Source organism: Mycobacterium sp. GA-1199, from assembly GCF_001500045.1.
GTDB lineage: Bacteria > Actinomycetota > Actinomycetes > Mycobacteriales > Mycobacteriaceae > Mycobacterium.
The window spans coordinates 230,687-288,357 of sequence record NZ_LQIX01000034.1 but is presented as its reverse complement, the minus strand read 5'-3'; the positions used below and the strand labels follow the sequence as shown (position 1 = coordinate 288,357).

The window sequence follows — 57,671 nt, the reverse complement described above, 5'->3', positions numbered from 1 at the left end:
TGAACCAGCAACTCGCACCGACTTCACGCAACTGGCGCGGGCCCATCACGTCGTCTGCATGGATGGTTGTTAGCGGGTGGGTCCGTTCAAATATGCCGGTTCCGGCGCACACCGCCTGTTGGTCCTGTGCATCCGGCGCACCCGGAGAGATGCCAATTGCGTGCAGATCCGGATTCGTAATCATTGCGGCTAATGGCTGCCCAGAACGTGTCGTTAGCATTCCTGCCGGAGCAACGTTCGCGTGAGCAGGAATGGGGAGAGCGCCGTCGGCAGTCATTCGTTCCATGATGTCTGAGTACGAATCGCCGACTGTGCCGTTGTCGCACCCGGGAGAGCCTCCGCATCGGCCGATGGACGCATTGACCGTTGAGAAGTCTGTGCCTGCCTCGAAGATCACGAGAATATGTATGCCTTCGGACGAGTTCGCCTCAAAACCCGGTAGCGCGACAATCCCGCGCGCCGTGGCGGCTTCTATCAAACTCCGCGCCGAATCGACGCACCAGTGATCGGTGACGGCAATGATGGTGATGCCCTGCGCCTCGCACTCGTCTAGGAGGGCAGTGTTGTACGCTTCGTCACTGCTGAAGTTGTTCTTCGGTGCGTTGCGCCCCTGATACTCATAGGGATTCACTTGCAAGGCGGCACGAATCCATCGCGCTCCGTTGGTAGTCACTTGGATTCCCTATCGTTAGCGCCGCACAAAGCGTTCACCCAGACCGTTGAGCCAGGTAAGCGGCGACATCATCTTCAGGCCAGACACGAGTCGAATTGTTCACGCGAACGAAGAAGGTCCTTTCGTCCTTGCTCGTCGTCGCCCACGCTCCAGCACGGTAGCGTCCAACATCCACACGGCAGATCTCTTTCCCTTCGTGCACAACAATTCTGGCCCGCACAAGAGTCGTGGGATTATGACCGAGTGCGTTGATCAAGTGCGTGGTTAGCCAGTTCACGAAACCGTCTCCGTTGGGAGGTTTCACGCAGCCATAGTCGACATCGAGCCCGAGGACCGCACCCTGGTTGTCGACACCGATCAGGAGAGTTCCGCCGTCTGTGTTGAGGAACGCAGCCACCGTCTTGACCACTGCGTCTTCCATCGCCTTGTTTTTTCGGCTTTCCCGAAGATCCCATCTGGCCGTGGACTTGAACTCGACCGAGAAATCCTCATCATTCTCGATCAGTTGCTCGACCGTACGTAACTGCGCTTCCCTCCGACGGAGCTCGTCCGCAACGCGTGCTGCGACCTCTTCATTGGTGCGGATCAGCTCGATCACTTCATCGCTCATACTCGCCAAGTCCGGCAGCTCAAGGGTGACTGCCGGCGCACCAGAGGGCACGGGCTGCACACGTTCTCCGCGGTACACCGTTGATCCGTCGTCGCCGTACGCACTCAAGAGGTGGTCAAACACTGCCTGCACTTTGGAGTTGAACAGATCGAACGGGTATGGGTCCGCCGGTAGAGTTTCGTCTAGTACTTGCCGGATAGTCGATTTCACATCAGCGGCTGTCGCAGCTTTCCGACGCCAGTCCAGCACGACCTTGTCATGGACGTGCGAGAGCAGTCGCTTGGCGCTGGACTTCACGACGGCGCGCTCATCATCTGTGAGCACTGGGTCGGGCTTGGTAAGTAGATCGAAAATAGCCAACTCTTCTTCGCTCAAGTCCTCACGTGCGGCTCGTTGCTCCTCGTTAGTGAGAGTGCGAGACAGCTCGATCAATCGCCGCAGGTACTCATCGATGTTGACGCTGTCGGCGTTGTACTGATCGATTAGATCCTCGATCCGCTGAACGAGGTCGTATCGAGTCGGGTTGCGTGTCGCTGCAGATGCTGCCCGCTGTTTCAATAACTCGGCAAGCCGGTCAGTCTCGGCGCGTTTACGTCCAGCGAATTGGGCTGCCAGAGCATTGAAGTCGATCTGCGATAGGTCGATGAGAGGATCCGGCTCGCTGCCTTCTGCGGCAGCTCGGATGACGTACTCCTCAGCACCGACAGACCGGTCAAGCAGTGCGTCCACAGCATCCGACACGGCGGATATATCGGCTTGCGCCGGCCGGGTTACATCGGCGATCCGCTCGGCGACAACCCGGATTGCAGCCACAGTCTGTTGCAGGGAGGCAGCTTCGGGATCGGGGAGTAGTCCCTTAAAGAGCTTGCGTACTTGCCGTGCGCCAGCCATGAACGTTGTGCGCACATCCTCATCGACCAGTAGCGCTTCGACCGCGGCATCACGTAACGCAATGTGTTCGAATCCCGAGGCATCACGAAGTGCCGGAAGATCCACGCCCTGGGTGGCGCAGAAGGCTACGAGATTGTCAATCGCCGAGGTTAGCTCCCCAACGAGCGCATCAAGATCCTGGATCGGCGACCCAATGTCGCTCTCTGCGTGCGCGGCACCGTAGATCGCCAACGCCTTCTCAAGGTTCCGGAACACGCCGACGTAGTCGACGATCAGGCCGTTGTCTTTATCCGGGAAGACCCGGTTGGCACGTGCGATTGTCTGCATCAAGGTGTGGTTGCGCATTGGCCGGTCGAGATAGATCGTCGACACGCTCGGAGCGTCGAACCCGGTGATCCACATCGCGCAGACGAAGACCAACCGCAGTGGATCGTCGGCATCCTTGAACTTCTCGGCCAGGTTCTCGCGGTTCATCCGCTCGCGGTGCCGACGGATGTCCAAGCCGACGCTGTCGAGTGCTGCTATCTCGTTCTGACTCTGGGAGACGACAACTGCCATATCCGTCGTCTCCATTAGTTTGATTCGGCTTGCTAGCCAGGGCCTTTCGAGCTGAGGGAGGGCGTCGTGCTGCGTCCGCAATTCTGCAAGGTGCTCATCCCATGCGGCACGTACGTAGTCGTACATGCGAACTGCGGCGGCTTTATCCAGTCCGACGTACATCGCCTTGCCGGTGAAACCACGTCCTACAAAATGTTTGACGAGATCTTGCGCGATCTTGCGCAGGCGCTCTGGCCGGGTCAGCAGTGTGTACTGCTTGCCAAATCGCCGAGCGAGCTGACCCTCTGCCGCCTCATCGAGTTCTGCTGCTTCCAAGAGACTCTCGAGTTCTTGCTCGAAATCGTCGTTGACAAGCTGCAGCTCCGGGATCCGGTTCTCGTAGTAGAGCGGAACTGTTGCTCCGTCTTCGATGGCGGCGCGGAAGTTGTATGTACTGACGTAATCGCCGAACTGCTGCTTGGTGAGCTCCTCGCCGACGATTAGCGGGGTTCCGGTGAAGCCCATGAAGGACGCATTCGGCAACGCGTGTCGCATGTTCAGTGCGAGAGTGTCGTATTGGCTTCGGTGTGCTTCGTCGGTGATGACTACGACGTCAGATCGGTCCGACAGCACCGGCATCGACGTCTCGCCCTTGCCCGGTTGGAACTTGTGGATCAGCGTGAAGACGTAACGGTGGTCGGCGGAGAGCAACTCGCGCAGGTGAGCGATTGACGAGGCGTGAACCTTGGCCTCCGCAGGTATCACGCCAGCGTCGGCGAACTCGCCGTGTAACTGAAGGTCGAGTTCTGTGCGGTCTGTAACCATCACAAAGGTCCATGCCCCCGGAATCTGCCGCAGCACCTTTTGCGTGAACCACAACATCGACAGTGACTTGCCTGAACCCTGCGTGTGCCAGAAGACGCCGAGCCGCTTATCGCCTGTCGCGCGCACCTGATAAAGGTTGTCGATCGCGGCATTGACGCCGTGGTACTGATGGCTGCGAGCGACCGTCTTGATCAGGCCGCCGGGCCTTTCGATGTAGGTGACGAAGTTCTCGATTAGGTCGAGCAGGATGTGCGGAGTGCAGGTGCCTCGGATCGCAGTCTCCAAGGCGATAACGCCGCGGTTGCCCTGGGCGTCGATAACCGTCCAGTCACTAAAGAAATCCCAAGATGCGTAGGTAGCCCCCACCTTCGCGTCTCGTCCATTGGAGAGAACGATAAATCCGTTCGGCACGAACAGCTGTGGGATCGTGTCGCGGTAGTCGGTGAGGTTCTCGTCGTACGCCGCCTTCACGGGGCGATTGGGTTCTTTGAACTCGAACAGCACTAATGGGATGCCATTTACGAACAGCACCGTATCGGTCCGTCGACGATACAGGTCACCGGCGAACCACATTTGCGGGACAGCTACCCACTCATTCTTCGTGGAATCACGAAAGTCGATGTACTGCACGGTCGTGTATTGACGCTCGCCATGGTCGTCCGTCCACTCGGCGCGGTAGCCGTCGCGGATCAGCTTGTAGATTTCGCGATTCGCGCGCACCCGGTCCATCAGTGACCTGTCCCGGACGAGGGCAGTTAGGGCTTCCTCGCGGATCGTGTCGGGGATGCGCAGATTCAGATCTCGGAGGGCATCGCGGACCCGGTGAATGAGCACGACATCGTGCATCGAGTCACGGCCCAAAGTTCCTGCAGGACCGAACGTTTCCTGAAACCCGTGGACGACGGTCCAGCCGAGCTGCTCAAGCAAGCCCAGGCTAGGTTGCTCCACCAGACCGCCTTCGGTGTACCGTCCTGCCACTACGCCACCGCCCCCTCCGTGATGGCGTCTAGATGCATTCGCGAGATGTCGATTTGCCCGGTGACCAACTTTGGCAAGAGCAAGTCCCGCATGCGTACAAGGCACTGGTTCTGTCGTTGCAGCGCTGAACTTTCCGATGCCAATGCCTCGGACACCTCCGCGAATTCGACCATCAGTCGATCAGGAGGTCTGAGGAACGGCTTGCTGTATGCAACGTCACGACTAAGGCCCGGTACAGCAGCATGAGTGTTCAGGAACTCAGTTCGGTGCAGTTGTTCGACAACGAATCTGAGCGGCAGAGCTGACTCGACAAAGTAGGTCGTATCAATTGGCCAACATGGACCGTCGATCCATGTCACGCTGCCAACATTGCCCTTTCTTCCGAGGACAATCGCGGGACCAGCGACGAGCTCTTGGTCGTGCCATCCAACAATGCCAGACGAACCCACGACCGCAACTTCACCGCCATTGCGGGCATCGGCTTTGAGGGCCTTTCCGTACTTCAGTTCGATGACCTCGCCCAACGTAACCTCACGCCATTCCTTAGGAATGGGACCGACAGACGATTCAACAAGGGGCACGTCCTCGTGGCCCGGGAAACGGAAGCGTACGAACCACTCTCGGTAGATCTCCCTCGCCATCTCCTCCAACACCGCAATACGCTGATGGCCGTTCTCGATGAGAGAATCTATTGCACCAAGAAATGCGCCGATACGGCGCTGTATCGGTAACGGAGCAAGTTTGACGGTGACACTGTAGATTCGCTCCGGTGCCGTGTGTCTTACTGTCGTACCTGTAGCAGTTGCTCGAAGCTGACTGCGCGAAGTGTCCGACAGTAGAACGTAATACAGGTAACGACGATCGAGCTCGACTCCGGGTTTCACCGTCACAAGACCAAGCCGTTGATTATGCAGCATCTTTGGTTGCGGTGGCACAAAGGCTGGAGAACCCAAGATCGGAGCATTCTGTGTGAGGTCGGTCATTACGACAAGCAAGTCGCCGGCGACCAGGTCAAACTCAGCTGGGTAAGGACCTGTGTAATACCGATCCTTCCCTGGACGCAGCTTTAGGCCGCCGCCGATCGGAAAGTTCCCTGGCGTTAGGACGATGTGATCCCCTCCTGCAGCAAAGAACTCGCCCTTGAAGGCGTAGCCGTGTTTAACGTTGATCAGCTCGCCAAGGGGCTTCGTGCACCATCCGGACGTCATGCGTTGAGGACTTCCTGAATGGCAGTGTCAACTTTGGCGCGCAAGACCCCGGCTTCGTCGCTCAGGCGTGAGAACTCCTCATATAGGCCGGCGAGCTTCTCAGTGAAATCTTCACCATCGTCTTCGACTGCTGCGGTTCCGGTGTAGCGCCCAGGGTTGAGGCTCCAGCCCTGCGCTTTGATCTCAGCGCGCGTTACGACCTTGCACAGTCCGGCGACGTCGAGGTACTTCCCTTCTGAGAAGTGCTCGTTCATCAACGCGCTGCTACCGTCGACGGTCTCGAGTTCCTCGCCACGGTATAGCCGTGCAATGTTGGCGAGGAACTCGATCTGCTCCGGCAGAAAGTCCCGGTGTGCACGGTCTAACTGTCGGAATAGGTGTCGCGCATCGATGAATAGGACCGTGTCTTCGCGAGCTGTTCCAACCTTCCCTCGGTCTAGGAACCACAGTGTCACCGGCAAAGTGACCGTGTAGAAGAAGTTCGTACCGACCGCGACCATCACGTCGACCGCGCCCGTTTCGACAAGATTCTGCCTAATATTTCGCTCCGAGTGGCCCGCGTCGCCCGCGGAGTTCGCCATGACGAACCCAGCGCGTCCATTGGCGCTCAACGCCGAATAGAACTGCTGAATCCACAAGTAGTTTGCGTTGTCAGGCTTGGGAATACCGAACGGGAAGCGCTTGTCGCCGGACAACTTGTCTTTGTCGACCTTGTCCACGTTGAACGGCGGATTGGCCATAACGAAGTCAAATGCTTCTACTGAATCGTGGGGATCTTCGTAGTAGCTGTTGCCGATGCGGATATCGCCGGATAACCCGTGGAGGGCGAGGTTCATCTTCGCCAGCGGAACCGTTCCCTCCTTCTGCTCGACCCCGAACACTGAGAGCTCGCGGGTAGCTGACTTATGATGCCGCTCAACGAACTTTGCGGACTGCACGAACATGCCGCCAGATCCGCACGCCGGATCGAGCACTCGGCCGTGGAACGGCTCGATGATCTCCACGATCAGCCGGACGATCGAGTAGGGCGTGAAGAACTCGCCACCGAGGCGGCCCTCACTGGCGGCGAAGTTCGACAGGAAGTCCTCATAGATCAAGCCGAACGCATCGCCGGACAGCTGGCGCGGCAGCGGAGCGAACAGCCGTAAAAGCTCGGTGAGTGTGGACTTCTCCAAACGCTGGTACCCCCGCGGCAGCACGTCGCGGAGCTCCGGGTTCGCCTCCTCGATGGTCTTCATCGCTTCGTCGATCGCCTTGCCGAGGTTCTGGCTCTCGGGAAGCTCGACGAGGTGCGAGAGACGGGCCGCATCCGGCACGTACAGCACCGACTTGGCGCGGTAGTCGTCCGGTGTAACCGGCCGGCGCGCCGTGGCTTTGGCTTCCAAATCGGGCCGGGCCTGCTCGAACCGAAATTCCGCATAGGCGAGGAAGATCAGCCCGAGCACTGGGCCTCGATACTCGGCAGGGGATAGCGTCGAGTTCGCACGCAACTCGTCGGCCGCAGCCCAGAGCGTGCGGCGGACCTGCGCAAGATCATCGGTTTTCAAGTTGTCTCGCCTTTCTTGCCCTGCAGAGGGCTCTCATTTCGAGGTGCATCAATAAACCGCAGGATGTTGTAGTACGTGTCGCGCATCGGTATTCCGTAGATGCGGGCATCTCGCCGGCGTGCGGTCAGATGCGTGATCACCGTCCACACCCGGTTGGTCGCTCGCCACGGGTCCGCATCGCCGCACGCGGGGAGGATCGCCTCCACTTCCCGCGCGACTAGCGAATTGCGCTGAGCGGAGCCAGCGTCGGGATCGGTTGCCGCGAGTAGGAAACCAGGGCGAGACAGGAGCCGAGCGATCTTGACTTGCTCTGGATACGTCAGCGCGTTGACGTCGTCGATGCCGAATTGGTTCCTACGACGGTCGATCTCGCTGGCTCCGATGATCCCTGGGCTGGCACACTCTCGGCCGATCAGCATCGGCAGGGAATCGTGCAGGACATCGCGGGGGCCCAGGTGGCGCCGGAAGTGTCGCTCTGCGGCGAGTGCAGGGTAGTAGCCGTGCAGGTCGATCTGTGGAGAGCCGAGCCACTGCCGGTGCCGTACACAGACGAGCCCGACGCCCACGAGCCTTCCGCGAGCGGGCTCACCCTTGGTGCAGCGGAGGCACAGATTTCGCTCGGTCACCTCTTGGTCGAGCACGCGCTCGGGCGCGGTGAACGCATCTGATCGAAGCCCACCGAGGTCTCGCCATGCCTGCAGACGATCAGGATTGCGTCGCTGGCTAGTACGGACGACCCCACGTTCCCGCAAGGCATGTTCGATATCGGACGGCATGCAGAAGTTGCGGGCGGCGTGGCGCCGAACGTAGGAGTCCAGGTTTTCGCCGTGGTATAGGCGGGTGCGCACGGGGAGAGGTGTCATGCTCATTCCGCTCGCCCCAGTGGCATTGGGGTAGCCCTGTCCTCGGCCACCGTCCGTGCCGCAGCCTCCTCAGCCGCGAAGTCGGTAAACGTCACGTCGAGCAGTTTCCTATTGACGAGCTCCTCGCCGCTGATAATCGCCGCGATCGCTGCGTCATTCAGCAACGCGCGAAGTGATCCGATGGAACCTCCGGTGCGGTCGTAGAGGTAGGTCGCCTCGGTTTCGAGTGATCCGGCAGCGTGGCGTCCGAGGGGGAGTAGGGCTTCAATACCCAGGACGAGTTCGGCCCACTTGCCTCGTTGGGCCTTCGTGCCGTACTCATACTTCCGCATCTGGTGGACCGTCATTCGGCCCTTGAGCTGGCGTCCCATATGTCCGGCGAACAAATCGGCCTGCAACAGGTCGATGCCGGCGTAGATGAACGTCGCATCAAGTCGTTCCGAGAACACCTTCAGTGCTGAAGCGGCTTCGCTGCCCGCCTGGTGATTGGTCTTGAGGTTGTGTACCTCGTCGACGAGGACAAGCGAAACAGACAGGCTCCGCATAACACCGACGATCTGCTCGGTGAGGTCTTGCGCTGTGGACCTGTTAGGTACGAGCAGGCCGAGGAAGTTGGCGAACGCCAGCATCATCATCTTGGGCGTCGTGCCCGGCGGGACAACCGTATAGACCACCGGAGCGAAGCCGTCGTCGTAACGGTTGAACTTGGCGCGCATCATCCGCTCATGCCGACGACCGATGAGCAGGGCAGCGGTGGACTTGCCGCGGCCCGCAGATCCGGAGATCGCAAGCCCACGTCGCGCGGTGGCGGACTGCGCAGAGTTCCTCGCCATCAGGACACGCGTCTGACGTGTCAAAGCCTCGGTGTCGGGCGTCTCCAACACGACATCCGCCCCAAGCCACGCGAACCGCTCCTGGTCGTACTCCTCTTTCCGGGCAGGGGAGAGGGCATTGATTTGCTTCATAGTGAGATGCACGGGCTCGACGTTGCGTCGGTTGACAAATTCCCGCCACGCCGCCAGCGAATCGGGTACGGCCACGGCTACTCCTCGCCCTCGTCATCGATGCGTGGTGCTGGCCGGCGCCGTGGGGATGCAGCGGTCTCGCTGACCGCAGGAACGCTCGCCAAGTGGTTCGACTCCGCCTCTGAACGAGATCTGTCGATGACGGGGGAGAGCGGTGGCACCACGGGCTTGTTCGCGCTGTCGCGTTTCGCTGCTCGCTGTTCCTTGACCGTGCGCGCGCCACCGGTCTGGATGCGGTTGATCTCCGCGAGGACATCAACCCCGCTGGGGGTGTCGCTGCGGCGCTCTACTGCCCTGCGGGCGGCGCGCAGAACATCAAGGGAGAACGGCGCCAGCGCCTGTTTGGCGAGGCTCCACTCGGCCTCGATCCATTCGCCCCGAAAATGGTCACGGACGAAAATCGACTGCAACCGGTAGGGGTCGTATCGGACTTCCCATCTGTCGTTCGCTGGGAGCGGCAAGCCGCTCTTGACGCCACGGTAGGGGTGCAGTGCTGGGCTATCGTAGTGCAAGCTTTCGAAGTTGATGCCGTAGCCCTGAATTGTTCTGTACGTCACCGGAAGTAAGCCGATGTAGTCGTCACGATCCAGCGTCATATTGATCGTTGGTGCGACCGAGGCCAGCGCCGCGTAGGCCTCGTTTGGCGTGAGATCCTTCTTCGGCATCGCGGGGTGGCGGAGCCCTGGGTGGGGCTTGTTCTGCCATACCGCGACGATCCAGAGATCCAGCAAGTTCTGTACCTCGGCCAGCGTCCAGATAGCCTCCGCGTGAGGCGATGCGCCGCGGTTCACGACGTTGCGTCCGACGTACCCGGCGAGGTATTGGGTGAATCCGCTGTTGATCGACGCAAAGACTCTTTCAACGTGGGGTTTATCGGTAGGCGTGCGGGGCGCGGCTTTGGTCACGCTGATCTGCAATCGCTCGCATGCATTGAGAAAAGTGGAGCCGACATAGACCTTGCCGCGGTCTACGGTGATCGACTCGGGCACGATCACGGGTTTGGCGGCAACGCTGGTCCGTATTTCTTCGTCGCCCTGGATCATGCCGGCGGGAAGAATTGAACGTGAAAACGCCACGGACGGTTGCCATCCGGGCTGCATTGGTAGGGGCGTGAGAGCCCGGGCGAGAAGAACTGCGGCGTCGACGCTCTTTGTAGCGACAGGCCGCAGAATCGCTGCGCACAAGGTTCGCGTGGCGATGTCGAGCATCACCGTCAGGTCCACACGTCCTGTGGACCCGTCGGGGTAGATGACCAACAGATCCAGTGGCGTGCTGTCGACTTCGGTAAGTTCACCAGGACGCGATGGCACCTGGCGCCCCCATGTTCGGTTCGGCCGGTTGGCTTGTGTTCGCCGAGTTGTCGCATTTCCGAAGGGATGCCGAGATTTCTCGAGATTATCCAGCGCGCGATACATGGTCGAACGCGAGGGGATCGGCAAGCCCAGTTGGCTAGCTTCTATGCTGACCTGCTTGATTACGCGAGAGCGAGTTCCGGTTGAGAGGTTCGTTTGCGCCCTTACGGCGTTTTCGAGCAGAGATGCGACTGCTGGCTCGATCCGCCCCGTGGGAGAGGCCTGCCTCTGTGTGCGTCCGTCGATTAGGCCGGCAACCCCATCGTCGCGATACGCCTTGATGTGGCGTTCCAGAGTTCTGAAGCCAATCGGAGTGCTGGCCGCTGCGAGCTCGGCGACTTTCGCGGCAATTCGGCCCTTGAGTGGCAGTTTGGGGTCGTACTCCCGACGAGGTTGCGGTGGATCTTCTTCGTTAAGGCCGTCGAGACCCGCTGGCGTTGTGCCGGTGAGCACTTCTACGACATGGCGACGAAGGAACAGTACGCGTTCGCGGGCATCGGTATCGAGCGTCTCCAAGATCGCTGCCGAGTCAAGGCGGGGAAGCCGGTCTGGGGCGTCCGGAAGAAAGGTGTCGTCGCCGAGGAGTTCGGCAACTCCAATCCGGCGAATTCGGCCTGACATAAGCTCTTTCAGAGCTAGTTCCGGTCCATCCTGGGCTACGACCTGCCACGTCTGGCCGTCGTACTGCAGGCAGTCGAATAGGCGAACGGACTTCATGCCCAGACCTCGCTGGTCATCGACAATGCGCGACTCAGATCCGTGGACAGAATCTGACGCCATATCAGGTGCAGCACGTTGGCCGTTAGGACGTCGGCGCTCAGACACGTCGCCGCGCCGAGGCGTTGGAGACCGTCTTGCAGCGGGAGTGGCCTTTCGAAGCAGTCCCGGATCAATTCTGCAGTGTTTTCGGAGGGAGCATTGCGGTCATGCCGGTATCCGGCGAGCCAGCGCAGGTTGTGCGCATGCTCTGACGCAAGTCCGGTAAAGACCTCGTATTGCCAACCGATTTCGTCGCACGCCTTGCGTGTCAGGGCGAACTGTTCGCCGTTCTTCTGGACTCGTTCCGGCGACCTTACGTCAACAATCCGTCCGTCGCCGTTGGAGAATCGGACGAAGAAGTCAGGTACGTGGTCGTGTTGACCTCTAGTGCCTCGCGCCCACAGCAGTGCCAACGGTTGGGCCGCGATGGCGACGATGTCGGCCTCCGAATCTGCCGACAGTAGGTACTCACGCTCGAGGAGAGACTCGAAGTCCACATGTCCACGATTTGTGCTTGACCAGTACAGGCCCTCGTAGTTCCGTTTGCCCGGCCAGGCGAAGAACTCACGGATGGGGGTAGCACGCTCGACCCGCACCGACCCGACGTCGGCCGACAGCGGCAGGTTATGAATCGTCCCGTCAAGGCACGCTAGGACCCGCGCAACGTCCGTGGCGTTCCGCGGCAGCGAACGCAGACGTGGAGCTGCCATCTGGCCCCCTTTAAACCACCTGCCGGGAGATTACAGGCGCGGTCTGACAGTACCGCCAGCTTTACTGAGAAAATGGCAACACACCGAAATTCGCCAGATATTTTGCGAAATCCGCCATCTATATTGAGACAGGACAACTGCCTGCCTCGATAGGGAGAGTCTGGCACTATGGTCTGACATCCAACTTGACATAGTGTGGCTTATCGGCGTTTGAATAACCAGGCTGGATATTCGATGCCGCTCGGGGTTGCCGACACGAAATGGGTCCTGGCCGGTAGAGGTCGAAACCAACCCGGGTCGATCAAGCCGCTTCGGGACTTCGACAGCCGGTCCGGCTGGCATCGACGGCCCCCGGCTTCCCCGCTCTAGCACCGCTGCATTTCGTCACTGTGACGAATTGATGCGGTATCGCCGCGTACCGAAAGACACTCGCTACGAGGTTTCAAACGCTGACCGCTCAGGCTGGCGCCCAATAGGACCGGCTCAGACACATCGACCACCTGCACGCGTCATCGGCGAGATGCCTACGCCGCCGGCGCCGCCAGCGAAACCTTGTCCCCGCAGGCCCTGCGCCTCTCCCCGGGCCCGGACGACCATTATTACGTCACGTGATGATTTGCTGCCGCCCAACCGGGGGCTTGTCCCCCCTGCGAATCGCCCGGCAAATACCGGACAACCCGGTCGCCGTGGGGGTCGTATCAGATGAGCCCCGAGGTTCCTGCCCCTTCAGAGGCTCCGACCGGCGAACCGATCACCGGTTGCGATAAGTCGCAGCTCAGCCTCTACGTGCAAATAGGATCAACAGTCGGAGTCGTGTGTGGGCAAACGGGACTGGAGGGGGCAACGTGGTTCATAAGCAAGCGGTGGCAGCCATATCGGTTGTTGTTGCGCTATTGGGTTCATCGTGCAGTTCCTCGGATAGGTCGCAATCGACGGAATCGACTGCTGCAACCTCGTCGAGCACGTCGTCTGACCAATTGGGTACGCATGTCAGCACGATCGTCGACGGTGTCCGAGTGCAGGCCATCGCAGCACCCCCCGACAGTGACCGCGATCTGACGATCAACGTTGGCAATGCCACCACTTCTCAGGCCGAAGCGCTAGTAGTCGCCACCAAGCCGGTCAGCGTGAAACTGGACGGTGGGAAGGCACAGCCCACCGCCCCCGTGCAATTGCAGTTCGATCTGTCGGACCGCCCTGACATCGTCACCGAAATCATGGACAGCACTGTGGTGCTCGTCGTCGAATCGGCGTCGGAGACGAATCCCAGTGAGCGAGATATGTTCCCCGGCACGTGGAGTGCGGCCACCAAGACATTGACGGCGGAAGTTACGCATCTCACCGATTTCTGGGTGAGCGCCTTCAATGTGTTCAAGGCGATTGAGAACGGCATCGGGCGGACCTTTGAGTTCCTGCGCGGCGATTCGACGTCGCCGTGCCGCGAGCAGAGCGTACTTACGATCGACGACACCGAGTACGTACTGACCGCTGTTAGCCCCGGCGCGATCGCGGGATGTCTTGTCGACAACAACGGCTCGGTGGCCATCGAATTCGAGAACGCCACCGGAGGGTTCTATGCCATTTTGGTGACACCGGAGGACATCGGCGGCAATTGGGTTGTCACACGGCCCTTGGACTTCTCCGATTCCGCGGGATCCTTGGTCGTGGGGCTGATGCCGAACAACAAAGGGGTACTGGCTGGTCGTTCCAGCGGGCGCCTCACGCTCAACCCGGGGATAGCCAAGGGCGACGTTCGGATGATGCCGCAACCGCACGGCATTCTCGTCAAGAGCCTCCTGTCGGGGGTCAGCATGTTCGGAATCGATCTGAAGGGCTTCGATGACATCCCGGAAGTGTGGGACTGCTTCGTTACCGGCGTCAACGTGGCGAACATCGACGGCAGTGTCACTGCCCCAGAATTGACCGGCATGGTCGGTGGGATCGCGCAGTGCCTGATCACCGCCGAGGCCGGCAACAGCACTGACAAGCTGAAACTGGCGGCGCTTCATCGGCTGAGCACCGCAACCGCCCTCCTGACTGAACTGCCGCAACAACTCTGGGACTTCACCGCCAGCGGACTACAGGACGCGGCACAGAACTCGGTGAAGGACTTCCGGTTGCGTAGCTTGATAGAGTCGCGCGAGAACTCCGGGCCGGAACCGTCGCCCGCCAACACGGCGATCGACCGGGTCGATGTGACGACGTGGGCCTACGACCGTGTCGAGGGCGACACCTACGTGGCTGACAACACCGGCGCCAAGCAGATTGAAGTGTTCTGGAAGTCCTTCGCCGGAGTAAACCAGGTCAGATCCGGCTGCACATCGACGATTCGCATCGAAGGCCCTGGAACCTCCGAGACTAAGGACAGCTCCGGATGCGACTCCTATAACCCAGGCACTTACGTCAAGGCGCGAAGCCCAGGGGTCCACACGGTGACGGTGACGGTTCGCCAAGAAGGCCAACCCGACTTTACTGCGCAACGCACCGTCACTGTTCTTCCCCACAATTAATCAACGGTGCTCAAGAACGGATAGGTCGGTGCGTCCCTTCACGTCATGTACGCAGTTACCGAAGATGCGGGCAGAGCACTGCACTAGTTTCTTCCATAATTCGTTTTCCGACCTCATCGTACGGCTGAGCGTCACCTGTTGCGTACAGGCGGCAGATCGGAAGGCCCTGCTGGAATAGAGCCCAGTAGGGATACTTTCTCGTGTACTCAAGCTGCGTTTCAATGTCAGGGTCACCCGGTTGCGCTGGTCGGCTGCGAAGTGTTGCCGCCGCCTCCTTGAGTGATCGGCAGTGAATCCCTCGCTGCTTCATGACTCCTCCGGGAGGGATTGCTTCCACAATCGAAGCTAGATTCTCCTCCTCGAAGTCGTCCGCGGTGCCGCTGAACACTGCATCTATACCGTCTGGGGGCGCCCCGGCCTCTAGAGCCGCCTTACGCAGCAGACCGAGGTATTCGGTGTAAGCCGCCCTGGCCTCAGCGATGCTTGGATTAGGTGGAGCTAAGAACATGCAGTCACCCACCCCTTGCGGGATGCGGTCTTCGGAGCCGCCACCGATCGTCCGAATTATCGCGATTGCGGCTAGAAAAATCACGACGATGGCCGCGGTCCCAAGGATGGCGCGTCGCGGGTTGCTAACCGAGTCAGTGATCCGCTGGCGAACGGTTCTCCGTGGCGGCTGATGGGCGGCACTCCCGAGACTGTTTAGCACATCACGCCGGTGATCAGACAGCCATAAAGGCCAGCCTGGTGGGGGCGGCGGCCAAGAAGGGTCTGGCTGCCACCCAGGCGACGGTTGCCATCCTGCCGGTGGTTGCGGCCATCCCGGGGGAGGGTTGAATTGTGCCCTCTCCCCCGACGGACTGCCGTTCGGACGTTTCGAATCTGTCATTGATCTCTCTTTGCGGCTGCGGATGTCTCATGAGGAATGCAGTTTCCGGCGCGGCTCCCTTGCGACCACTCCCGCGTACGAGTCGGAAACACTTTACGAATCAAGTAGCTGCCAACACTCGCCCCAAGTCGACGAACGACGGGCTATATCCCGCCATCTTTCATTTCGTCGCCCTGCCAACACGTCACTGTGACGAATCGTTTTGTGGCGCACGGCTAATCAATCGCCAGGTCGGGCTACGGAGAAGCTCTCCTCCTGGCGATTTCACGGGCAGAGAGCCTGACGCGTCTTTCTCAGCCCTTTCGTCGGGGCTCACATTCGTATTCAAGACGGCGTCGGACGGGCACCCTCACAATCAACTTCGAGCAGGGTGTTCGATAGGAGACGGCGATCGTCGCCTCCACCCATCCCATTGCAACGTAGTAACCGACGTAATGGTCAACAAACTGATCCCATGTCGGATCAGGACCCGAGTAGTGGTCACATGGCGATGTCGACTCTTCACGTTTTCCCGTGTCGGTCCACCGTCTCCCCCTTTAGCTTCGCTCCCCTTTTCGAGGGAAGTGTAGCAAGGTGGACTGGCGACACGTCGGCCTTTGTGGGGGACGATCGTCTCGGCGCGAGTGGGGTTTTTGGGGAGACGCCGTGATGGTCGTGAACGCTTCGTGCCTCGAATGCCTTGAGGCAGGAACCGATCCAAGCTCCGGCGGTCTGCATGGCGGCACGGGCGGCGTCGGTGAATCCTACCCACAGCCGGCCTGTTGCGAAGGAACCACCCGCATCCGATTCTCGGCGCCCCAGCACCCATACATTTACCTCTACGTCGGCGCGGCACGCCGCAGCGGTGGGGATCGCTGTCAGAGAGGCCACTGATCCTCTGATATTCCGCAAGCGAGTCGAAGCTCGGCACTTGACGAGGTCCCACTTCCTCGTCTGTGAGACAGTGCTCCGCGCCGCTCCGCCGACCATCGACTGATGCTTGCGTCGCCATGAGGGTCGTCGGCCCGCTGGCGAATGTCGTAAAGGGTGCAAGTCATTCACCACGAAGATCGCGGTAAGCCAAGAAAATTGCTACGCGGAACTACCTGCCTGCTACGCTCCTAGCTCATGAAAACCGGGGGGAAAATAATTTCGCTAGTAGCTACCGGCATCACTGCCGCGAGCCTCGCTGTAGGCCTTAGCGCTCCAGCGTCAGCGACCGACTACGGCGTGAACATCGGCGCATGGTGCGCCAGGAACATAAAATCGGGAACCGCCGCACCATCGGCAGCGACCAATATCAACAATCGGTGGGATGGCTGGCGATGTGGAACTCGATACGGTCTCGTTGGCGTGAACGTACAGGATGCGTGCAATCAGCAGGGTGGCGGCAAAGCGGTGACCGTAAACAGCGGTTCGAGCGGCTGGCGCTGCCGGCGCTGATCGGTACGGTACCTGCCAACACTTATCTCAGCCCGCTGGGAGCGGTGACCGCGCGACACGCCCCGGAAGGATTTGAATGCGAAAGACGTGTATTTGGCTGTCCATTCTGGTCATAACGGCGGGCGCCTGTTCTTCTGATTCAGAGCCCTCGACGACCGCTACGGCACCAACGTCATCCCGAAGCGCCACGCCGGCCACGCAGTCCCCACCACAAGACGCAAGCGACATTAGCGGACCCATTGTCTTCCACTGCCATTGGACAGCCACACCGACGCCTGACCCAGGCACGACGATCAGCAAACTCAACCTACAGACGGGTGAGTTGATACCAATAGCTCAGTTTCCCGTCGGGGGGTGCGATGGCGTGCGTGCGACCAAGCCGGCCTACGGCACAAGTTACCCTCGTGAAAACAATTTCGTCGCACAAGGATTGACCGCGTTATACAGCCCTGACTGGAGAAAAAGAGTTGTAGACCTCGGGCCCGGTCTTTCGAACCATGTCGGCTACTACGACCTTCAGCTGGGCACCCGAGTAGACGTGACCGAAATTGTTAATCCTGCAGAAGGGGATTTCGACGTTGAGCCCAAGCACAGCTCGCCACTATTCACACGCGATGGCCTATTCAGGTTTATTGACAACGTAGCCAAAGAAATCAAGTACTTCGACACGAACCGCAAGCGGATCGTTAGGAGTGCACCCCATAGCGGCACGAACGACGCTTGGCCTCCAGGAGCAGCTGTCGACGCGCCCGAATGGCTCCGATGGGTGGCGACTCCGGGCAAAAGTGATTTCCGCACCTGCATGGGGCTGTGGGTGATCGACGATAGACGTTACCTCCGGGTGAAATTGCCCGGCGACGAGGGAAGCGGAATTAACCATGACAGGTATTTGGCAGTAGATACCATACCTGCCGCACACGACGACAGTGGAATGTGTGACCGTTGGGCTGGCACGCAAATTTCTCCGTTGGTCCTGAACGGTCCACTGAGCGCTGCAGCAGACCCGACGGGTTCTACTATTCTGTTCGTCATCGAGGGGAAAGATCGCGAAAATAAGCTCTATAGGGCCAACACGGCTTCACCTGAGAGCCCAACGGAGATTAAGGTGCAGGGTGGACTGGGTGACTATGGCGACACCTGGACAATCGTAGACTGGCAATAACAAAGACACTGGGCCCAACCGCACATGAGCCCGCAGCCAAACACTGCCGCGTTTCTTGTGTGCATCGGCTGACACGTCACTAGAGGCTAGCCATGAGTTAGTAAGTGCGACTTGTGTTGTATTGCAATGTTTTTTGAATTGCATGAAGTTGTCGCACGTCAAGCTTTCCGGGTGCCAGAGCCAGCTTTTCCACTTGTTAAGTTTTGAGAAGAGCCGCGTCACCGCTTGATCGAAGAGGCATTGTCGACCGCGGAATCTTCTGTCAAGAACCCGAGCTGGTTGAGCCATACGCCGATGTTCGAGCGGGCCGCGCGATACGACTAACGCCGCTCTGCAGATCCAAGCGCTGCGCGGCGACGATGGCCTTCCTGAGCTCAGCGGCCACCTGCCGAGTACGCAGTAGTTTGCTCACCCGGTCGATCAGATCGTTCTCGGACAGCGTTCGGCCGGCGGACGCAATACGGCAGTACTGGAGCACCTCAGTTGGAGGCACGATATCGATCGTCCGCGGACCGAGTTCGCGTGCGACCGCTGAGGACTGGCTAGGCAGCCTGAAAGTCCTTGGCTTATTTCCGGTCTGGCCGAGAGGATTCTCCGAAACGATTCGCTGGTGGCGCTCAGCAGCCGAGATAGCGCGATTGAGCAGACGAGAAAACTCATCGTGAGACTCTCCACTCGAGGCGCATCTCTTGTACACCTGATGTATCCGCCAGCCGGTGACGGGACCTTCGACATCAACAATGCGAACAACGTTGTCGATGATGCGGTCGGGCGGTGTCTGCGAGATCGGTGAGAGGGCCTCGGAAAAGACGGGGTACTCCTTCAGCGTGGGTGGTTCAGGGCTGGTCATCCGTGGCACAGCACTCGAAGACACGTGTGACGCTTGCTGTTGAGAGGACACGCGCCTCGGCCGGTCAGCGATTGTGCTTTCCGCTGATCGGGCGGACTCCCGATGTGGCAGCCGGACCCGGGCCGCGGGGGTACGAGGCGCTGGCGGCGAATCGGTGGCAGGTGCTCGTGTCGCGGTTACCGTTACGCCTGGAGCAGCCTCGCGAGGTGGCTGCTCAGAAACGGCTGTGCTTGCGTCGACCTTCGTCTCGGTTGCAGTTGTCTCCGGTGACGGGCGTGCCGCTTGCCCGAACAGGCGTTCACGCTCGGCAGCAATGATGTCGCGAGCGAGTTCGGCTTCGGTGACGTCGTAAGCTTCCGGAGCGCTTGCAGCAGTTTCGCTTTCACGCGCGAAGCTCTCGAACAGCTCCTTCTTTGTCGCGAGGATCTCACGGAGCCTTTGATCGACACCCTCATCAGACAAGAGCCGATGCACCTGGACCGATTCTAGTTGGCCCATGCGGTGCGCTCGGGCGATCGCTTGCCATTCGGTGGTGGGCTTGAGTTGCGGTTCACAGATCACGACGACCGACGCCGCTTGTATATTCAAACCCACGCCGCCAGCGACGATTTGAGCGACCAGGACGGCGCCCTTCTTGGCTGCGGAGAAGTCGTCGACCATGACCTGGCGCTGGCTAGCGACGACTGAACCGGTGAGCGGGCCGAATACTCTGCCGGGCATATGTCGTGCGATGTCGCTGAGGACGTCGAGGAAGTGCGAAAAGACCACGACGCGACGTCCGTTGGCCTCTGCCTCGTCGACGATCTCCACAAGGCGCTGCATCTTCGTGGACTTGAGGCCCTGCCTCATACCGGCCTGTCGCATCGCCATGAAGTTGCGTCGTTCTACCGCGGCGCGGTATGCGGATGCGTCCGCGGCAGACATCGGCATCCATTCATCGACCTCGACGAGTTCGGGGAGTTCTGTGAGGACATCTTCTTGGTTGCGGCGAAGGTATGCAGGCGCCACCTGGCGCCGAAACTTCTTCGGCGCGAATTCATTTGCGTCGAGTATCAGATCCGGACGTAGATACCCGACGAGATTGCGGAACTCATCGAGGCGATTCTCCAGCGGTGTGCCGGTGAGGAGAACCGCCCGCTCGCAGGAGTCGATGAGCCGCGACGTTCTTTGTGTGCGAAGTGCATCGGGGTTCTTGATGTAGTGAGCTTCGTCTACCACAACGCAGCCAAGCGTTGGTATCACGATGTTGTTGTTGATCCAGGGCAGGGTCTCGAAGGTCGTGACGGCCACGCCGCCGTTGCGTTCCCAGTTCTTGGCTCCCCAGTTACGATCCGGTCCGTGTAACCGGTGCGCGGGCAATTTGGATTTTGCGGCAACTTCGCGAACCCAGTTTGTCACTACTGCAGCGGGACAGATGACGAGGAAATTCTGCTCACCTTTGGCGCGAAGATGCGCCAAGACCGCGATGGCCTCGACGGTCTTTCCGAGGCCCATCTCGTCGCCGATGATCACTTTCCGCTGCACAAGTGCGAATCGTGCGGCGAAGCTCTGGTAGCCGCGCAGCGAGGCCGTCAGATAGTCGCCCTTCAACTCAAAGTCACGGACTGCCTCAATGATTTCAGCCGGTAGATCACCGTGGGTCTTCTCGTCGTCCTCGGTGATGAACCCCAGTTCGGCCAGCAGCGCGAAGTAGTCCGCGGGGCGAGTAAGGAAGTCCTCCCACGGGTCCCCGCTGGTTGACGCGTCTTGGGCATCGGCGATTGCGCGCGCCGACCGGGCGACGATCTGTATGGCGTCCCGGAAGTCCTCGACGGTCGACAGGGCGGTCGGGATGACGATCGCGTGGGTGACCGTCTTGTCGATGGCCACGGCGACGGGCGCCAGTTCTTCAACGATAACCATGTCGGCAGACGATGCGGAAGCGCGACGTGCCGCATCCCACGCGCGGAGGCGGCGCAGAAATTCGGTGTGCTCGGGAGTGCGGTTCTTGATATCGATGCGCATCGGCATCTCGTCGAACGTGTTCTGCCGCAGTGTTCGCGCCGCCGCGCGGATCCGGGTCGCAGAGGTTTCCCCTATACCGCCCAGAGTTTCGAGGCGGTGCTCGTTAGTCAAGACGGCGAGCACGTTGGTGATGCCGTTGTCCACCAGAGCGCCGACGCGGATTTTGTCGCGGGTGGCTTCCCGGAGCCGTTCGACTGACATGTCAGCCAGCATCCGGTCGGTCTTTTTGTTTCGGACGTTGTTGCCGGCGTCGACTGCGGCCTTGCGCAACCTGGACTCTATGGCCGCCGCTCTCCGAATGATGCCCGTCGCATTCGGCAGTATCGCGAATGACCTCGAGTCTTCGAGGACCGCGGACTTGCCATGCTCGGGCAGCTGCTGCTTGAACCCCACCCAGTCGACCAGTGCGTCGCGCACGGTCAGGGCGCGGATACGAGGATCGTCGACCGGCCTGGCCTGCTCCATGGCCTGGCCGATACCGCTGGTGCGAAACCACCGGTGGTAGTCGTTGAGGAACTGCGCTGCCTGGTTGGCCTTGTCTCGTGTTCCGCCGAACAGCAGCAGGCGGCCGAATCCCGTGACCTTTCGCAAGTCCGCCGTCGCCGCAGCGACCTCGGTGGTGAGCCGGTCAAGCTCTCGTTGTACGTCCGGGTGAATTGGCGAGAGGCAGGCAGCCCTTGCCATACCCTGAATGAGCGCCTGATCGTCGGGGCGCAGCGGGATGACGTGCCACAAATCGCGGTCGTCTCGCCGCGCCTTCACAGTGCGGGCTCGCAATGCTGCCGCCTGCTTGGCGGACTCGCTAACAATCTCGTGGCGAGCCACCGTCAGCGACTTGGCGGCGTCCACCCAACGTTGTACTTCATCGCCAATCGCCGACGTCGATGGCTGTTCGTGTTTGCTCATGGGTTCCGGTGGTCAATCGATTACAGGAAAGATTAGCGGAGCCTCGCCACGGCACGGGATTCGCCCGCCTATTGTCGGAGCCGTCTATTAACGTGGGTCAGCTACCTACTGGGGAGGACAAACGGTGCTGCTGGAAGAGCTCAAGCCTGGCCTGCGTATCGACGGGTTGATACCCGCGCAGGTCATCACGGTGATCTTTGCCCAATGGCACGGCACCGATGCCCTGGAGCTGACGTACAAGACCAATGACGGCGCACTGGGTCAGCAGGTCGTGTTCCGCAAAGACCAGGACAAGCTCACCGTCGCGCAAACCGGCAGCCGCGCCTTCGACGCCAACGCCTCCGACTTCAAGCTCGTCGCCGAGGCCCAACGGATCACCCTGGCCGGGCTGTTCGATCCGATGCTCGCCGTAGCCACCAGCGATGTCCGTCCGCTCCCCCATCAGATCCGCGCCGTCTACGGCGAGTTGCTCCCCCGCACGCCGCTGCGTTTCCTGCTCGCCGACGACCCGGGCGCCGGCAAGACCATCATGGCCGGCCTGTACATCAAAGAACTGCTCCTGCGCGACGACGTCAGGCAATGCCTGATCGTCGCCCCCGGTGGCCTCGTGGAACAGTGGCAGGACGAGCTCTACTTCAAGTTCGGCCTGCGCTTCGACCTGCTGACCAACCAGCTCATCGATGCCAACGTCAACCTCAACGTCTTCGAGACGAACCCCCTGCTGATCGCCCGCATGGATCAGCTGTCCCGCAACGAGGAGCTGCAAGCTCAGCTGAAGGAGACGGAGTGGGACCTCGTCATCATCGACGAGGCCCACCGGATGGGCGCCCACTACTTCGGCGGCAAACTCGAAAAGACCAAGCGCTTCCAGCTCGGCGAGCTGCTGGGCCGCATCACCCGTCACCTCCTGCTGATGACGGCCACGCCACACTCCGGCAAGGAAGAGGACTTCCAACTCTTCCTCACACTGCTCGATCGCGACCGATTCGAGGGCAAACGCACCAAGACCGCCGACACCAGCGGAATCATGCGGCGCATGGTCAAGGAGGATCTGCTCACGTTCGAGGGCAAGAAGCTCTTCCCCGAGCGGATCGCCGAAACCGTGCCCTACGAGCTCACCGAGCTCGAGTACAGCCTCTACGAGCAGGTGACCGCCTACGTCCGTGAGGGCATGAACCGCGCCGACCGGGTGGGCGGCAAGCGCAGGAACACCGTCGGCTTCGCACTCACCGTTCTTCAGCGCCGTCTCGCGTCGAGCCCCGAGGCGATCTACAAGAGCCTGGTGCGCCGCACCGACCGGCTCGAGCGTAAGAAGCAGGAAATCCTCAACGGCACCTACCGCGACAAGGAGCCCACGGTCGACATCGACGGGGTCGACGCCGATGACTACAACAGCGAGGAGCTCGAAGAGCTCGAAGAAGAACTGCTCGACGCGGCGACGGCGGCGCAGACCGTCGAGGAACTCGACGCCGAACTCCTCGAGCTGGCCGAGCTCACCAAGGTGGCTAAGCAGGTCCGCGATTCGGGCACCGACCGCAAGTGGGCGGAGCTGAGCAAAATCCTCCAGGACGAGGCGCTCACGGTCGACGCGAACGGGTGGCCGCGCAAGCTCATCATCTTCACCGAGCATCGCGACACCTTGGAGTACCTGGCCAGCCGGATTCGTTCGCTGCTCGGCAGACCCGACGCCGTGCGCTCGATTCACGGGGGTGTCCGCCGCGGTGAGCGCCGGATGATCACCGAGGAGTTCACCAAGAACCGTGACTGCCAGATCCTGCTTGCCACCGACGCAGCCGGCGAGGGACTGAACCTGCAGGCCGCCCACCTGATGGTGAACTACGACCTGCCGTGGAATCCCAACCGCATCGAGCAGCGCTTCGGCCGTATCCACCGGATCGGACAGGAAGAGGTCTGCCGGCTATGGAACATCGTCGCCAGCAACACCCGCGAGGGTGAGGTCTTCGTACGCCTGCTGACCAAGATCGAGGAACAGCGAAAGGCGTACGGCGGCAAGGTTTTCGATGTCCTGGGCGAGGCGTTCAGTGAAACGCCGCTTCGCGACCTGCTGCTCAATGCGATCCGGTACGGCGAGCGCGACGATGTCAAGGCCAAGATGCACGAAGTGATTGACCACAAGGTCGCCGACGGGCTCAAGGAGCTGCTCGACGAACGTGCGCTCGCGTCTGACAACCTGGCCGACGCCGATCTAGCCAAGCTGCGTGCCGCGATGGACGAAGCGCGAGCCCGGCGACTTCAGCCGCACTATATCGAGCTGGCGTTCAAGGCCGCGTTCACCCGTCTGGGAGGCCGGATCGCCAAGCGCGAGCGGGGCCGATATGAGATCGCCAATGTCCCAGCACAACTGAGGGCGAGCAAGTATCAACCGATCGCCACCAAGTACGATCGCGTGAGCTTCGACCTGGAGCACGTCCATTCGGACGACACGGCCCGCGCGGACCTTCTCGCACCCGGCCACCCGTTGCACGACGCCGTCATGGACGAGGCGATCCGCCGTTTCGGCGGCACGCTCAACAGCGGGACAGTGCTCGTGTCATCGACACTAGAGAAACCGCACCTGTTGGTAGGTGTGGTCGAGGAAGTCGCCGACGCTACCGGCGCCGCGGTGTCGCGGCGGTTCGGCTACGCGTACGTCGACGAATTCGGCACCGTCACACCGGGCGGGCCGGCCCCGTATCTCGACTGCGTCGCGGCACCGGAGACAGCCGCCGTCGCGGCAGCGCGCCAACTCCCGTGGCTCAGCGAAGCCGAAGACCGCACCATCAGCTGGTTCATCACGTCACAGCTGCCGGAGTACCTCGCAGAAGTTCAGCCCCGTCGGGCCGCTGAACTGACCAAGACGCGTGAACTCGTCACGAAACGCCTTGAGAGCGAACGGGACCGGCTGCTGTTGGACGCGGCCGTGGCAGCTGAGAAGGAGCAGGCCGGCGAGAAACCGAAAGAGTCGGCCGAAAGCCTCAACCGCAAGGCGGTCGACCTCGACGCGCGGCTGCACAAGCGGTTGCAGGTGCTGGACAAGCAGGCGCTGATGTCGACCAAGCCGCCGCGAATCGTGACCGCAGCGCTGGTGCTGCCGGTGGCGATGCTGGAAGGGGACCTGCCTGCTAACGCGCCGATACACGCGAAGGAAACCAAAGAGGTGGAGCGTCGGGGCGTCGAGTTGGTGATGGCGCGGGAGCGTGAACTCGGGCGAAAGCCGGTTGAACAGGCCTACAACAACAAAGGTTTCGACATCTTGTCGACGGCGCCGAGCGGCGACACGTACCGCATCGAGGTGAAGGCTCGAGTCGATGGGGCGAAGGATTTCTTCGTCACGCACAACGAGGTGATGGTCGGAAAGAACGCGGCCCCCCGCTACCGGTTGGCGCTTGTTCGAGTCGACCCGCGCGGTCCGCAGTACGACGAGGTGCGGTATCTCGACAACCCGTTCGCGAACACCGACCTCGGTGATTTTGAGGCCACCGGCATCCGAGGCGACTGGGACAAGACGTGGGCAAAGGGAGTGAATCCGTTCTGATGAATCAGCCGTACAAGCGCAAGCTGATCGAGGTGGCCCTTCCGCTGGAGGCGATCAACCGAGAGTCGGCGCGGGAGAAGTCGATTCGGCACGGGCATCCGTCCACCCTGCACTTGTGGTGGGCGCGAAGGCCGCTTGCTGCCGCACGGGCCGTCCTGTTCGCGCAACTGGTCGACGATCCATCGTCGCGGCCAGATGAGTTCCCCACCGAGGAGTTACAGCGCAAGGAACGCGAGCGGTTACACGCATTAATTGAGCGGCTGGTCGTGTGGGAGAACGTCCGCGACGAAAAGTTGCTTGCGGAGGCACGTGCGGAGATTCTCAAGTCAACCGACGGAAATCCACCTCCAATCCTCGACCCGTTCGCCGGCGGTGGCACGATCCCGCTGGAGGCGCAACGTCTCGGCTTGGAAGCACATGCGTCAGACTTGAATCCTGTTGCGGTGCTCATTAATAAGGCGCTCATCGAAATTCCCCCAAAGTATCGCGATCAACCGCCAGTCTTTCCCGGCCTCGCGGAATCGGAGATCCGCGACTGGAAAGGCGCTGAAGGACTTGCGGCGGACGTCCGCGCCTACGGAGCCTGGATGCGTGACGAAGCGAAGAAACGCATTGGCCACCTCTACCCAAAGGCCACGTTGTCGGATGGATCCAAAGCGACCGTCATTGCGTGGGTCTGGACGCGCACTGTTAGGTGCCCTAACCCTGCTTGCGGTATCGAGATGCCTTTAGTGGGAAGCTGGTGGCTAAGTAGGAGGAAGAGCAAAGAGGCGTATGTCGTTCCAACCGTCCAGCACAATGCAACCGATCCTTCAAAGTCTCGCGTCACCTTCGGAATCGGCCGTGATCTACGCCAGACGCCACCACGAGTGAATGAGGGAACCGTCGGCCGAACTGGTGCAGTATGCGTCGCTTGCGCTGCCTCGGTGCCCTTAAGCTACATACGAGAAGCCGGCCGCGCCAAGATGATTGGCGCTCAACTAATGGCGATTGTCGCTGAAGGAACACGCCAGCGAGTGTTCCTACCACCGAATCCGGAACACGAGGCAGCATCCGTAGTTGAACCGCCGGAGGTATCGGTTGTTGGCTCTCTGGGGTATTACCCGAGAGACCTCAAGGCGCCGACATACGGACTAACCGAGTTCACCGATCTTTTTATGAATCGTCAGTTGGTCGCGCTGACCACATTCAGTGACCTCGTCATGGAGGCGCGCGAACGCGTGCTAATGGACGGAGGATCAGAGGGTTACAGCAACGCAGTAGCAACCTATCTGGGTCTCGGCGTGAGCCGAGCAGCCGATAGATCCTCGACGATCGCAAGCTGGGATGCTTCCGCTTCAAAGATCCGCAATACGTTCGGCCGCCAGGCAATTCCGATGACGTGGGATTACGCCGAGTCGTCGCCTTTTTCCGAGTCGACCGGCAACTTCCTTAGCCAGATCGAGTGGACAGCGGAGGCTGTTCAGTTCACCCCTAGGACTGGCACTGGCGAAGCAAGTCAGAAGGATGCTGCCTCGAGGTCGTACCGGGGCATGGTTGTAAGCACCGACCCGCCGTACTACGACAACATCGGATATTCCGACCTTTCAGACTTCTTCTACGTCTGGCTCAGGCGGTCGTTGAAACGCATATACCCAGACCTACTGTCGACCGTCCTCGTTCCGAAGGCCGAGGAGCTGGTTGCCAATGCATACCGCCATGGTGGTAAGGATGCTGCGCGGACCTTCTTCGAAGGGGGGTTCCGGCGGGTCTTTGCTAGCGCACGTGAGTCATCCTCCGAGGAGGCACTGATCACCGTCTACTACGCCTTCAAGCAAACGGAGGCCAGCGAAGATGCCAGGGTATCTACCGGATGGGAGACCCTGCTCGACGGCATGATCGAGTCGGGGTGGGAAATCACATCAACCTGGCCAATGCGTAGTGAGATGGCTAACCGAATGATGGCGAGTGGCATGAATGCACTCGCGTCATCGATCGTGTTATCACTGCGACCGCGGTCCACGACAGCGCCGACAGCCGATAGGCGTGGCTTTATCGCCGCCCTTGAGGCTGAACTGCCGGATGCCGTAAGGCGACTCCAGGAAGGCCGCGTAGCACCGGTGGACCTGCCACAGGCTTCAATTGGGCCCGGCATGGCGGTGTATAGCCGCTACGGCGCGGTGATCGAGAGTGACGGGTCCAGGATGACCGTGCGCTCTGCTTTGGCCCGGATCAATGAGATTCTCGACAAGGTCCTCAACGAGCAAGAAGGTGACTTCGACGCGACTTCACGGTTTGCGATCGCCTGGTATCGCCAACACGGATATGGCACTGGCAAGTTCGGCGACGCGGATAACCTCGCACGTGCCCTGAACACCGCCGTCGACACAATGGACCGTGACGGGATACTCACTTCGCGCGCCGGCAAGGTGCAGTTGATTAAGCCAGCCGACCTGAGCTGGACATACGACGTTCTCGGCGACCTCCGCACGAGTAATTGGGAAGCGCTACACCATCTCATCAAACTCCTGGAACGTGACGGTATTTCAGCTACTGGCGACTTCTTGGAGGCTGCACTCAGCCGGCCCGACAGTGCGGTCGACGGAGACCTAGTCAAGGAGTTGGCGCATCTACTCTTCCGAATCGCCGAGTCAAGTGGGTGGACCAAGGATGCGCTGAGCTTCAACAACCTTGTCACCAGCTGGCCCGAGATCCTTGACGCCGCACGCTCACAGAATCAATCAAATACCGCGCAAGGCTCCTTCGACTTCAACGACGAGGACGATTGACATGGCACTGAGCAACCGTGACCGCATCAACCGGATGTTCGAGATCGTCGCGCCACCGCTGGATGACTTCATCTCGATGGTGATCGGTCAAGGCGACCCAGCTGTTGGTGCAGCCTGGCCAAAGCTGGTGCAGGCCAAGGACGGAGCGACCAGCAACAAGACGTACAGCCCGCATGACCCCCAGATTCAGTTCCGCATCCTCACCGAATCGAACATCACCGCAGGATTCAAGAAGGGCTGGTACCCCTTCAACAAGACACTCGGCAAGGCCGGCGAGTCGTACGCGATCGAACTTCGAGAAGTACGCAACACGTGGGCGCACAACGGCACCTTCACCGATGACGATGCCTACCGGGCGCTCGACACCGGCGAGCGCCTCCTGAGGCTCATCGGAGCCGCCGAGCAGGCCGACGAAGTCCGCAACATCCGCCTGAACCTCCGACGGGTCACCGCGGACAAGGACGACAAGAAGGTTCTCAAGGCGGCGGTCGACAATCCCGAAGCCGCTGGCCTCAAGCCCTGGCGCGAGGTGCTCCCACCCCACGACGACGTCGCCACCGGGAACTTCGCCGCCTCGGAATTCGCCGCCGACCTCTACAAGGTTGCATCCGGAGATGAACAGGATGCCGGCTACGCCGACGCCGTCGAGTTCTTCAAACGTACGTATCTGACCGAGGGCCTGAGTGACCTTATCGGCCGCGCTGTCCGTCGCCTCTCGGGTGACGACAACGCCCCGCCGGTGATCAACCTGCAGACCAACTTTGGCGGCGGCAAGACCCACTCGATGCTGGCGTTGTGGCACGTCGCCTCCGGCATTCCCGTTGGTGAGTTCCCGCAGGAGACCCAGGATCTGCTCACCGCTAACGGATACAAGGGCGTTGACGTCAACCGAGTCGCCATCGTGGGTAACCATTTCAGCCCCTCCGGTGTCACCAAGGACGACGGCACCCACGTCAACACGATCTGGGGTGAGCTCGCTTGGCAGCTCGGTGGCGCGGAAGCCTATGCGATGGTCGCCCAGGCTGATGCCGACCGCACGCACCCCGGAAAGGCACTGCATCAGCTGCTCGCCGCCTACGCGCCCGCGGTCATCCTGATCGACGAGTGGGTCGCCTATGCCCGTTCCCTCGTCGGTCGAAATGATCTGGCCGGCGGCACGTTCGACGACCAGTTCACGTTCGCGCAGTCGTTGACGGAGGCCGCAAAGGGAACGTCCGGCGTGCTGCTGGTGATCTCGATCCCGGCCTCGGAAAGTGGCGACGACACGATCGTGGTCGGCAACGCCGAGGAAGTCGGCGGCGCTCATGGGCTGGAGGCACTCAAACGCTTGCAGAACGTCGTGCGCCGGGTGGCGGATCAGTGGCGTCCCGCCTCGTCGGCGGAGGCTTACCAGATCGTCAAGCAGCGACTATTCAAACAGCCCGATGCAGCGGCGCTCGCGTCGATCGGAGCGACCGCACGCGCGTATGTCGAGATGTACCGCAAGTACAGCGACGACTTCCCCCGCGAATCGCGCGATTCCGCGTACGAGGAGCGAATCAAGCGCACCTACCCCATTCATCCCGAGCTATTCGACCGCCTCTACGAAGAGTGGTCGTCACTGGAGCGGTTCCAACGAACCCGCGGCGTGCTGCGGCTCATGAGCACGGTCATCCACGCCCTGTGGACGGGCGAAGACGCGTCGCCTCTGATCATGCCTGGCTCTATTCCGCTGGCGACAGCCAACGTGAATTCCGAACTGACGCAGTATCTGCAGGACTCGTGGAAGGCGATCATCGACGCCGATGTCGATGGCCCGAACTCTGAGCCGGCGCGGATCGATAAGGATAAGCCGCTGTTCGGGCAGCGGTCGTTGACCAAACGTCTCGCCAGAACGGTGTTCTTCGGCGCAGCGCCGACCATTGGGTCTGCGCAGAAGGGGCTGGAGACCCAGCGGGTGTTTCTTGGCACCGCGGTGCCCGGCGATGTCCCGGGCAACTTCCACTCAGCACTGACCCAGCTCGGCGACAGGGCTACCTACTTCTATTCAGGCTCGGGCAAGTACTGGTATGACCTGCAGGCCAACATCACTCGCACCGCGAAGGATCAGGCCGAGCGCCTGCACAAGGAGGAAGTGTGGGCCGAGATCGCCCGACGCCTGCAGGACCAGGCCAAGACGCGTGGCGATTTCGCGGGAGTGCACGTATGCCCGGAATCCAATGCCGACATCCCCGATAACGACGAGGCACGGCTGGTCGTCCTGCATCCGAAAGTCGCACACAAGCGCGGGACCGACTCGCCGGCTAAGGACTTCGCGCACAAGGCGACAGAGCAGCGGGGCACTGCGAACCGTAGCAACCGAAACATGCTGGTGTTCTTGGCCGCCGATGAGGCGCGGCTCGAGGAACTGGAGTATGCGACACGGGACTACCTGGGCTGGGCGCATGTGCTGGCCAACGAGGTGGACCTCGACCTGACACAGAATCAGAAGAACCAGGCGTGTCAGCGCCAAAGTCAGGCCGACCAGACGGTCACGTCGCGACTGCTGCAGACCTTCATGTGGGCGCTCGTTCCGGCTCAACCAGATGCCGGCGCGCCTTTCATCATCCGTGAGACGAAGGTCGAAGGCCAGTCCCCCGCACTGGCGGAACGGGTCTCACGTCGCCTTGGCAACGATGGTGATCTGTCGACGCGGCAGGCAGCGGCGACGATTCGGCTGGCAATCGGCAAGGTGCCGCAGATCTGGAAAGACGGGCACGTATCCCTCGGCGAGCTGTGGAAGCTGTACAGCCAGTACCCGTATATGCCGCGGCTGCGTGACCGGCGGGTGCTCGACGAGGGCGTCCTCGATCTTCCAATGCTCTGGGAAACCGACGCCTTCGCATTGGCAACCGGCTTCGACGAGGCCACCGGACGGTATGTCGGACTGTGGATTCCAGGGGATACCAACTCACCACCTGCCCCTGCAGACTCGCTACTCGTCGTGCGTCCCGATGTCGCAGTCCACCAACGGCAGCACGAGGCGCCAAAGGTAACTGATCCCGGCTCCGGAGCTGGAACCGGCACTGGCACAGGGACTCGGACTACAACTGGGACAGGCGCCGGAACCGGAACCCGCCCCGATATCGCGTTCACGCGGTTTTATGGAGTGAAGACCCTCAGCTCGGACAAGATCGCGATGGACTTCAAAAACATCGCCGATGAGGTGATCGCCAACCTCCGCGACCAAGGGATCAACCTCGTCGTGAAGATCGAGATCGAAGCCGTCGACTCAACCGGATTCGACGAGAACAAAGTCCGCACGGTGACCGAGAACGCGAAGACGCTGAAGTTCGATCAGTCGGGGTTCGAGTCGGAGTGACCGCCTGCAATCTCACGAACGGGAAGTGCTGAAATGTCGCGGTTCGCTCCAAGATCTCAGCCCAACTCGCTCATCGGCAAGATATTTGGATCAAGCGGCCAAAGTCAGGCGCTTGAGCTCAACGATTGGTTGGAGGACACGCTCAAACGCGAACTTGAGATCGACAACATCGAACGCGACGACGACGGCGATATACCTATCGTAGTCGGCAGCGCAGTTGTTTTCGTGCGGGTTGCCGACGATGATTTCCCACACATCCAGATCTTCTCCCCGCTGCTAGAGGATTTTGCAATGCGGCCAGAGGTGTATCGAGCAGTCAACTCGATCAATCAAAGGACGCGCATCGTAAAGACCGTTGTCATCCCCGAGGACAATCAGATCGTGATGTCCGCTGAACTATTCATCTTTGATGGCGGCCTCTCATCTGACCAACTGATGGCTACCATCGACGTCATTGCAGACCACGCTGACCACTACGACACACTGCTGCAGAAGCGATTCGGCGGCAAGACGATGCTCGACGATGAAGGCGACGAGTTCGATGTCTAACACATCGGCGCGGTTGCTTCGGCAGTTCAGCGACGAGATCACCGACCTCTGCCAGCGGGTTGTGCGCTCGACCGCCATCGTCAAGGGACAAACCCACGATTTCGAAGAAGGTACTGGGTCCGCGTTCGTCTACGACGTCGAACACCTCGTCACAAACAATCATGTGGTCGAAAACCTGGACGATCCCATCTACGTTCAGGTTCCCGGCGCACAGCAAACCGAGGCGCGCGTTGTCGGCCGGGATCCTTTGACCGATCTGGCCGTCCTTCGGGTGGACCCGCAATCCGCTGAGCCGCTGTCGATTTCACCCAAAGGTGCTCGACTTGGCGAGCTGTGCTTCGCATTCGGCAGCCCACTGGGCGAGTTCCCAGAAAGCATCAGCATCGGCATCGTGAGTGGTTTGAAGCGAAGCCTTCGCACCGGCGACAAGCAGGCGATCTTTGATGTCATCCAGACCGATGCGGCGATCAACCCGGGAAACTCGGGCGGCCCGCTGGTGAATGTCGACGGTCTTGTTATCGGCGTGAATACCGCCGGTATTCGAGAGGCCGAGGGCATTGGCTTCGCGGTGCCAGCCGACACGGTCGCTGAGGTTGTCCATGAACTCATCACCTACGGTGCCGTTGAGCGCGCTTCACTCGGCGTCAGCGTCGCACGTCGCGCCGTCGAGCGAGCACCCGGTGGGCATGCTCTCGTGGTGACCTCTGTTCGCGACAATTCAGCAGGCCCCTTCGAACCCGGCGATGCCATAGTCGCTGTCGGCGATCGCGACATCCGCTCGCAGAACGACCTACTGCGCGCATTGCGCCGAGATGTCGCCAACCGAAAGATCACCGTTGTGGTGCTGCGCGATGATCATGAAGTGTCGATCGAATGCCGGCCCCGCAGCGTGCGAACTTTCGGCTGACCAGTCCGAACCAGCTACCACTGCCCGTCAGCGACCACCTCGGGGCTGGTGCCGCCGAGTGTGATCACCGTCTTCGGGTCGACGGGAGTAAACGGCTTCTCTTCGGCACCAAGCTTTTTGCCGACACTCTCGACGTTGGTCATGATCTCGGAGGCCGCGAGGTCATGGGCGTCGGCGTCATAGTAGTCGAACCATGGCAGCCCTTCGTCCACGTAAACGTCCCGGTCGACCGGCGTCGGGGGCGGCACCTCTCCGGTTATGGCAGTCCACTGGGCGGCCGAGCACAAGTGCACGAAAACGCGGCGGGCGCTAGCCTCCTCATAGTCGGTGAGCGGGCGGCCATCTGCGTACACCTCCTGGCGCATCCGACCGCCAGCACCCAGCCCCATGCTCGCCGATGGCGCTGGCAACGGGGCCCCGTCCGCGAACACGTCCGCGCAGCGTTCTGCGTGCAGGGCCTGCTCGGCGTGCCACGCCGCAAGCGCCTGTTCGGTCAGACCGACAGCGCGCAACTGAACCCCACCATGGGTCTCTTCTCCGGTGACCTGCCCTTCGACTGTGGCGCCAGAGCCGAGCGGCACGGCAACGAACTGGCGGATGAACCCGTCCCCCGCGTTGATCCCGTCCAGCCACGGCTGCCGAGGCAGCGCAACGTAGTTCTGCGGGTCCTTGATGAGGTGCTCGATCCATGGCAAGCCGCTGACCGCGCACACCTTGCCGACACCGACCTGCAGTGCAGTGGGTTCGGACGCATCGAACGACAGCCACATTGCCTCGCGCTGGTAGATCGGCAGCATGACACCGCCACGAGACAGCCACTCGGCCGGCGCGGTGTCGGGGTAGTCTGCAACTCTCCGCAACGGGAACCGGCCCAGACCCGGCGGCAGCGGGTGCAACCCCGTCTCGGGGATCCGCAGCGTCCGCTGAAAATTCACCGTCACCGGGCCCAGAACCAACTGGTCGTTGACGATCTTTACCGGCGCGCTGTGCGTCATTGCTACCTCCATCTCGGCGTACTGAATATGGATAGCACCAGGCACTGACAACTAGGCGTCGCGCCACAGGCTGGGAACGCTCCGGCACCTCCGCGACGCGACGCCTCTCGACAGCCGCCGAGGTATCGGACGATGTGCAGGCGCGCTCGAACGGCTTCTCACAGCATCGCGGATGCTAGTAGCTGGATTCTGCCGTATTGCATACTGAAGTTTGACTTTCAAGGGATCCAGATCGGCTGCGCTGGATGGAGTCGAGTGCCCTGCTCTTCTAACTTCTCAGCTCATCGTTCCGTTCGTGAAACCTAGCCGCGTCTGGCCGAGCGCCGTCAGTATCCGATCAGTCGCTTCCCGCACCTGCGCAACAAACTCGTTCTGACCCTCGATCGCAAGCGCTTCTCTGTACGGCCAGGTTCTGAGAATTTGGATGCCCGGGCGTACGTGGACCTGAATGCCGGCTCCTTTGCTCTCCAGCCACTCGTGAAGGCTTTCCTCTTCGGCCGAAAGGGCATAGCGACGACCCACCAGCCACTGGAAGAAGCGCGGATCGGCTACCTGATCGCGGGTTCGACCGCCAGCGCGCCCGTCACGGAAATCGTCAATCCACTGATGCAGGTAATCGTCTGCAGACAGCAGCCTGGTTGGAAACCAGCGTTGAAGCGGTTGGGCAAACCGATGTGCAAGCTGGAAGTTGGGCTCGACGGTGAAACCGCCGTGGGTGTTCAGTTCGAGGAGGGCGTCAACTCTCGCCGGATCGGAATACATATAGGCGTATTGGGGCTGGAGTTCCGCTGGCCAGACACCCAAATGAACGTACTCGTCGTCAAAGAAAAGAGCTGCGCGGTCGGCCCCGCGGACGTGGTTGGTGTCGAATTTGATTGTGACGCTGGGCAACAGCGGGTCTCCGCGTGGGATAAGCGTTCCTTCTACCGCGCTCGCTTTCGGGGAAACTCCTGTCGCCTCCTGTAGAATCGCCGCGAGTCGGTACAGGACTTCCCCAGCGTCGCTGGTGAACAAGTTCGATCGCATTGGGCGCATCGGAGCGGATCTCTTTGGGGTGACGATGGGCGGCTTGGGAGGGCGAGGATGCCGGTTGCCGCTACCCCAACCGATCTCCCAGCCCTCGCTGGCGTCGAAGTATTCGGCGTAAGCGATGGGCGGCAACCGAAATTGCTCGACGAGTCGCATGAGTTCGGCGAACCAGGAAACGTACGCAGGGTCGTCGCCAGTTGGAGTTGCCTCGGGCAATTCTTCCAGGATGAGGTCGGCAACCATCTCAGGTCTGGTCGTCACGGTTACCTCATTGCCGGCGAGTTCGGTGAGATTGCCGGTTGGATACAGAACTGCGGTGTCGTAGTCGCCAACTTCCGGATAGCCCTCGTCAGTCAAGTGGCCGACTGTGTTGATGGCAACACGCCAGTACATCCCTGAGGGACTAACGCCCGGCCAAACGCGAATCCGGTGATAACCGCGCTGATGCAGGACTTGAACCCCTTGCAAGATGCGGATCGGAGTCCAGATAGCGAGCGCCGAACGTATTTCCTCGTGCGCCTTCGAGTCGAAAGCTACGAGCCGCGCCTCATCGACCTGCGTGTCGGACGCGGCGATGGTGTCTATTGCGGCTGCGATGGCATCTTGACGGGGCCAGCCGAAGCTGCCTGCGCTGATGAGTGGAAACGCAACGATTCGGGCGCCAAGCTCGTCAGCAACTTCCAAGACACGGCGGTAGCAGGATTCCAGAAGCGACCGGTCTCTCTGGCCAATGTTGTAGTTCGGACCGACGGTGTGAATGACCCACCGGGCAGGCAAGTCTCCTGCTGTCGTCCAACCGGCGTCACCCGTGGCCAGTCCGTCGGGGAACCTCTCGACGCAGTCGCGCAGGATCGCGGGACCCCCCGCGCGATGAATCGCACCGTCCGCGCCGCCACCTCCGCGCATAGCAGTGTTCGCGGGATTGACTATCGCGTCAACCTTCTGCTCGGTGATGTCGCCACGAATGGCGGTGATTGTCAGCACGCGGCCCAGTATGCAACCGCGCACCGACTCGTGTTGAGTCGAGGCGAACTCTGCCCCCCGCCGGGGCCAATTAGTGGCGACGTATTCGACACCCTTGACTGCTGCAGAACGTGTCACCACACGCTGTCGACACCCAAAGCAAGGCGTCACTGTCCTGACAGCGGCAGTGACCGATAAAGTCAAACACGAATTATCCACTGCGACTTCGCATTACGTCACTGTGGCAGTTCACACCTTGGCGTGTCCCCCGACGTGGATGCCCTCCCAGGCGGGCATCAGTCGCACACAGACGTCACTTGTCAGCGTCTTGCGACACGCCTAACCGTCACTGGATACACCCTCGCGTGTCTCCACGCTGTGCACTCGCAGCGTCGCCAGAATGTGCCGTCCCACGGATCGTCGTACCACCGAATCATCATCGGACACTGCTCCCCGTGGCTGCATATCCCCGCCGCGCACTTGCGACACTCGGTCACTATCCGTTCCCCCCACGGTGCATATCTCGTCGTCATGCCGACTCCGATCCATCGAGAATCAAGCGTCCCGGACCTCCCGCTCAGTCATGTCTTCGCGCAGCATGCCTCACGTCGCCGGTAGGTATTGAAGTGATAGGCGCGCAGGCGTAGGTAGTGGGCGCTCGGGCTTTGTCACCGAAAGACCTCGAAGATCTCACCGCGGATCGCCCACCGGTCATCGACCGGTTCCGCTGCGAGCAGATCTCCAGCCACGCATAGGTGGTCAGAAGGGTCCCACTTGACTCCCCCACGGTATGGGGAGACGAGCCGGTGGACAACGCCGAGTACGGCACGCCGTTGATCAAGCAGGTGCTCCTCTATTTCTAAGGAATCCGCCGGAAGAAGTGCCGCGAGCCGTGCGGCGGCTTCTGAGAGGACCGCCGTGTCAGTGTGGGCCTGATATGCACAGGTGACCCCATCAAAGACCCCCTTAAGCAGCCCGCCCCAGACAGGCTGCCGTCTATACGGCGGTCGAATCTCGACTCGGACGGCGAACGGCGCGTCGGATGCAGCCCGCTCGTAGACCTTCGTTTCGCCACGGCGCAACGCCAGCCACACGGGCGCCAACTGATTGTCACTCTTGAACGACTCCAGGTTGGTCCAGTCGAACGCGGCCAACGTCCGCCCTTGCCGCCAATGAGTGAAAGTGCCTGAGCGCGGCGCGAGTGCGTAACGGTAGCCGAACGCAAACTCGTCAGCATTAGGCCCCGGGAGCACTCCAGAGCCGTGCTCGAAACGGATCCCCTGACTCCCCGCGACTTTGAACGAGTCAATGTAGTAGAGCAAGACATTCTCGACGTCGGCTTTGGGATGTTTGGCCCCGAAGAACGTCGCGTGCAACACCTGCTCCGCCGACGGTTCGAGTTGTCTGCAACGACTTCGGATCTCGTTCCGCAGCTGGCGTTGCCAGTCAGGCAGGCGTTCAAAACGGATGTAATCGTCGGCCCAGGCCTCGACTACACCATCGTCCGCCGCCGGCCCACGAATGTCGTGGCGAGCCTCCGATACAAGGGCTGCGGTCGCTCGCGGACCTGAATCATACTGTACAGCAGCATTTTCCGGGTGACAGGTTCCGCACCGCGCTACCGGAGCGCCAACTTCGTTGGTCGCCCACTGGTCGAGTTCGGACAGCTGCTGCGCGCAAAGCTTCACATACGGTCCAGTCAGAGTGTTTCCGTGCGAGTGCTCACCGCTGATCGTCCAGCAATCGGCACGATGCACACGCGCTCCGCTTGTGCTGTAGCTTCGCGCGATATTGAGCACGTACCCATCGCGGTGCAAGTTGAGCCAAGCTAGATAGCCGGGATCGTCGTCGCGAAACTCCCCCACACCCACGTCACTTTCGTGATCGTGCGCGCTCTTCCGCTCCAGTTCGCGCGATTCTTCGGCGCCAGAGCTGTGGTTAAAGGCGCTGACGTCTGAGCGTTCAACGACGAACCGGGCGTCAACCGAGGCAGCGATCTCAATATCCTGCGGCACAAGACCGACGCGAGACCCACCTCCGACCGGTCCCGACTCCGCTCGCATCGCTGTCAGCGCCTCGCCGTGAGCCCCGTCGGGCCACAGGTTCGCTTGCAGCATGCCGGAGTCAGCGATCGCAACAGGTCTGACCCTGCCGAGGCCAACAGCGTCGGCGTACTGCTGGGCGCGCTCGACGGCGTCGTGGACGGCTCGTTCGCGGGCCTCTCGGATCAGTTCATCGCGTCGTTTGGCCGTCAATGCCCATCTGATGCTCGTGACTCGGAAGCCTTCGACGTTGATGATCTGCTCGCCGACCCAGGACGACAACGCGCTGAAGTCGCGAAATTTCACTTCGATGCTGACGCCAGCGTGATGGACGAGCGGCAGCTGTTTACCCTCTTGATTCCAAGGCCGAGACGACCACGTACTCAATTGCGCAGCAGACCACCAGGTGATTGGCGCGTCATTTTTGTCTTTGAGCTCTGTCACGGACTTCTGCACAACGTCCAAGTCGCGTGCCACCCGCGTGTACACCGGCTCCATCGACGGGCCCTCGTAGCTGATGGAAGCGTGGACGGTGGCGCGCTCAGGTGGCTGCGACTTCCCAAAGGATCCCCGGACTGTAAATTCCGTAGCCATGCGGTCAGCATAACGACGACCACTGACATAGCCCCGTGAACTGGGGCAGACCAGACGTTTGCTAGCGACGAGACGCGCAGAAGCGCAACAGAAGTCAAGATCGCCGAGAATGTACAGGGTCAATGCGCAGCAGACCACAAACCTGTCACCGACGTTGCCGACGCGGACGCTGAATGGGAAGGACAGGCGCTTTCTGCTTTCGGGTGGCGCGATCCAGTTATCCGCTTGGCGGCGACAAGTTCGCCACACGTCGAATCTATCCTGTCCATCGGGCGAATCTCTCTTGGCAAAGACCGGACAACACCGGCACCGTGCGGGATCGTAGTCACATGAGCCCCAAGGTTCCCACCCCGAAAGAAATCAGAGAAGCGGCACAGGCGGCTGCCGAAACCGCCCAGGCGGCCGCCACCGAAGCGATGCGCATCCCGCCGGCTTCGGTGAAGATGATGGCCCAAGTGCCCGATCTCATCGAGAATTTGGCCGCTGCGACCGAACGCCTCAACGCGGCGATCGACCGCGCCGAACGTTATCTCGCACTGGCCGATCCGATGATCCGGACGATGGATGCCATCCTGCCGCAACTCGAGGCGCTGATTGCCACCGGCAACGATGTCTACAACGCCGTAGGCCGAATCCCCGGCGTTGCGACAGTGGGCCGGTTCGCGTCTCGGACCTCGACCCAGCCGTCAGACAAGAAGCCCTCCGGCGGACGCACCCGCAAGAAGCCCTGACAAAGCCGCTCACTCGTAGTTGATTTCACCCCGCGGGAACGGCCGCCCCCGGAAGTCGATCTGCGCGGCCGGGTTCGCCACCGCGGTCACCATGCCGGACCCGAATGGACCCTGCTGGTCGAACAGCGTCGCCGTGCCGACAGAGATCCCCTCGGCGACCCAATGCGAATCACCCTGGACCATAATCCACTTGTCGAGCGGCAAGCGCGACAACGCTACTGTGAGGTCACCGTTGATATAGCCGATTCCCTCGGTGCCCAGGTTGGTCACCAAGCTCGTCGACTCTGCTACGTTGACCGCCCTGACGAATGGCGAGACCGGTTCTCCAGCAACGATGTTCGGGCTCGTATAGAAGAACTGCTTTCGGGAAGTGTTCTGATGAGCCTCCGGCGATCGCGTCCAACCGCCCTCATCGCTACCGATGAACGGTACGAGTTCCCCATCCGGAGTCGGCAACTGCGGCGCATCGACCGGCGCGGTCCACTCCTCTCCGGGCGGCGCGACCGATCGTCGGTATTGCACCAGCGTGGCACGTGCGACCGGCCGACCGCCCTGCACCACTTCGCATTCCGCGTTCCGCACCCGGCGGCCGTCACGAATCACCCGGACCTCGACGGTCGTCGGTAGGTTGCGCCCCGCCCGAAACAGGTCGACGGTAATTCGCGTCGGCATGAACTCCGGAGAACCGCAATCCTTCTCGAGCGCCTGCGCGGCCAACCCGACGATGGCCGGGCCATTGAGGTGATCGGCGCCCCAGTGGCTCTGGGCGAAGATCGACGGCATGAACGCGCCGTCTGCCGTCGGCGTGAAATACGCGGGTCAGTGCTCATCTGCGGATCCTCGCACAAGGCTTCGGACGCGCCTCAGCTAGGTGTTGCGGCCACCGTTGACGCCGATGATCTGTCCGGTGATGTAGCCGGCCTCCTCGGAGACGAGAAACGCGCACGTGGCCGCGATGTCCTCGGGCTTGCCCATGCGGCGCACCGGGGTCGCGTCGATGGTGGCCTGGATGTCTCCGAGGTGACCCCGCGCCTCCGCCGCCCGCAGCATCGGCGTGTCGATGAAACCCGGTGGCACCGCGTTGACCGTGATGCCCGCCGGTCCGTATTCGAGGGCCAGCGTCTTCGTCAACCCGTTCACCGCGGATTTCGCCGCCACGTAATGCGCCATGTACGGCGCACCGGAATGCGTGCTCGACGACGAGATGTTGACGATCCGGCCCCAGCCGGCGTCCACCATGTCCGGCAATACCGCCTGCACGCAGTGAAAGACGCCGTTGAGGTTGACATCGACCACGCGCTGCCATTGCTCGAACGTGATGTCGGCGAACCGCGAGAACCCGTCCAGGCCCGCGGCATTGACCAGAATCGCCACCGGTCCCAGCTGGCTACGGACGGCTGACAGCGCGGCGTCGACCTGACCGCGATCGGTGACGTCCGCGGTGAAGGCAAGCTCCTCGTCGCTCGGCGCCAGGTCGAGCGTGGCGACGCGGTGACCGTCGGCGCGCAGCCTTTCCACGATCGCGCGTCCGATCCCCGAGCCGCCGCCGGTGACGACCGCTGTCTTCATTCGCTAGTCCTTCCGTAATGCCCTGTCAGAGAACGTGTTAGGTCGATTGGCGAGGTGTCCGCAGGCCCATCGTGCGCTGGCGTGCAGTCTTCAGGTCTAGCAGACGCACACTCGGCGCCGGAGGTCGGCCGCGGCCGCTCAGGGACGAACGGCCCTGACGGCCCACACGTCGCGCCGCCCCGCTTTGTGCCCGCCGATCGTCACGTCCACGAAACCCGCCGAACGGCACAGCTCCGCGAACGCTTCGGCCTGCCGGCGCGTCCACCCGTGGCTGGCCAGGCCCGTCGCACCCGGTTTTGTCTGTCGTTCGACGGCGAGCAGGCGGCCACCGGGGACCAGCAGCCGCGATGCCTCGTTCAGACCTGCGTCCACGTCCTGCCAGTGGTGCACGGTCGCCAGCGACCACACCACCGTCGCCGACCGGTCGGACAGCGGCACGCTCTCGGCGGTTCCCGTCGTCCACGCGACAGAACCGTCGGGTGTGAACATGCGGGCGAGCCGGAGCATCACCGGCGCCGGATCAACCCCCGTCGCGACCGCACCGCGGCGGACGGCCTCGCGGACCGCAGAACCGGGACCGCACCCGATGTCGACCACGGTGTCCGCGGCCGACACCTCAGTGAGGTCCGCTGCAAGACGCGCGCTCGGCCGCCCCATGAGCATCAACACCAGCCCGACCAGCGCACCCATCGGGCCGGAGAAACCGGGATGGTCGGCGTGATGGTTGACGGGCAGGTTCTCGGCTGCGGTCATGATCACAAGCTTGCCGCTTCAAGTCGGCTTGAAGTCAAATGGCGGCATGGACGCGATCCCCATCGGCGAGGCCGCCGCCCGGTTGCAGATGGCGCCGTCGACGCTGCGCTACTACGACGAACGCGGCCTGGTTCGTCCCCCGAATCGGCAGGCTGGGCGTCGCATGTACGGAGCCGACGAACTGCGCCGCCTGGCACTGTTGAAGATCTTCAACAAGTTGGGATTGCCGCTCGACACCGCTGCGGCCGTCCTGGATGCGCCCAGTCCGCAGTGGCGCGAACTCGTGCGCCGGCAGATCAGCCAGCTCGACGACGTGATCGCGCAGGCGCGCGGAGCCCAGCAGTTCCTCACGCACGCGCTGCACTGCCCCTCCGAGCACCCCGCCCGCGAATGCCCGACGATGACCAATGCGTTGGACCGGCTGGTGGACGGCGTATCGGTCGAACAACTCGCCGCCGAACACGCCGATCCCTGACCGTCCGAGCGATATGTGCGTCCCGATCCGGGTATAGATGCCTACCGGAAGGGACCACGCTCATGACCGAGATGGACTATCTGGAGTTGCACGGCGATCGCGTCGCCTACCGAGACGTCGGCAGCGGCGCGGAAGTCCTGCTGCTGATCCACGGGATGGCCGGAAGTTCGGAGACGTGGCGGGCGGTGATCCCGCAGCTGTCGCGGCGGTACCGCGTGATCGCGCCCGACCTGTTGGGGCACGGCCAATCGGACAAACCCCGCGGCGACTACTCGCTGGGCGCATTCGCGGTGTGGCTGCGCGACCTGCTCGACGAACTCGGCGTCTCGAAGGCCACCATCGTCGGCCAATCGCTCGGCGGCGGGGTGGCCATGCAGTTCGTCTACCAGCACCCCGACTACTGCCAGCGCCTCGTACTGATCAGCAGCGGCGGCCTGGGCCCCGACGTCGGCTGGACGCTTCGCCTGCTGTCCGCGCCGGGAGCGGAGTTCATCCTGCCCGCCATCGCACCCCCACCGGTTCTCACGGTCGGCAACAAGCTGCGCGGTTGGTTCCGCACGGCCGGCATCCAGTCGCCACGCGGGGCGGAGATGTGGAGTGCCTATTCCTCGCTGGCGGACGCCCAGACGCGCCATGCGTTCCTTCGCACCCTGCGCTCGGTCGTCGACTACCGCGGCCAGGCGGTGAGCGCATTGAACCGTCTGCACGTGGCCAACGAGCTGCCGATCATGGCCATCTGGGGCGACGAAGACCGGATCATCCCCGTCGCCCATGCCTACGCGGCGCACGAAGCGCGCCCCGAATGCCGGGTGGAAGTGCTCGAGGGTGTCGGGCACTTCGCCCACGTCGAACGGCCGAACGACGTGGTGGATCTGCTCGACGATTTCATCAGCACCACGGCCCAACCCGTCGTCCACAGCGAACCGTAGCCGCGACGCCTGCACCGCCCGGTACGGGTGCCCGAGGAACGCGCAGACATAATCGACGAAACGGAAGGTCATCTAAGGATCGGAGCGGTTGTGGTCGGGACCGGCGCGGCGCAGTCGCCCACGATCGGTCGAGAGCGCTCCCCTCGCCTACTGGTCGCCGGGTTGTCCATCGTGGTGCTCACCGTCGCGGTGCTGCAGACCGCCGTCGTCCCGGTGCTCGGCATCATCGCCGACCAACTCGACGCGTCCATCGTCGGCGTGAGCTGGGCGGTCACCGCCAACCTGCTGGCCGCCGTCGCGGCCACGCCGCTACTGGGCCGGCTCGCCGACCTCCACAGCAAGCACCGGGTCCTGCTCGGCGTGCTCGTCGTCGTGCTGGCCGGATCACTGCTGGCGGCCATGACGTCGTCTCTGCAACTGCTCATCGTCGCCCGCGTGCTTCAGGCCGCCTCGTTCGCGCTCTACCCGATCAGCATCGCGATCCTGCGCGAGGAGCTGCCCCCCGATCGTCTGATGTCGGCGATGGCGGTGCTGTCGGGGACGCTGGGATTCGGCGGCGGAACCGGACTCGTCGTGGTCGGACTGTTGATGACCGGCGACGCCGGCTATCACCGGGTGTTCTGGTTGACGACCGCGTTCACCGTGGCCGTGATCGCGATCGTGCTCCTGGTGGTGCCACGACGGCCGCGCCACGTCGCCGGATCGATCGACTGGCTGGGAGCGGTTGGCTTGGCGGTGGGACTGTCGGCGCTGCTGTTGGCGATCAGCCAGGGCCAGACGTGGGGCTGGGCATCGCCTGCCACCCTGGGCTGCGTTCTGGGTGCAGTGGCGGTGCTGGCCGGCTGGTGGTGGTGGGAGCGTCACATCAGCCGACCGCTGGTATCGACGTCGATGCTCACCCGGCGACCGATCCTGCTCACCAACGTCGCGACGATCTTCGTCGGCATGGGGCTGTACTTCGCGTTCCTCGGGTTGACGCTCTTCGTTCAAATCCCGCGCGAGGCAGCGGGTTACGGCTTCGGCGCGACCGTGCTGGAAGCCAGCGTGGTCTATCTGCTTCCCGGCGCGTTCACCGGCTTCATCGTTGCGTTGGTCAGCGGAAGGTTCATCGACCGCTTCGGCGCTCGACCGGTGCTCCTCGTGGCGGCGATCGCCGGCATCGCCGGATTCCTGTTCGTCGCGTTGGTGCACTCGCACACCTGGCAGATCATCGTCGCGAGCATCCTCGCCAACGCCTACATCAGCCTGGGCTACGGCGCGCTGCCCGCGCTGGTCGTCAGCGAGGTGGACGCCGGCGAAACCGGCGTGGCAACGGGCATGAACGCGATAGCACGCACAATCGGCAGTTCGATCGCGGCAGCGGTGGTCGCCATGCTGCTCAGCCGCTCGGTGCCCGGAACGGGCGTGCCGATGGAGAACAGCTTCGTCGCGATATTTCTGGGCGGGGCGATCACGTCGACGCTCGCGCTGGTGCTGATCGCCGTGTCGCGTCCGTCGTCACGGCCGATGGATTCCGTGGAGGCGCGCTACGAAACGCGTGCCATGAACCACGAGTGGGGCTGACCCCGCCAGCCGGCGATGCCGTTGGTCAGTGCAGCGCGGCCAGATTGCTGACCGACTTGCGCACGTCGGATTCGATCACCTTGGCCACCAAATTGCCGATGCGCGTGTTCAACAGCCCGCCGGAAAGGTCGGCGACCACCTGGAACGTCGAGCCCGGGTTGTCCGCGCGGACGCACAGCGTCAACCCGATTCGGATGCCCGGGCGGCCGCGGCCGACCATCTCGACGACCTTGGGCTCGTCGTAGCGCGTGACCTGCCAGTGGATGGTGTTGCGGAATCCCTTGACCTTGATCAGCGACGACACGCATGTCCCGACCTCGATCTCGGAGGGCACCTCACTGCGCCACCCACCGAAGATCGTCAGCCACTCGTCGAACCGGCTCAGGTCCGAGGCCAGCTCCCACGCCTTGTGCGGGCTCAGGTCCGACGACACCGAAACGTCCACTGCTGCCATGACTAGTGCCGTACCCCACGAAGCGGGGCAGGTAAACGGCGTTTCGCCCGATCATGGCGGGGCGGGCTGCGAAACTGATCCAGACACCGGTTCAGCGACGGCGCCGGCTGCGGTCCACGCGCCAGGTCGACGACTGCCCGACGGCAGCGAATTTGGTGTCCGTGGTCACGCCAGACGAAGGATTCCATTGTGAATATGTAAATTCCCTGCGGAATCGCTTGCGAACGACCGCTCGATCCGCGATTGTTTACCCACAGCTCGGGGGGCTGTCCGGAGGAGGACCCGCACTGACCGGCACACACACCACCGCCGTCGACCAATCATCGGGACATAACGAGGCGACCCGCCGGACAGGCGCCCCGGTCATCGAGATCGACCACGTCACCAAGCGCTTCGGCGACTACGTCGCTGTGGCCGAAGCCGACGTCTCCATCGCCTCGGGCGAATTCTTCTCGTTGCTCGGACCATCCGGCTGCGGCAAGACGACCACCCTGCGCATGATCGCCGGGTTCGAGAGCCCCACCGCCGGCGCGATCCGCCTCGAAGGCGTCGACGTCTCCAAAGTCCCGCCCCACAAACGCAACGTCAACACGGTGTTTCAGCACTATGCGCTGTTCCCGCACATGTCTGTCTGGGACAACATCGCCTACGGTCCCCGAAGCAAGAAGCTGGCCAAAAATGAGATCCGCAAGCGGGTCGACGAACTCCTCGAGATCGTCCGGTTGACGGATTTCGCCGATCGCCGCCCCGGCCAGCTCTCGGGCGGCCAGCAACAGCGCGTCGCGCTGGCGCGCGCATTGGTGAACTACCCGAGCGCACTGCTGCTCGACGAACCGCTCGGCGCCCTGGACCTCAAGCTGCGCCAGGTGATGCAGTTCGAACTCAAGCGCATCCAGCGCGAAGTGGGGATCACCTTCATCTACGTGACCCACGACCAGGAGGAAGCGCTGACGATGAGCGACCGCATCGCCGTCATGAACGCCGGCAACGTCGACCAGATCGGTACGCCGACCGAGATATACGACCGGCCCGCCACGGTGTTCGTCGCCAGCTTCATCGGACAGGCCAACCTGTGGGCCGGCCGCCAGACCGGCAGGGCCAACCGGGATTACGTCGAGATCGAGGTGCTGGGCTCGACGCTGAAAGCGCGGCCGGGCGAGACCACGATCGAACCCGGAGGGCACGCGACGTTGATGGTGCGGCCCGAGCGGATCCGCGTGTGCATGGATGCGCCCACCGGTGAGCTCGTCGGTGTGCGCGCGACCGTCACCGACCTGACCTTCCAGGGTCCGGTGGTGCGGCTGTCGCTGGCTGCGCCGGACGACTCGGCGATGATCGCCCACATCGGTCCCGAGGAGGATCTGCCGATGCTGCGCCCCGGCGACCAGGTGCACGTCTGCTGGAGCCCGGACGCGTCACTGGTGTTGCCCGCGGCCGACATTCCGACCGCCGAGGATCTCGAGGAGATGCTCGACGATTCCTGAATCGTCACCCCTGGCGATCCGGCACCGCCCCGAGTGGCGACTCGGAAGTTGTCGGCCCCTCCCCTCCCTCCGACGAAAGGCACAGCCCGCCATGCCCCATGAGATGGATCCCCGCCTCGCCCGCTTCGCCGCCAACCGCACGTCGCGCCGCCGCTTCATCGGCGGAGGCGCCGCTGCGGCCGCCGCCGTGGTCCTCGGCCCGTCGTTCCTGGCGGCATGCGGATCAGACAGCGGCACCTCCGGTACCACGACTCAGGAAGGCGGGCCGGCGAGCGGCACACTGCGGATCTCGAATTGGCCGCTCTACATGGCCGAGGGGTTCATTGCCGCCTTCCAGCAGGCGTCGGGTATCACCGTCGACTACAAGGAGGACTTCAACGACAACGAGGAGTGGTTCGCCAAGGTCAAGGAACCGTTGTCGCGCAAACAGGACATCGGCACCGACCTCGTGGTGCCGACCGCGTTCATGGCCTCGCAGATCCGAAAGCTGAACTGGGTCAACGACTTCAGCGAGGACGGCATTCCCAACAAGAAGAACCTGCGACCCGACCTGCTCGACGCACAGATGGACCCGGGCCGCAAGTGGAGCGCGCCCTACATGACCGGCATGGTCGGCCTCGCCTACAACCGCGCCGCCACCGGCCGCGACATCACCAAGATCGACGACCTGTGGGACCCGGCGTTCAAGGGCCGCGTCAGTATGCTCTCGGACTTCCAGGACGGCCTGGGCATGGTCATGCAGTCCCAGGGCGGGGACCCTGCCTCGCCGAGCACCGAATCGGTGCGCAAGGCGGTGGACCTCGTCCGCGAACAGAACGACCGCGGTCAGATCCGCCGGTTCACCGGCAACGACTACGCCGACGACCTGGCGGCGGGCAATGTCGTGATCGCGCAAGCCTATTCGGGCGACGTCGTGCAGTTGCAGGCCGACAACCCCGACTTGCAGTTCGTGGTTCCCGAATCCGGCGGCACCGACTTCCTCGACGTCATGGTGATCCCCTACACCACGCAGAACCAGAAGGCCGCCGAGGCGTGGATCGACTTCGTCTACGACCGGGCCAACTACGCCAAGCTCATCGCCTTCACACAGTTCGTTCCGGTCCTCTCGGACATGACCGCCGAACTCGACCAGATCGATCCGAATCTGGGCAAGAACGAGCTGATCAATCCTCCCCAATCCACCCTCGACCGGATCACGGCCTGGGCTCCGCTCGAGGACGAGCAGAAGCAGCAGTACGCCTCGATGTACGCCGAAGTCACCGGCGGTTGATGCATGGCAGGAGTCGCCAGTAGCGGCCGACAGCGCAGCAGGATCGCCCCGTATCTGATGATCCTGCCCGCGATGGTGTACCTCGCGGTGTTCTTCGTCGTCCCGTTCATCTCCCTGGCGCGGATGTCGCTGTCGACGACCAGCGGCTCCATTTTCCTTCCGACACTGACATTCTCATGGGACTTCGGAAACTACGCCGAGGCGTTCAGCAAGTATCAGGAGCAGATACTGCGGTCGTTCGGTTACGCCACCACCGCGACGGTGCTGTGCATCCTATTGTCGTTTCCCCTGGCGTATGTGATCGCGTTCAAGGCCGGGCGTTTCAAGAACCTCATCCTGGGCCTGGTGATCCTGCCGTTCTTCGTGACGTTCCTGATCCGCACGATCGCGTGGAAAACCATTCTGGCCGACAACGGTTGGGTGGTCGAGGCGCTGGGCGCGATCGGGCTGTTGCCGGCCGACGGGCGGCTGTTGTCGACGAGCTGGGCGGTCATCGGCGGCCTCACCTACAACTGGATCATCTTCATGATCCTGCCGCTGTATGTCAGCCTGGAGAAGATCGATCCGCGGCTGATCGAAGCCTCCAAGGACCTGTACTCGTCGAACACCCGCAGCTTCACCAAGGTCATCCTGCCGCTGTCGCTTCCCGGCCTGCTGGCCGGCAGCCTGCTGGTCTTCATCCCGGCCGCGGGTGACTTCATCAACGCCGAGTATCTGGGCAGCACCCAAACGACGATGATCGGCAACGTGATTCAGCAGCAGTTCCTGGTCGTCAAGGACTATCCGGCCGCGGCGGCGCTGAGCATGGTGCTGATGGGCATCATCCTGGTGGGTGTCCTGCTCTACACCCGGGCGTTGGGCACGGAGGAACTCGTATGACCGTCCAGGCGATGGAAGCGGCGACCAGCCTCACGCCGGCCAAAAGAGTCAAGGGATCGCCGCGGTGGGGCGACTGGCTGCTGCGGATCGTCGCGGGGCTCGTCCTGATGTATTTGTTTCTGCCCATTTTCGTGATCGTGCTGTTCTCGTTCAACGATCCCAAGGGCAAGTTCAACTACACCTGGCAGGGTTTCACCCTGGACAACTGGGCCGATCCGTTCAAGTACCCCGCGCTGACCGAGGCGCTGAAGCTGAGCATCAACGTCGCCGCGGTCTCCACCGCGGTCGCGTTGGTACTGGGTACGTTGGTGGCCATAGCCCTTGTGCGGCAACGGTGGCGGGGACAGCGCGCGGTCGACACGTTCCTCGTCCTGCCGCTGACGGCGCCCGAGGTGGTCATGGGTGCCGCGCTGCTGGTGCTGTTCCTCGACCTGGGCTGGGCCACCGGCTACACGACGATCGTGTTGGCGCACATCGCATTCGAGGTCAGCTTCATCGCGATGACCGTGCGCGCACGGGTGCGCGGCTTCGACTGGACGCTCGAGGACGCGTCGATGGACCTCGGCGCCAGCCCCACGCGCACCTTCTTTCGGGTGACGCTGCCGCTGATCGTTCCGGGCATCGTCGCAGCGGGCATGCTGTCGTTCGCGTTGTCGCTCGACGACTTCATCATCACCTACTTCGTCAGCGGTTCGACGGTGACCTATCCGCTGTACGTCAATGCCGCGGTGAAGGCCGCGGTACCGCCGCAGATCAACGTCCTCGCCACGGCGATCCTGGTAATCAGCCTCGTCCTGCTGGCGGCGGGAACGCTGTACCGACGCAAGCGGATCGACGTCTAGCGACGCTACGTCGCCTCCTCCCCTCACCGCGAGCGTGCGAGTCTGCCCACGACACGCCGCGATTCCTCGGCAGTTTACGCACGCCCGTCGGCGCTTCACGCCACTTCGACGGGGACCGGCGGTGTGCGGGCCCCGGTGCGCGCGGCGCCCATACCGGCGGCCACCACGAAGCACATGCCGAGCACGCCGAGCGGTTCGGGCACCTGGTGCAGGATCAGCAGGCCGATGACCATCGCGAAGCCCGGTTCGAGCGCCATCAGCGTTCCGAACGCGGCGGTGGTCAGTCGGCGCAATGCCAGCAGTTCCAGCGCGAACGGCACGACGGGCAGCAGGATCGCCAAGCCGATCCCGATCAACAGGATGTCCACCGAAAGCCGCGGCAGCACCAGGTGGCCGACGGCCAGGGTGGCCACGATGCCTGCGACGGGCATCGACACCGCCAGTCCCGACATCCCCACCACTTCATCACCGACCCGCTGGGTCAACAGGATGTAGGCCGCCCAGCAGGCAGCTGAAGCCAGCGCGTACAGGACGCCGACCGGGTCGACATGGCCCGCCCACGGTTGGGTGAGCAGAACGACTCCGACCGCGGCCAGACCCGGCCACACCAGGCGATTGCGCCCGGTGCCGTGCGCAACGGCGACGCCCAGCGGGCCGAGGAATTCAATCGCGCTGGCGGTGCCCAACGGAATGCGGGCCAACGCGGCCATGAACAGCAGGGTGATGCCCGCGGTGACCACGCCGAGCACCACGCACATGCGAAAGCTCGCCCAGGTGAAGGCCCTTGGCCGCGGCCGGACGATCAGGAGCATCAGGACGCCCGCCCACGCCAGACGCAGCCACGCCGCGCCTTCGGCACCGATGCGGTCGATCAACATCACCGCGACCGCGGCGCCGGTCTGCACGGACAGCATCGCCGCGACCGCCATCAGCACCCCGCTGCGGGCCTGGCTCACCATGCTGGCATTCAACGGGACGTCGGGCGTTCACGTCCACGCCATTTCCCGAGACGCGGCGACGTCTACAGGCGTGCGAGGCTGAACGGGTAGGTGAAGGTTCCTCCCGGCGCGCCGTCACACCCGGTCGCGAACGACGACTCGAGCGTGCCCGATCGCGTCACTGCATCCCACGAGTAGACGTCGCGGGTCGGGACCACCGGCCCGTAGTAGACGTTGCCGCACCGCAGACCGTCGGGAACGTCGACCGTCAACGTGTAGCGCCCGTCGACCAACCGCGCGTCGCCGCTGTAGGGGAACGCCTTCGCATTGGGCTGCGGGATGGCTTGTACGTGCACGCATTCGCCGGGGCAGCGCGACACCGCCCACAGCCAGGTGTGGAAGTCGTATCGCCCGTCGATCACCAGATGGAAGTTGCCATACGGAGTGTCGGCGTGGGCGATGGCAGGGACAAACGCGGATACCAAAGCGAGTGCCAAGCCCACGAGCGCGGCTTTCATGTTGACCTCCGGACGGCGGGCGCGGCAAAGGTCCTTGATACCGCAGGTGCGCGCCTACCCACGGCGATGATGCCGCTCAGCGGGATTCGGCCGTTCCGCTGAGCGGACGACGGTCACACTCGACCCGAGACCAGCGCCTAGGTTGATGCTTCATCACGATCGCTAAGGAGGCGACGATGCGGATGCCCGGACTTGCGGGGTGCGGCGTCGCTGCCGTCGCGGCGGGTATCGGGTTGGCCGCCGTCGCCCACGCCACCGAGCACGACTGGGGCCTCAACGGCCGCTACACCGCCACCTCCAACGGCGAATACGCCAAGACCAACGAGGTGTTTCGCGATGAGGCCAGCCTGCGCAGCACCTGGACCATCGAGACGACATGCAGCTATCCGACCGAGTGCACGGGCACGGTGATCAGCGACTTCGGTTGGACCGCACCGATTTACAAGACGGGCGGCGTCTGGTACGTCAAGCACACGGTCGAGAACTGGGTGCCGTGCCCGGACGGCACGGCAGCCCCGGGGCTGCAGGTGTTCCGGTTCGTCCCCGTCAACGAGGACGGCAGCATGACCGACCCCGCGTCGACGACCTTGGCGGGTGAAGACCAGACCACCGGCCCGAGTGGCGCATGCGGGGTCAGCAAGCCGGTCTTCATCAACATGCCGTTCAAGCTCGTCAAGGTGACGGGCTGATCGATTCATCCGTTCGGGACGAGTAGGTCCTGCCACGACTGCGTGCCGGCGGGCGCGGTCAGGTCGGCCTGTCGGAAGACCTTGCCGTCGGGCGTGGCGTATTGGCCGGTCTGGGGATCGTAGGGCGCGAAGGCGATGGACGGTCCGCCACCGGACCGCGACGAGCTCGGTGCCACGACCGGAGCGCCGCCGGCAGGCGCCGTCGCGGGCGGTGTTTCTCGAGGCGCTTCCGCTGGTGGCATCGGCGTGCCCTCCAGCGGGGCGTGGATCCGCTCGCTGAAGTCGACGCGGTCGTCGGGTGCGACCCCCTGGGCGATCAGGCTGGGATCGATCGGGTACGGGCCCAGCGGGTGCTGACGCATTGCCAACGGCTCGAACGGCTTGTCGCTGCGGCACATTTCGACGGTCGGGGCGCGCTTGCCGGGCTGGCCGAGACACGGGTAGTTCCGCGCACCGCGCACGCCGATGGGTGAGTCCTGCGGCAGTTTGCAATAGAGGCCGTCGGGTGTGTCGACGATCGTCTCGTCCTCGGGTGATCGCCACATGTTGGGCGGCAGGAATCCGACCGTGCACGCGGGCGGATCGCTGATCACCAACGTGAAATCGCCCAGCGCCATGCCGGTGGGATTGTTTCGCGCCACGCCGACTGTCTGCGTGGCCGCCACGTACGGCGGGAACAGCACCAGAAGCTGTTCCAGCGCGGCGTGATACGTCACCCCCACCTGGCCCACGGTGACGAGGTTGGCCAGCAACACCGGCAAGGTCGCCTTGACCTGGTTGAACAGCTGCGACGCCTCGTCGGCCGCGCGGGGACCGACATCGAGGAGCGTACGCATCTGGGCGTCGTCGGCCTCGAGTTGTCCGGTGATCCCCGCGACGCTGCGCGCCCAGCTGCGGATGGCGTCGGCCGACTGCGCTTGGCCGTCCAGCAGCGGACCGCTGTCGTCGATCAGCGCGCGGGTGCGGTCGGCGACCGCATTGCCGTCGCCGAGAATCGTCGCCGAGGAGTCGAGCAGCGAACCGAAGTCGTAACCGGTTCCGTCAAGGCCCCTGAACGATTCGTCGAGCAGCCCGCTGATCTTGTCCTTCGGGATGCTGTCGACCAGTGCGCTCACCTGATCGAGCATCGGGCCGACGGCTTGCGGCACCGATGTGTTCTGCCGCGGGATCACCGAACCATTCTGCAGGAAAGGGCCGTTCGCGTTCTCGGGGATCAGATCCACATACTGTTCCCCGACCGCCGACACGCTGCGCACGTTCGCCTTCGCATCGGCCGGGATTTTCGGCGACGTGTTCAGCGACAGCGTCGCGACGGCACCGTCCCGAGTGGGCCACACATCGAGGACCTTGCCCACCTGCACCCCGCGGTACGTCACGTTGGAGAACCGATAAAGGCCTCCGGTGCCCGGCAACTCCAATTGCACCGATATGCGACCAATGCCCAGCAGTGTCGGTACTTGCATATAGGTGAAGAACATCAACGTGATGCCGACCACCGAAGCGATGGTGAAGACGATCAGCTGATTGCGGATGAATCGAGTCAGCATCAGTTGCCCTCCGCTCCCCCGGCGCCCACCGCGTCGGCGGTCGCGGCTGAAGCTTCAGGCACCGGCCTGGGTGCTGTCCCTGACGCGTGGTCCACCGCAAGCTGTGAATCCGCCTGTCGCTGACCAGCTTCCACCAGTGGCGGCAAACCTGCCACCTCGGCGGGCGTCGCGGTGATCGGCGCCTTCAACGGATCGAGGGTGTAGGTGAGGTACCAGGGGTCGCCAGGAGCGGGCACCATCGGCGCTCCTTCCTGCCCCCAGCGGGTGCCCAGGAAGAGCCCTCTCTTGAGCCGCGGGATGGTGAAGTCGAAGATGATGAACTGGTTCATGTAGTCCCCGCGTATGGCACGGTCGATGAAGCTCTGCGTGTAGGGGAATGTCGGCGCGTAGGCCAGGACGGTACCCAGGTCCGGTCCGACGTCGGCGAGCGCGCGAAGCGTCGGTTCGAGGTTGGCGAGGTTGCGGACGAGGTCGTCCTGCGTGTCGTTGATCAGTCCGGTGGCGGTGTCGCTGAACCGACCGAGCCGGTCCAACGCTTCGGTGATCCGAGGCCGTTCCTTGACCAGGACGTCGAGCGCTGGCGGAATGCGTTGCAGTGCACCGCTGATCACGTCGCGCTCCGATGCGAAAGTTCCGGACATCCGGTTCATGGCCGCGATCGATGCGGTGATGTCGTCACGTTGGGTGTCGAGCATTCCGACGAAATCGTTGAGCCGCACCAGCAGGTCCCTGATCTGGCCTTCCCGTCCGTTCAGCGCGGCGTTGAATTCGCGGACGATGTCCCCCATCTGGCCGAGGCCACCGCCGTTGAGCACGACCGACAGCGACGACAGCGTCTGTTCGGTGGACGGGTACGTCGACGACCTGTTCACTCCGATGGTCGAACCGGGTTCGAGTTCTCCACTGGGCGCTTGGCCAAGCGGCGGGTCGAGTGCGAGATGCATGGACCCGAGAAGGCTGGTCTGTCCCACCGTAGCCACCGCGTTCGCCGGGACGACGACGTCGGGTCGCACCGAGACCTCGATGTCGGCGGTCCAGTTCGTCACCTTCATCTTGCCGATGCTGCCCACCACGACATCACCGATGAGCACGGGTGAATTCGGTTCCAGCGAACCGGCGTTGCGGATCTGCACGCGGTATACGTCGGCGTGTTCCCCACGGCCGACCGTGCCGGGCAGCGGCAACGAGTTGACTCCGTCGAACTCACACCCGGTTACCACGAAGGCCGCGCAGCACACCGTGGTGACGAGGCGTCGGATCGATCTGGCGAGGGTCATGGCGTTGGACCACCTCCCGTGGGAGGGGCCGCCGTCGACGGTGTGGCCGCGGCCTCCGCCGGCAACAGCATGTCCTCGAGAGAGGTCGGTTGGGGCGCGGCCGCCGGTGGGCCCGGCGGAACCGGTGCGCCCGGGAACAGCGCTGGTTGCGGAGCGGCGGGCAGCCCCGTGGGCGCGTAGGCGCCGGGCGGACCGGCCGGGGTGCTCCAACCCGGTGGCGGCGGCGTGTCACCCGCACCGGTGTAAGCCGATACAGCCGGCGCGATTTCGGGCGGCAGCGGGCTTTCACCCGCTCCGCCCGGAGCGAGCGCCGGATCCGAGTAGATCAGGTTGCCGGGGCTGGGCGACTTCTGCAGATAGGCGTTGAACGGCATCGGCAGGTAGTTGAAGTTGAGCAGGCGCAGTGCGGGGCCGAGGTATTCGGCACAGGCTTTGGACGCTTCCGGCGCCGTCGCGTTCTTCACCGCTCCGATCGCTGAGCACACCAGTTGCACTGGGTTGGCGAAGTTGGCCAGTGCGAAGCCGCCGATCATGGTCCCGGTGTCGGGGTTGTAGATGTTGTAGCCGTTGCCGATGGCGTTGGGCGCGACGTGCAGCACGTTCTCCAACGCAAGCCGGTTGTTGGAGAGGTTCTGTGTGACGTCGGCGAGCCGCTGAATCTGCTCGGCAGTCTGATCCCTGCTGCCGGCGATGAACCGCTGCACCTCGCCGACGGCTTCGGACAGGTGGGTGAGTGCCGCGTCGAGATCCGACCTACTCGCGTCGACCACACTGCTGACGGTGGCCAGGCGGTCCTGGAATTGCACGATCTGGGCGTTGCTGTCGCGCAGTGCGGTGACGAAGGTCTGGAGGTTTTTGATGACGTCGACGATGTTGCCGCTGCCGTCGGCGAGAATCCGGCCGACCTGAGAGAGCTGGGTGATGGTTTCGCGCAGCTTGTCACCGTTGCCGTCCATGGCGTTCGCCGCGCTGTCGATGAAGCGGCTCACAGATGTCGTCGAAATATCGCCTTGCGGGCCGAGATCGGTTGCCAGCCGGGTCAATTGGGTCTTCACCTCATCCCATTCGACGGGCACCGCCGTTCGGTCGACGCCGATGACAGCGTCGGCCGGCAGGGTGGGTCCGCTCGTCTCGTAGGCGGGGGCGAGCTGGACGTAGCGCGCTGAGACCAGGTTCTGCGCGACGATCACGGCTTTGGCGTCGGCGGGGATCGGCACGTCGCGGTCGACGGACAGCCGCATGCGTGCGTGCGCCCCGTCGGGCTCGATCGATTCGATGGTGCCGACCCGCACCCCCGCGACGCGGACCTCGTCGCCGGGGTAGATCGCGGTTGCCGAGCTGAAGTACGCCGTGATGGTTCTGGGGCCGAAGAATCCTTGTCGCACGACGACGGCGACTCCGGCGACGAGCAGGCCCGTCAGTGCGATCAGCAGTGCGGCCGTCAGAGGTTTGCGCCGCATCATCGCGACCCTCCCGGAATACCGTTGTACGGGAATGGGAATTCGGCCCGTGGCCCCGCGTTGTCGGGCGGCTGACCGGCGTTCACGCCGCGGCGGTAGCCGAGCGCGTAGTCGAGGAACGGTTGCAGCGACTGGGCGGGCAGGAGGTTGCCGACGAAGGCGTTGTAGTAGAAGCCGTTGTTGACCGCCTCACCTTGTGTCACTTGGTACTTCGACAAACCGGTGAGTGCCTTGGCGATGTTGTCGCGATTGCGCTGGAGCATGTCGTAGACCGAGTTCAGCTTCTGCAGCGTTGGGGCCATCTCCTGTTCGTTGTCGTGCACGAGACCCTTCAGTTGCTCAGCCACGGCCGAGGTGTTGGCCAGCAGGTTGACGATCGCGTGTCGACGCTGTTCGAGAACACCCATCAGGTCATTGGCGTTGAGGAGCAGGGTGTTGAGCTGCTGGCTGCGCTCCGACAGCACGCCGGTCACGTCGGCGGCGCTGGCGAGCAGCTCACCAAGTGACTCATCGCGGCCGTTCAGTGACGAAGACAGCCGGCTCAGGCCGTCGAAGGTCGGACCGAGCTGAGGCGCGATCCGGTCGATCGTTTCGGAGAGCGTGTCCAGGGCCCGGTTCACGGATGCGGTGTCGGTCGCCGCCGTGTTCGCGGTGAACTCACTGACCGCCTCGGTCAACGAGTACGGCGAGGAGGTCCGCGACAGCGGAATCACATCCAACGGTTTCATGCGCTCGTCGCCCGCGGGGTCGAGCGTCATCATCCGCTCCCCCAGCAGTGTGCCGGTGCGGATGTGCGCCGTGGTCTGCGATCCGAGGCCGACCTTTCCGTCGACGGTGAACGTCACCAACGCCTTGCCCTTGCTCAGCGTCACATCGGATACCGATCCGATCGTCATACCCGAGACCTTGACGTCGTTTCCCGGAGCCAGGCCTGCAGCCTCGGTGAACAAGGCCTGATACCTGATGGCGGTCGCCCACGACCACAACCGTTCCGGCTGTAGCCCGATCGCGATGACGAGGATGACGAGTGTCACGCCGATGAATCCAGCCCGGATCAACGAGGCACCACGGTATTTCAGCATCAGGGTTCCCCGCACCTTCCGTTCTGCTGGAGGATCCAAGGGAAGTGGGCGGTGCGGCCCTGCAGGTCGGTGACCCGCACCGAGATACCGCAAAGGTACTGGTTCAAGAAGCTTCCGTAAGCGCCGAGACGAACCAGTTTCTTGTAGTTCTGCGGCAGCTTCTGCAGTGAGATGTCCAGCAGCGGTTTGTCTTTCTCGAGCAACGGAGCCACCCGGTTGAGTTGGTCGATACTGCCGGCGAGCGGCGGGCGTGCCTGAGTCATCAGGTCGGCCAGCGAGGCGGTCCCGCTGTCGAGCGCGGTGATGGCCTCCCCGATCGGGTCGCGGTCGGTGGCCAGACCGGTGATGAGCTTCTCGAGGCGGTCGACCGCGCCGGAGAACTTGTCCCCGTCCTTGGCCACGGTCGCCATCACCGCGTTCAGGTTGTCGATCAGCTCCCGGACGATCTGGCCGTTGTCGGCGATCGCGGTCGTGAATGAAGCGGTTTTGGCGAACAACGACTCCACGTTGCCGCTCTGGCCCTGCAGGATCTGGATCAGCGAGTTGGTCAGGGCATTCACGTCGTCGGGATTCAGGCCGCGGATAACCGGTTTCAATCCGCCGAGGAGAAGGTCGAGGTCCAATGCCGGCTCGGTGCGCTCGGCGGGGATCTCGGACCCCGGTCCGGCGACCCTGGTGGAGCCGGGGCCGTCGAGGAGTTCGAGGTAGCGATCCCCCACGAGGTTGAGGTACCGCACCGCGGCCTTGGTGCCGGTGGTGAGCACGATG

General features: G+C 62.7%; 41 protein-coding genes (2 of these 41 running past the window's edge). 18 read left to right on the top strand and 23 right to left on the bottom strand.

Annotation, left to right across the window (positions count from 1 at the left end; all coding sequences use genetic code 11):
* The 8 genes in view from AU198_RS19320 to AU198_RS19285 are tightly spaced (at most 34 nt apart) and all read right to left on the bottom strand, a layout consistent with a single transcriptional unit that may run on beyond the window.
* On the bottom strand, positions 1 to 673 hold the 5' end (the start) of the coding sequence (locus AU198_RS19320; RefSeq protein WP_231744719.1) for a TrlF family AAA-like ATPase. Its footprint begins 1,931 nt before the window's first position; the window shows 673 of its 2,604 coding nt (coding positions 1-673); the start codon lies at positions 671 to 673; the stop codon falls past the left edge of the window.
* A 34-nt stretch (positions 674 to 707) separates the two neighbouring features.
* A complete protein-coding gene (locus AU198_RS19315) occupies positions 708 to 4,514 on the bottom strand; it encodes an HsdR family type I site-specific deoxyribonuclease (protein WP_082691111.1) in 3,807 nt (1,268 codons plus the stop codon).
* Entirely contained in the window at positions 4,514 to 5,722 is a 1,209-nt protein-coding gene (locus AU198_RS25915; protein ID WP_082691110.1) for a restriction endonuclease subunit S, read from the bottom strand. The genes AU198_RS19315 and AU198_RS25915 overlap by 1 nt, the downstream gene beginning before the upstream one ends.
* Positions 5,719 to 7,269 (bottom strand): class I SAM-dependent DNA methyltransferase, encoded by a 1,551-nt coding sequence (locus tag AU198_RS19305; RefSeq protein WP_064350154.1) that lies wholly within the window; start codon positions 7,267 to 7,269, stop codon positions 5,719 to 5,721. Before AU198_RS19305 ends, AU198_RS25915 begins: the two co-directional genes overlap by 4 nt.
* Positions 7,266 to 8,132, bottom strand: a complete 867-nt coding sequence (locus tag AU198_RS26485) for a hypothetical protein (RefSeq protein ID WP_231744718.1) — start codon at positions 8,130 to 8,132, stop codon at positions 7,266 to 7,268. Before AU198_RS26485 ends, AU198_RS19305 begins: the two co-directional genes overlap by 4 nt.
* Before the next feature lie 2 nt (positions 8,133 to 8,134).
* Positions 8,135 to 9,172, bottom strand: coding sequence for an ATP-binding protein (locus tag AU198_RS19295; protein ID WP_064350153.1), 1,038 nt, complete (start codon positions 9,170 to 9,172; stop codon positions 8,135 to 8,137).
* A 2-nt stretch (positions 9,173 to 9,174) separates the two neighbouring features.
* The gene (locus AU198_RS19290; protein WP_064350152.1) at positions 9,175 to 11,226 is read right to left on the bottom strand and encodes a TnsB C-terminal domain-containing protein; all 2,052 of its coding nucleotides are present in this window, start codon (positions 11,224 to 11,226) and stop codon (positions 9,175 to 9,177) included.
* Positions 11,223 to 11,864 (bottom strand): TnsA-like heteromeric transposase endonuclease subunit, encoded by a 642-nt coding sequence (locus AU198_RS19285; protein ID WP_064350151.1) that lies wholly within the window; start codon positions 11,862 to 11,864, stop codon positions 11,223 to 11,225. Before AU198_RS19285 ends, AU198_RS19290 begins: the two co-directional genes overlap by 4 nt.
* A gap of 1,130 nt (positions 11,865 to 12,994) precedes the next feature.
* On the opposite strand from AU198_RS19285, the gene AU198_RS19280 reads away from it, so the two are divergent.
* The 4 genes from AU198_RS19280 to AU198_RS26255 all read left to right on the top strand — a co-directional run bounded on the left by AU198_RS19280 (position 12,995) and on the right by AU198_RS26255 (position 17,961).
* Positions 12,995 to 14,488 (top strand): hypothetical protein, encoded by a 1,494-nt coding sequence (locus AU198_RS19280; protein ID WP_231744717.1) that lies wholly within the window; start codon positions 12,995 to 12,997, stop codon positions 14,486 to 14,488.
* Positions 14,489 to 15,157: 669 nt separating this feature from the next.
* Positions 15,158 to 15,325, top strand: a complete 168-nt coding sequence (locus AU198_RS26265; protein WP_156431671.1) for a hypothetical protein — start codon at positions 15,158 to 15,160, stop codon at positions 15,323 to 15,325.
* A gap of 1,275 nt (positions 15,326 to 16,600) precedes the next feature.
* Positions 16,601 to 16,915 (top strand): hypothetical protein, encoded by a 315-nt coding sequence (locus tag AU198_RS26260; RefSeq protein ID WP_156431670.1) that lies wholly within the window; start codon positions 16,601 to 16,603, stop codon positions 16,913 to 16,915.
* Between the two features lie 248 nt (positions 16,916 to 17,163).
* Positions 17,164 to 17,961 (top strand): hypothetical protein, encoded by a 798-nt coding sequence (locus AU198_RS26255; RefSeq protein WP_156431669.1) that lies wholly within the window; start codon positions 17,164 to 17,166, stop codon positions 17,959 to 17,961.
* A gap of 262 nt (positions 17,962 to 18,223) precedes the next feature.
* Here AU198_RS26255 and AU198_RS19275 read toward each other — a convergent pair whose 3' ends face one another.
* Positions 18,224 to 21,721 carry an SNF2-related protein gene (locus AU198_RS19275; protein ID WP_082691106.1) on the bottom strand — a complete coding sequence of 1,166 codons (3,498 nt, stop codon included), beginning with the start codon at positions 21,719 to 21,721 and terminating at the stop codon, positions 18,224 to 18,226.
* A gap of 124 nt (positions 21,722 to 21,845) precedes the next feature.
* Here AU198_RS19275 and AU198_RS19270 point away from each other — a divergent pair, with 124 nt between their 5' ends.
* From AU198_RS19270 to AU198_RS19250, 5 genes are read left to right on the top strand one after another with little or no spacing between them, the layout of a single operon-like run.
* The gene (locus tag AU198_RS19270) at positions 21,846 to 25,256 is read left to right on the top strand and encodes a helicase-related protein (protein WP_064350149.1); all 3,411 of its coding nucleotides are present in this window, start codon (positions 21,846 to 21,848) and stop codon (positions 25,254 to 25,256) included.
* Positions 25,256 to 28,024, top strand: a complete 2,769-nt coding sequence (locus AU198_RS19265) for a DUF1156 domain-containing protein (protein ID WP_064350148.1) — start codon at positions 25,256 to 25,258, stop codon at positions 28,022 to 28,024. Before AU198_RS19270 ends, AU198_RS19265 begins: the two co-directional genes overlap by 1 nt.
* A gap of 1 nt (position 28,025) precedes the next feature.
* Complete coding sequence (locus tag AU198_RS19260; protein ID WP_197416164.1) at positions 28,026 to 31,364, top strand: DUF499 family protein; 3,339 nt, start codon at positions 28,026 to 28,028, stop codon at positions 31,362 to 31,364.
* 33 nt (positions 31,365 to 31,397) lie between these two features.
* The gene (locus AU198_RS19255) at positions 31,398 to 31,913 is read left to right on the top strand and encodes a type III secretion system chaperone family protein (RefSeq protein ID WP_064350147.1); all 516 of its coding nucleotides are present in this window, start codon (positions 31,398 to 31,400) and stop codon (positions 31,911 to 31,913) included.
* On the top strand, positions 31,888 to 32,820 hold the full coding sequence (locus tag AU198_RS19250) for a S1C family serine protease (protein WP_231744716.1): 933 nt from the start codon (positions 31,888 to 31,890) through the stop codon (positions 32,818 to 32,820). Before AU198_RS19255 ends, AU198_RS19250 begins: the two co-directional genes overlap by 26 nt.
* Positions 32,821 to 32,834: 14 nt before the next feature.
* Here the strand turns inward: AU198_RS19250 and AU198_RS19245 are convergent, their stop codons facing one another.
* The 3 genes from AU198_RS19245 to AU198_RS25900 all read right to left on the bottom strand — a co-directional run bounded on the left by AU198_RS19245 (position 32,835) and on the right by AU198_RS25900 (position 38,443).
* Positions 32,835 to 33,815: a hypothetical protein gene (locus tag AU198_RS19245; protein WP_064350145.1), complete on the bottom strand. Its 981-nt coding sequence runs from the start codon at positions 33,813 to 33,815 to the stop codon at positions 32,835 to 32,837.
* Positions 33,816 to 34,091: 276 nt separating this feature from the next.
* Positions 34,092 to 35,828: a macro domain-containing protein gene (locus tag AU198_RS26935; RefSeq protein ID WP_064350144.1), complete on the bottom strand. Its 1,737-nt coding sequence runs from the start codon at positions 35,826 to 35,828 to the stop codon at positions 34,092 to 34,094.
* A 647-nt stretch (positions 35,829 to 36,475) separates the two neighbouring features.
* The gene (locus AU198_RS25900; RefSeq protein WP_082691105.1) at positions 36,476 to 38,443 is read right to left on the bottom strand and encodes an SIMPL domain-containing protein; all 1,968 of its coding nucleotides are present in this window, start codon (positions 38,441 to 38,443) and stop codon (positions 36,476 to 36,478) included.
* Between the two features lie 329 nt (positions 38,444 to 38,772).
* Here AU198_RS25900 and AU198_RS19230 point away from each other — a divergent pair, with 329 nt between their 5' ends.
* The gene (locus AU198_RS19230) at positions 38,773 to 39,174 is read left to right on the top strand and encodes a hypothetical protein (protein ID WP_064350143.1); all 402 of its coding nucleotides are present in this window, start codon (positions 38,773 to 38,775) and stop codon (positions 39,172 to 39,174) included.
* Positions 39,175 to 39,183: 9 nt separating this feature from the next.
* Here the strand turns inward: AU198_RS19230 and AU198_RS19225 are convergent, their stop codons facing one another.
* The 3 genes from AU198_RS19225 to AU198_RS19215 all read right to left on the bottom strand — a co-directional run bounded on the left by AU198_RS19225 (position 39,184) and on the right by AU198_RS19215 (position 41,496).
* Positions 39,184 to 39,957, bottom strand: coding sequence for a thioesterase family protein (locus AU198_RS19225; protein ID WP_064350142.1), 774 nt, complete (start codon positions 39,955 to 39,957; stop codon positions 39,184 to 39,186).
* 84 nt (positions 39,958 to 40,041) lie between these two features.
* Positions 40,042 to 40,743: an SDR family NAD(P)-dependent oxidoreductase gene (locus AU198_RS19220; protein WP_064350141.1), complete on the bottom strand. Its 702-nt coding sequence runs from the start codon at positions 40,741 to 40,743 to the stop codon at positions 40,042 to 40,044.
* Positions 40,744 to 40,881: 138 nt separating this feature from the next.
* Complete coding sequence (locus AU198_RS19215) at positions 40,882 to 41,496, bottom strand: class I SAM-dependent methyltransferase (RefSeq protein ID WP_064350220.1); 615 nt, start codon at positions 41,494 to 41,496, stop codon at positions 40,882 to 40,884.
* Positions 41,497 to 41,542: 46 nt separating this feature from the next.
* On the opposite strand from AU198_RS19215, the gene AU198_RS19210 reads away from it, so the two are divergent.
* The 3 genes from AU198_RS19210 to AU198_RS19200 all read left to right on the top strand — a co-directional run bounded on the left by AU198_RS19210 (position 41,543) and on the right by AU198_RS19200 (position 44,463).
* On the top strand, positions 41,543 to 41,971 hold the full coding sequence (locus tag AU198_RS19210) for a MerR family transcriptional regulator (RefSeq protein WP_064350140.1): 429 nt from the start codon (positions 41,543 to 41,545) through the stop codon (positions 41,969 to 41,971).
* Positions 41,972 to 42,033: 62 nt separating this feature from the next.
* Positions 42,034 to 42,900, top strand: coding sequence for an alpha/beta fold hydrolase (locus AU198_RS19205; RefSeq protein ID WP_064350139.1), 867 nt, complete (start codon positions 42,034 to 42,036; stop codon positions 42,898 to 42,900).
* A 90-nt stretch (positions 42,901 to 42,990) separates the two neighbouring features.
* Positions 42,991 to 44,463, top strand: a complete 1,473-nt coding sequence (locus AU198_RS19200; protein ID WP_064350138.1) for an MFS transporter — start codon at positions 42,991 to 42,993, stop codon at positions 44,461 to 44,463.
* A 25-nt stretch (positions 44,464 to 44,488) separates the two neighbouring features.
* Here the strand turns inward: AU198_RS19200 and AU198_RS19195 are convergent, their stop codons facing one another.
* On the bottom strand, positions 44,489 to 44,917 hold the full coding sequence (locus AU198_RS19195) for a type II toxin-antitoxin system Rv0910 family toxin (RefSeq protein ID WP_064350137.1): 429 nt from the start codon (positions 44,915 to 44,917) through the stop codon (positions 44,489 to 44,491).
* Between the two features lie 365 nt (positions 44,918 to 45,282).
* Between AU198_RS19195 and AU198_RS19190 the strand changes: the two genes are divergently transcribed.
* The 4 genes from AU198_RS19190 (at position 45,283) to AU198_RS19175 (ending at position 49,392) form a co-directional block, all read left to right on the top strand.
* Entirely contained in the window at positions 45,283 to 46,401 is a 1,119-nt protein-coding gene (locus tag AU198_RS19190; protein ID WP_064350219.1) for an ABC transporter ATP-binding protein, read from the top strand.
* A gap of 91 nt (positions 46,402 to 46,492) precedes the next feature.
* Positions 46,493 to 47,671 carry a polyamine ABC transporter substrate-binding protein gene (locus AU198_RS19185; RefSeq protein ID WP_064350136.1) on the top strand — a complete coding sequence of 393 codons (1,179 nt, stop codon included), beginning with the start codon at positions 46,493 to 46,495 and terminating at the stop codon, positions 47,669 to 47,671.
* Between the two features lie 3 nt (positions 47,672 to 47,674).
* Complete coding sequence (locus AU198_RS19180) at positions 47,675 to 48,550, top strand: ABC transporter permease (RefSeq protein WP_064350135.1); 876 nt, start codon at positions 47,675 to 47,677, stop codon at positions 48,548 to 48,550.
* Complete coding sequence (locus AU198_RS19175) at positions 48,547 to 49,392, top strand: ABC transporter permease (RefSeq protein WP_064350134.1); 846 nt, start codon at positions 48,547 to 48,549, stop codon at positions 49,390 to 49,392. The genes AU198_RS19180 and AU198_RS19175 overlap by 4 nt, the downstream gene beginning before the upstream one ends.
* 95 nt (positions 49,393 to 49,487) lie before the next feature.
* Here the strand turns inward: AU198_RS19175 and AU198_RS19170 are convergent, their stop codons facing one another.
* Positions 49,488 to 50,351 (bottom strand): EamA family transporter, encoded by an 864-nt coding sequence (locus AU198_RS19170; RefSeq protein WP_064350133.1) that lies wholly within the window; start codon positions 50,349 to 50,351, stop codon positions 49,488 to 49,490.
* 62 nt (positions 50,352 to 50,413) lie between these two features.
* Positions 50,414 to 50,848 (bottom strand): hypothetical protein, encoded by a 435-nt coding sequence (locus AU198_RS19165; RefSeq protein ID WP_064350132.1) that lies wholly within the window; start codon positions 50,846 to 50,848, stop codon positions 50,414 to 50,416.
* 182 nt (positions 50,849 to 51,030) lie between these two features.
* Between AU198_RS19165 and AU198_RS19160 the strand changes: the two genes are divergently transcribed.
* Positions 51,031 to 51,537 carry an Rv2253/PknI dimerization domain-containing protein gene (locus AU198_RS19160; protein ID WP_064350218.1) on the top strand — a complete coding sequence of 169 codons (507 nt, stop codon included), beginning with the start codon at positions 51,031 to 51,033 and terminating at the stop codon, positions 51,535 to 51,537.
* A gap of 5 nt (positions 51,538 to 51,542) precedes the next feature.
* Here the strand turns inward: AU198_RS19160 and AU198_RS19155 are convergent, their stop codons facing one another.
* The 5 genes in view from AU198_RS19155 to AU198_RS19135 are tightly spaced (each overlapping or abutting the next) and all read right to left on the bottom strand, a layout consistent with a single transcriptional unit that may run on beyond the window.
* Positions 51,543 to 53,084, bottom strand: a complete 1,542-nt coding sequence (locus AU198_RS19155) for an MCE family protein (RefSeq protein ID WP_064350131.1) — start codon at positions 53,082 to 53,084, stop codon at positions 51,543 to 51,545.
* Positions 53,084 to 54,361 (bottom strand): MCE family protein, encoded by a 1,278-nt coding sequence (locus AU198_RS19150; RefSeq protein WP_064350130.1) that lies wholly within the window; start codon positions 54,359 to 54,361, stop codon positions 53,084 to 53,086. Before AU198_RS19150 ends, AU198_RS19155 begins: the two co-directional genes overlap by 1 nt.
* Complete coding sequence (locus tag AU198_RS19145) at positions 54,358 to 55,824, bottom strand: MCE family protein (RefSeq protein WP_064350129.1); 1,467 nt, start codon at positions 55,822 to 55,824, stop codon at positions 54,358 to 54,360. Before AU198_RS19145 ends, AU198_RS19150 begins: the two co-directional genes overlap by 4 nt.
* The gene (locus AU198_RS19140) at positions 55,821 to 56,903 is read right to left on the bottom strand and encodes an MCE family protein (RefSeq protein ID WP_064350217.1); all 1,083 of its coding nucleotides are present in this window, start codon (positions 56,901 to 56,903) and stop codon (positions 55,821 to 55,823) included. Before AU198_RS19140 ends, AU198_RS19145 begins: the two co-directional genes overlap by 4 nt.
* Positions 56,903 to 57,671, bottom strand: the 3' portion of a protein-coding gene (locus AU198_RS19135) for an MCE family protein (RefSeq protein ID WP_064350128.1). It continues 254 nt past the right edge of the window; only the last 769 of its 1,023 coding nucleotides appear in the window; its start codon lies beyond the right edge, outside the window — the gene reads right to left on this strand; it ends in the stop codon at positions 56,903 to 56,905. The genes AU198_RS19140 and AU198_RS19135 overlap by 1 nt, the downstream gene beginning before the upstream one ends.

Bases quoted from the DNA above. Each gene is read 5' to 3' on its own strand.
- AU198_RS19290 (WP_064350152.1), bottom strand. From the start codon at position 11,226: ATGAAGTCCGTTCGCCTATTCGACTGCCTGCAGTACGACGGCCAGACG.
- AU198_RS26260 (WP_156431670.1), top strand. From the start codon at position 16,601: ATGGTGCGCCAGGAACATAAAATCGGGAACCGCCGCACCATCGGCAGC.
- AU198_RS19170 (WP_064350133.1), bottom strand. From the start codon at position 50,351: ATGGTGAGCCAGGCCCGCAGCGGGGTGCTGATGGCGGTCGCGGCGATG.
- AU198_RS26485 (WP_231744718.1), bottom strand. From the start codon at position 8,132: ATGACACCTCTCCCCGTGCGCACCCGCCTATACCACGGCGAAAACCTG.
- AU198_RS19230 (WP_064350143.1), top strand. From the start codon at position 38,773: ATGAGCCCCAAGGTTCCCACCCCGAAAGAAATCAGAGAAGCGGCACAG.
- AU198_RS19175 (WP_064350134.1), top strand. From the start codon at position 48,547: ATGACCGTCCAGGCGATGGAAGCGGCGACCAGCCTCACGCCGGCCAAA.
- AU198_RS19195 (WP_064350137.1), bottom strand. From the start codon at position 44,917: ATGGCAGCAGTGGACGTTTCGGTGTCGTCGGACCTGAGCCCGCACAAG.
- AU198_RS19150 (WP_064350130.1), bottom strand. From the start codon at position 54,361: ATGACCCTCGCCAGATCGATCCGACGCCTCGTCACCACGGTGTGCTGC.
- AU198_RS19275 (WP_082691106.1), bottom strand. From the start codon at position 21,721: ATGAGCAAACACGAACAGCCATCGACGTCGGCGATTGGCGATGAAGTA.
- AU198_RS19165 (WP_064350132.1), bottom strand. From the start codon at position 50,848: ATGAAAGCCGCGCTCGTGGGCTTGGCACTCGCTTTGGTATCCGCGTTT.
- AU198_RS19220 (WP_064350141.1), bottom strand. From the start codon at position 40,743: ATGAAGACAGCGGTCGTCACCGGCGGCGGCTCGGGGATCGGACGCGCG.
- AU198_RS19140 (WP_064350217.1), bottom strand. From the start codon at position 56,903: ATGCTGAAATACCGTGGTGCCTCGTTGATCCGGGCTGGATTCATCGGC.
- AU198_RS25915 (WP_082691110.1), bottom strand. From the start codon at position 5,722: ATGACGTCCGGATGGTGCACGAAGCCCCTTGGCGAGCTGATCAACGTT.
- AU198_RS19155 (WP_064350131.1), bottom strand. From the start codon at position 53,084: ATGCTGACTCGATTCATCCGCAATCAGCTGATCGTCTTCACCATCGCT.
- AU198_RS19160 (WP_064350218.1), top strand. From the start codon at position 51,031: ATGCCCGGACTTGCGGGGTGCGGCGTCGCTGCCGTCGCGGCGGGTATC.
- AU198_RS19245 (WP_064350145.1), bottom strand. From the start codon at position 33,815: ATGACGCACAGCGCGCCGGTAAAGATCGTCAACGACCAGTTGGTTCTG.
- AU198_RS25900 (WP_082691105.1), bottom strand. From the start codon at position 38,443: ATGGCTACGGAATTTACAGTCCGGGGATCCTTTGGGAAGTCGCAGCCA.
- AU198_RS19210 (WP_064350140.1), top strand. From the start codon at position 41,543: ATGGACGCGATCCCCATCGGCGAGGCCGCCGCCCGGTTGCAGATGGCG.
- AU198_RS19255 (WP_064350147.1), top strand. From the start codon at position 31,398: ATGTCGCGGTTCGCTCCAAGATCTCAGCCCAACTCGCTCATCGGCAAG.
- AU198_RS19145 (WP_064350129.1), bottom strand. From the start codon at position 55,824: ATGATGCGGCGCAAACCTCTGACGGCCGCACTGCTGATCGCACTGACG.
- AU198_RS19185 (WP_064350136.1), top strand. From the start codon at position 46,493: ATGCCCCATGAGATGGATCCCCGCCTCGCCCGCTTCGCCGCCAACCGC.
- AU198_RS19265 (WP_064350148.1), top strand. From the start codon at position 25,256: ATGAATCAGCCGTACAAGCGCAAGCTGATCGAGGTGGCCCTTCCGCTG.
- AU198_RS19250 (WP_231744716.1), top strand. From the start codon at position 31,888: ATGAAGGCGACGAGTTCGATGTCTAACACATCGGCGCGGTTGCTTCGG.
- AU198_RS19180 (WP_064350135.1), top strand. From the start codon at position 47,675: ATGGCAGGAGTCGCCAGTAGCGGCCGACAGCGCAGCAGGATCGCCCCG.
- AU198_RS19225 (WP_064350142.1), bottom strand. From the start codon at position 39,957: ATGCCGTCGATCTTCGCCCAGAGCCACTGGGGCGCCGATCACCTCAAT.
- AU198_RS19215 (WP_064350220.1), bottom strand. From the start codon at position 41,496: ATGACCGCAGCCGAGAACCTGCCCGTCAACCATCACGCCGACCATCCC.
- AU198_RS19260 (WP_197416164.1), top strand. From the start codon at position 28,026: ATGGCACTGAGCAACCGTGACCGCATCAACCGGATGTTCGAGATCGTC.
- AU198_RS19205 (WP_064350139.1), top strand. From the start codon at position 42,034: ATGACCGAGATGGACTATCTGGAGTTGCACGGCGATCGCGTCGCCTAC.